33 protein-coding genes and 5 pseudogenes (1 of these 38 running past the window's edge) are annotated in these 57,671 nt (G+C 65.9%); 22 read left to right on the forward strand and 16 right to left on the reverse strand.

Annotation, left to right across the window (positions count from 1 at the left end):
- From XarbCFBP7408_RS14980 to XarbCFBP7408_RS14990, 3 genes are all read left to right on the forward strand, one after another.
- A partial coding sequence (locus XarbCFBP7408_RS14980) for a hypothetical protein (RefSeq protein ID WP_219820279.1) occupies positions 1-294 on the forward strand: 294 nt, incomplete at its 5' end.
- 27 nt (positions 295-321) lie between these two features.
- Entirely contained in the window at positions 322-732 is a 411-nt protein-coding gene (locus XarbCFBP7408_RS14985) for a phosphate ABC transporter substrate-binding protein (protein WP_146093773.1), read from the forward strand.
- Between the two features lie 167 nt (positions 733-899).
- Complete coding sequence (locus XarbCFBP7408_RS14990) at positions 900-2,996, forward strand: methyl-accepting chemotaxis protein (RefSeq protein WP_181106637.1); 2,097 nt, start codon at positions 900-902, stop codon at positions 2,994-2,996.
- Positions 2,997-3,104: 108 nt separating this feature from the next.
- Here XarbCFBP7408_RS14990 and XarbCFBP7408_RS14995 read toward each other — a convergent pair whose 3' ends face one another.
- A complete protein-coding gene (locus tag XarbCFBP7408_RS14995; RefSeq protein WP_104563639.1) occupies positions 3,105-4,490 on the reverse strand; it encodes a glutamine synthetase family protein in 1,386 nt (461 codons plus the stop codon).
- 6 nt (positions 4,491-4,496) lie between these two features.
- Entirely contained in the window at positions 4,497-5,252 is a 756-nt protein-coding gene (locus XarbCFBP7408_RS15000) for a gamma-glutamyl-gamma-aminobutyrate hydrolase family protein (protein WP_104563640.1), read from the reverse strand.
- 287 nt (positions 5,253-5,539) lie between these two features.
- Between XarbCFBP7408_RS15000 and XarbCFBP7408_RS15005 the strand changes: the two genes are divergently transcribed.
- The 3 genes from XarbCFBP7408_RS15005 (at position 5,540) to XarbCFBP7408_RS15015 (ending at position 9,630) form a co-directional block, all read left to right on the forward strand.
- The gene (locus XarbCFBP7408_RS15005) at positions 5,540-6,919 is read left to right on the forward strand and encodes a glutamine synthetase family protein (protein ID WP_104563678.1); all 1,380 of its coding nucleotides are present in this window, start codon (positions 5,540-5,542) and stop codon (positions 6,917-6,919) included.
- Positions 6,919-8,235, forward strand: a complete 1,317-nt coding sequence (locus XarbCFBP7408_RS15010) for an NAD(P)/FAD-dependent oxidoreductase (protein ID WP_104563641.1) — start codon at positions 6,919-6,921, stop codon at positions 8,233-8,235. The genes XarbCFBP7408_RS15005 and XarbCFBP7408_RS15010 overlap by 1 nt, the downstream gene beginning before the upstream one ends.
- A gap of 96 nt (positions 8,236-8,331) precedes the next feature.
- Positions 8,332-9,630, forward strand: a complete 1,299-nt coding sequence (locus XarbCFBP7408_RS15015; protein ID WP_039512053.1) for a diguanylate cyclase — start codon at positions 8,332-8,334, stop codon at positions 9,628-9,630.
- Positions 9,631-9,675: 45 nt separating this feature from the next.
- Here XarbCFBP7408_RS15015 and XarbCFBP7408_RS15020 read toward each other — a convergent pair whose 3' ends face one another.
- The 6 genes and pseudogenes from XarbCFBP7408_RS15020 to XarbCFBP7408_RS15045 all read right to left on the reverse strand — a co-directional run bounded on the left by XarbCFBP7408_RS15020 (position 9,676) and on the right by XarbCFBP7408_RS15045 (position 17,094).
- A complete protein-coding gene (locus XarbCFBP7408_RS15020; RefSeq protein ID WP_104563642.1) occupies positions 9,676-10,980 on the reverse strand; it encodes an MFS transporter in 1,305 nt (434 codons plus the stop codon).
- A 406-nt stretch (positions 10,981-11,386) separates the two neighbouring features.
- Positions 11,387-11,542 (reverse strand): annotated as a pseudogene (locus tag XarbCFBP7408_RS23515) (IS110 family transposase); the annotation flags it as partial.
- Positions 11,543-11,949: 407 nt separating this feature from the next.
- Positions 11,950-12,228, reverse strand: a complete 279-nt coding sequence (locus tag XarbCFBP7408_RS15030) for a hypothetical protein (protein ID WP_065031620.1) — start codon at positions 12,226-12,228, stop codon at positions 11,950-11,952.
- Positions 12,218-14,566: an FdhF/YdeP family oxidoreductase gene (locus XarbCFBP7408_RS15035; protein ID WP_104563644.1), complete on the reverse strand. Its 2,349-nt coding sequence runs from the start codon at positions 14,564-14,566 to the stop codon at positions 12,218-12,220. Before XarbCFBP7408_RS15035 ends, XarbCFBP7408_RS15030 begins: the two co-directional genes overlap by 11 nt.
- Positions 14,563-15,408, reverse strand: a complete 846-nt coding sequence (fdhD, locus tag XarbCFBP7408_RS15040) for a formate dehydrogenase accessory sulfurtransferase FdhD (protein ID WP_104563645.1) — start codon at positions 15,406-15,408, stop codon at positions 14,563-14,565. Before fdhD ends, XarbCFBP7408_RS15035 begins: the two co-directional genes overlap by 4 nt.
- A gap of 6 nt (positions 15,409-15,414) precedes the next feature.
- On the reverse strand, positions 15,415-17,094 hold the full coding sequence (locus XarbCFBP7408_RS15045; RefSeq protein ID WP_104563646.1) for an OFA family MFS transporter: 1,680 nt from the start codon (positions 17,092-17,094) through the stop codon (positions 15,415-15,417).
- 409 nt (positions 17,095-17,503) lie between these two features.
- On the opposite strand from XarbCFBP7408_RS15045, the gene XarbCFBP7408_RS15055 reads away from it, so the two are divergent.
- The 6 genes and pseudogenes from XarbCFBP7408_RS15055 (at position 17,504) to XarbCFBP7408_RS15080 (ending at position 27,650) form a co-directional block, all read left to right on the forward strand.
- Positions 17,504-18,856, forward strand: a complete 1,353-nt coding sequence (locus tag XarbCFBP7408_RS15055; protein WP_104563647.1) for an aspartate aminotransferase family protein — start codon at positions 17,504-17,506, stop codon at positions 18,854-18,856.
- Between the two features lie 112 nt (positions 18,857-18,968).
- Positions 18,969-19,826, forward strand: coding sequence for a plasmid replication/partition related protein (locus tag XarbCFBP7408_RS15060; RefSeq protein WP_104563648.1), 858 nt, complete (start codon positions 18,969-18,971; stop codon positions 19,824-19,826).
- A gap of 447 nt (positions 19,827-20,273) precedes the next feature.
- Positions 20,274-21,578, forward strand: a complete 1,305-nt coding sequence (locus XarbCFBP7408_RS15065) for a DUF445 domain-containing protein (RefSeq protein WP_104563649.1) — start codon at positions 20,274-20,276, stop codon at positions 21,576-21,578.
- Between the two features lie 152 nt (positions 21,579-21,730).
- A complete protein-coding gene (locus XarbCFBP7408_RS15070) occupies positions 21,731-25,825 on the forward strand; it encodes a CHASE domain-containing hybrid sensor histidine kinase/response regulator (protein WP_104563650.1) in 4,095 nt (1,364 codons plus the stop codon).
- A 32-nt stretch (positions 25,826-25,857) separates the two neighbouring features.
- Positions 25,858-26,079 (forward strand): annotated as a pseudogene (locus tag XarbCFBP7408_RS15075) (response regulator); the annotation flags it as partial.
- Between the two features lie 143 nt (positions 26,080-26,222).
- Complete coding sequence (locus tag XarbCFBP7408_RS15080; protein ID WP_104563651.1) at positions 26,223-27,650, forward strand: DHA2 family efflux MFS transporter permease subunit; 1,428 nt, start codon at positions 26,223-26,225, stop codon at positions 27,648-27,650.
- 467 nt (positions 27,651-28,117) lie between these two features.
- Here XarbCFBP7408_RS15080 and XarbCFBP7408_RS15090 read toward each other — a convergent pair.
- The 6 genes and pseudogenes from XarbCFBP7408_RS15090 to XarbCFBP7408_RS15115 all read right to left on the reverse strand — a co-directional run bounded on the left by XarbCFBP7408_RS15090 (position 28,118) and on the right by XarbCFBP7408_RS15115 (position 39,968).
- A pseudogene (locus XarbCFBP7408_RS15090) lies at positions 28,118-28,740 on the reverse strand (hypothetical protein).
- Positions 28,741-28,780: 40 nt separating this feature from the next.
- Entirely contained in the window at positions 28,781-33,163 is a 4,383-nt protein-coding gene (locus XarbCFBP7408_RS15095) for a phospholipase effector Tle1 domain-containing protein (RefSeq protein WP_104563653.1), read from the reverse strand.
- A gap of 13 nt (positions 33,164-33,176) precedes the next feature.
- Positions 33,177-33,737, reverse strand: a complete 561-nt coding sequence (locus tag XarbCFBP7408_RS15100; RefSeq protein ID WP_104563654.1) for a hypothetical protein — start codon at positions 33,735-33,737, stop codon at positions 33,177-33,179.
- Between the two features lie 109 nt (positions 33,738-33,846).
- Positions 33,847-34,068: pseudogene (locus XarbCFBP7408_RS23520) on the reverse strand (hypothetical protein); the annotation flags it as partial.
- Between the two features lie 2 nt (positions 34,069-34,070).
- Positions 34,071-34,469: pseudogene (locus tag XarbCFBP7408_RS15110) on the reverse strand (hypothetical protein); the annotation flags it as partial.
- A 474-nt stretch (positions 34,470-34,943) separates the two neighbouring features.
- Positions 34,944-39,968 carry an NAD-glutamate dehydrogenase gene (locus XarbCFBP7408_RS15115; RefSeq protein WP_104563655.1) on the reverse strand — a complete coding sequence of 1,675 codons (5,025 nt, stop codon included), beginning with the start codon at positions 39,966-39,968 and terminating at the stop codon, positions 34,944-34,946.
- 289 nt (positions 39,969-40,257) lie between these two features.
- Here XarbCFBP7408_RS15115 and XarbCFBP7408_RS15120 point away from each other — a divergent pair, with 289 nt between their 5' ends.
- The 3 genes from XarbCFBP7408_RS15120 to XarbCFBP7408_RS15130 are packed head-to-tail and all read left to right on the forward strand — an operon-like array spanning position 40,258 to position 45,422.
- Positions 40,258-40,917 carry a TetR/AcrR family transcriptional regulator gene (locus XarbCFBP7408_RS15120; RefSeq protein ID WP_024940186.1) on the forward strand — a complete coding sequence of 220 codons (660 nt, stop codon included), beginning with the start codon at positions 40,258-40,260 and terminating at the stop codon, positions 40,915-40,917.
- A gap of 14 nt (positions 40,918-40,931) precedes the next feature.
- Positions 40,932-42,239: an efflux RND transporter periplasmic adaptor subunit gene (locus XarbCFBP7408_RS15125; protein ID WP_104563656.1), complete on the forward strand. Its 1,308-nt coding sequence runs from the start codon at positions 40,932-40,934 to the stop codon at positions 42,237-42,239.
- Between the two features lie 12 nt (positions 42,240-42,251).
- Positions 42,252-45,422, forward strand: a complete 3,171-nt coding sequence (locus XarbCFBP7408_RS15130) for a multidrug efflux RND transporter permease subunit (protein ID WP_104563657.1) — start codon at positions 42,252-42,254, stop codon at positions 45,420-45,422.
- A 439-nt stretch (positions 45,423-45,861) separates the two neighbouring features.
- On the opposite strand, the gene XarbCFBP7408_RS15135 is transcribed toward XarbCFBP7408_RS15130, so the two are convergent.
- Entirely contained in the window at positions 45,862-46,851 is a 990-nt protein-coding gene (locus XarbCFBP7408_RS15135; protein ID WP_104563658.1) for a LacI family DNA-binding transcriptional regulator, read from the reverse strand.
- A 162-nt stretch (positions 46,852-47,013) separates the two neighbouring features.
- Here XarbCFBP7408_RS15135 and ptsP point away from each other — a divergent pair, with 162 nt between their 5' ends.
- The 7 genes from ptsP to XarbCFBP7408_RS15170 all read left to right on the forward strand — a co-directional run bounded on the left by ptsP (position 47,014) and on the right by XarbCFBP7408_RS15170 (position 57,153).
- Positions 47,014-49,533 carry a phosphoenolpyruvate--protein phosphotransferase gene (gene ptsP / locus XarbCFBP7408_RS15140; protein WP_104563659.1) on the forward strand — a complete coding sequence of 840 codons (2,520 nt, stop codon included), beginning with the start codon at positions 47,014-47,016 and terminating at the stop codon, positions 49,531-49,533.
- Positions 49,530-50,486 (forward strand): 1-phosphofructokinase, encoded by a 957-nt coding sequence (gene pfkB, locus XarbCFBP7408_RS15145; protein ID WP_104563660.1) that lies wholly within the window; start codon positions 49,530-49,532, stop codon positions 50,484-50,486. The genes ptsP and pfkB overlap by 4 nt, the downstream gene beginning before the upstream one ends.
- A gap of 113 nt (positions 50,487-50,599) precedes the next feature.
- Positions 50,600-52,342: a PTS fructose transporter subunit IIC gene (locus XarbCFBP7408_RS15150; RefSeq protein WP_104563661.1), complete on the forward strand. Its 1,743-nt coding sequence runs from the start codon at positions 50,600-50,602 to the stop codon at positions 52,340-52,342.
- A gap of 185 nt (positions 52,343-52,527) precedes the next feature.
- The gene (locus XarbCFBP7408_RS15155; protein ID WP_181106639.1) at positions 52,528-53,805 is read left to right on the forward strand and encodes a carbohydrate porin; all 1,278 of its coding nucleotides are present in this window, start codon (positions 52,528-52,530) and stop codon (positions 53,803-53,805) included.
- Positions 53,806-54,114: 309 nt separating this feature from the next.
- Positions 54,115-55,995, forward strand: a complete 1,881-nt coding sequence (locus XarbCFBP7408_RS15160; protein WP_104563662.1) for an NAD(P)/FAD-dependent oxidoreductase — start codon at positions 54,115-54,117, stop codon at positions 55,993-55,995.
- A gap of 1 nt (position 55,996) precedes the next feature.
- On the forward strand, positions 55,997-56,950 hold the full coding sequence (locus tag XarbCFBP7408_RS15165) for an ATP-grasp domain-containing protein (protein ID WP_104563663.1): 954 nt from the start codon (positions 55,997-55,999) through the stop codon (positions 56,948-56,950).
- A gap of 11 nt (positions 56,951-56,961) precedes the next feature.
- Entirely contained in the window at positions 56,962-57,153 is a 192-nt protein-coding gene (locus tag XarbCFBP7408_RS15170; protein WP_429001394.1) for a hypothetical protein, read from the forward strand.
- Positions 57,154-57,258: 105 nt separating this feature from the next.
- Here XarbCFBP7408_RS15170 and secF read toward each other — a convergent pair whose 3' ends face one another.
- Positions 57,259-57,671, reverse strand: partial view of a protein translocase subunit SecF gene (gene secF / locus XarbCFBP7408_RS15175; RefSeq protein ID WP_104563664.1) — the end only. 556 nt of this gene lie beyond the right edge of the window; the window shows 413 of its 969 coding nt (coding positions 557-969); the start codon falls outside the window, past its right edge; it ends in the stop codon at positions 57,259-57,261.

Genomic DNA, 57,671 nt, shown 5'->3' on the forward strand with positions numbered 1-57,671 from the left:
GTCGCATCGATCTCCACTTGGCGTTGCTTTCGCTCGCATCCTCCATCATCTGCTTACGCCTTCTTCCTGGGTTTTGTTAGCCGCTCTAAGTACGTGAATCCGATCAACGGCAAGCAGACCACCAAATCCGTGGGCGTGCGCTGGGACTTGCATCCTTCCCTTGCGCTGAAGGCGCAGTGGGATGTCGTCGATACCCACGGCACCATCGGCAAGAGCTTCAATATCGGCAGCTTCCGACCAGGCTTCGACGGTAAGGCGAACGTGTTTGCCGTAGCACTCGATTTCGTCTTTTAACCCATCGTCGCCTTGCACGGAGTTCACATGAAAAATTTCTCTCCACTCCTGATGGTCCTGCTGTTCTGCCCGCCACTGCACGCGGTTGCCGGCGCGGTGGTAGTGGCCAAGGATTCGCCTGTTGTCGTGGCCAATGTCGAGGAGGCCAAGAAAGTCTTCCTCGGTCGCCAGACCACCAGCGGCGGCAAGACCATCACCTTGATCTACCAGAAGGATGCAGCCACTCGTGCTGAATTCGAGGGCAAGGTATTGGGCAAGACAGGCGCCGATTTGACCGGCTATTGGTCCAAGCTGATCTTCTCCGGCAAAGCGAGCGCACCGACCGAAGTCGCCGGTGATGCGGACGTCAAGGCCAAGGTAAAGGCAAATTCCGGCGCGGTCGGCTATGTCAGTGACAAAGCCATCGACGACTCCGTCAAGGTGTTGTTGAAGTACTGAGTTGCTTAGGTCTGGCACAAGGTGCCAGATCTCACCTTTCCGGGAGAGACCTCATGTCATCCGCCTCCAAACGCCTTTCACTTCCCAGATGGGGAATGCTTTCGCGTGCTACCGCACGCTTATCGCGGCGGTTGCGCTACATATCGATCCGCAGCAAGATTTTGCTGTTGCCCAGCATCGCCCTGCTGGGCTTGCTGGCCTACAGCGTCTACACCATCTCCGCATCGCGCGCCAATATCCACACATTGGAGCGTTTTGCTGCCAATACCCTACCGGTGATGTCGCTGGCCGCGCAGGCCAACCAGGGGCTGATCGAGACACAGGCCACCTTCAGCCAGGCGCTTGGCGACAAAGACGAGTTCCTGATCGAGGATGCGGTCAAACTCGCCCAAACAGCGCGCCAGAAGATTCAGTCGATCAAGACCAAGGATCCCAGCTATGCGCCACGGGTCACCGAATTGGTTGCCCTGTGGGATCGCTATGTCGAAAAAAGCAAGCTCGCCGTCACCGGCATCATCAGCGGTCAAGGCGACATGCAGTCGTTCCAGGCACTGGCGACCGAAAAACAGGCTGCCTACCAACAGGTACGCGACGCGCTCAACAAGCTGGGTAGCGACAGCGAAACCAGCTTCAAGAGCGCGCTGACCGAAGCGGCTGCGCAGGCGACGCGTGCGTCGTGGATCGGTGCGTCGGCGACCGTGGTGCTGCTGCTGCTGACGGTGCTGGCTGCACTGCTGATCGATGCGGCCATCCGTCAGCCCATCGAGCGGCTCAACCAGGCGATCGGCCAGGTGGCGCGTGGCGATTTCGATGTACACGTGGAGGACGAGGGAAAAGATGCGCTGAGTACAATGTGCCGCTCGTTCAACTCGTTGCTGGTGGATTTGAAGGCAGCGATCAGCGAAACCAACCAGGTGCTGGCGGCGGTAGAGCGCGGCAACTTCAGTCAACGCGTCGCCGCCGATCTTCCTGGGGATCTGGCCACGCTCAAGCATGGCGTTAATGCCGGCGCCGACAGCGTACAGCGCACCATGCGTGCCCTGGACGCAGTCATGGATGCACTGGCCAGAGGCGACTTCTCCGCACGGATGAGCGAAGACGTGGAAGGCGATTCGCGCGTGAAGGTGGATCGCGCGATGCACCTGCTGCAGGAGTCGCTGGAAGAATTGAGAACCAGCATGACCGCCACTGCCGAGGGCAATTTCAAGCGTCGGATCGATGCGGATCTTCCCGGTGACCTGGGCGTGCTCAAGCAGGCGGTCAATCAATCTTTGAATGCGTTGGATCTGGCACTTTCGGAGATCAGCGCCACCACAGATGCACTTGCCAATGGCGATCTGAGCCGGCGCGTCCAGGGTCTCTATGCAGGCACCCTCGGTGCGCTGACATCCAGCCTCAACGGATCGCTAGACAGTTTGAGCGAGGTCATCGGCGAGGTGGCCAGCACCGCAGAAGATGTGAGCAACGGTGCCGATGAAATTTCGTCGGGCAACAGCGACCTGTCCGGACGCACCGAACGCCAGGCTGCAGCGCTGGAGCAAAGCGCAGCCAGCATTAAGTCGCTGCTGGAGTCGGCGCGCCAGGCCGCAGAAAACAGCCGTCAGACCAGCGAACTGACGGTCGGTGCGCTGGAGAACTCGCGCCACGGCGCGGAAGTGGTCAGCAAGGCTGGCGATTCCATGGAAGGCATCAACCAGTCCAGTCGGCGGATCGCCGATATCATTGGCCTGATCGATTCCGTGGCATTCCAGACCAACCTGCTCGCCCTCAACGCGGCAGTGGAAGCCGCCCGTGCCGGCGAGCACGGGCGCGGTTTTGCAGTGGTTGCCAGCGAAGTTCGCAACCTTGCGCACCGAACCGCATCGTCGGCCAAGGAAATCCGCGATCTGATCAGTGACTCCAACCAACGCGTGCACGAGGGCACCGATCTGGTCGCCGCTACACGCGAGCAATTGGAAGCGATCAATGCATCCAACGAGCGGGTCGCACAGCTCTCCCGCGAAGCCGCCAGCGCCGCACAGGATCAATCTTCGGGACTGCAGGAACTCAGCCGGGCGGTGGACGATCTGGAAAGCGTGAACCAGCAAAACAGCAGCCTGGTCGAGGAGGTGTCCGCATCCAGCGAGTCGCTACGCGAACGCGCGGTGCAGCTGCGCACGATGGTGGCGGGGTTCCGGTTGCAGGATGCGGATAGTGCAGTACGGCAGAGTTCGGCGGTGGTCGCAAAGCTGGCCCTGCAGCGTGCGGCCAGAACACCGGCCTGACCGCTCTTTCGATGTCGGTGGCTTGCCATGGGGCAAGCCACCGACGCATGGGTCGCGATGGAAACGCGCCTGCAGAGTGGTGGCCCGGCAGGAAAAGCACGGAGCGCCTTACACATTCAACAACAGGAACTCCCGCTCCCACGAACTGATCACCCGAAAGAACGTCTCGTATTCCTTGCGCTTGACCGAGATGTAGGCGCGCACGAAGCGCCGCCCCAGCATCTCCTGCAAGGCCTCGCAGCCCTCCAGACCGTCCAGCGCCTCGCCCAGCGAGCGTGGCAACTCGTAGCCGTGCTCCTTGCCGTTGCTGCTGATCGGCGCGGTCGGCTCGAGCTTTTCGCGGATGCCGAGCAACCCGCAGGCCAGGGTCGCTGCCATCGCCAGATACGGATTGGCGTCGGAGCCGGCAAAGCGGCTTTCCACCCGCATGTTCTGCGGCACATCGATCGGCACCCGCAGCCCGCAGGTGCGATTGTCGAAGCCCCACAGCACGTTGCTCGGCGACACCTCGCCGAACATCAGCCGCCGGTAGGAATTGACATTGGGTGCCAGCAGCCCCATCGCCATCGGAATGTATTTCTGCAGGCCACCGAGATACTGCGCAAAGGTGTCGCTGAAGCCGCCGTCGCGTTTGCCGCTGAACACGTTCTTGCCGGTGCCGGCATGCAGCAGGCTCTGGTGGATGTGCATCGCACTGCCCGGCTCGGTCTCCATCGGCTTGGCCAGAAACGTCGCATACACGCCATGCCGCAGCGCCGCTTCGCGCATGGTGCGCTTGAACAGGAACACCTGATCGGCGCGCGAGAGCGCATCGGCGTGGGTGAAGTTGACCTCCAGCTGCGCGGCGCCGGATTCGTGGATCAGCGTATCCACGTCCAGTTCCATCGCATCGCAATAGTCGTACATCAGGTCCAGGATGGGGTCGAACTCGTTGACCGCATCGATCGAATACGACTGCCGCGCAGTCTCCGGCCGACCCGAGCGCCCGGCCGGCGGCAACAACGGAAAGTCCGGGTCGGTGTTCTTCTGCACCAGGAAGAATTCCAGCTCCGGCGCCACCACCGGTTGCAGCTTGGCGTCGGCATAGGCGTCCAGCACGCGCCGCAGCACATTGCGCGGGGCAAGCTCATGCGGCTGGCCGTCCTTGGTGTAGCAATCGTGGATGACCTGCGCGGTGGGATCGGCCGCCCACGGCACCATGCGCACGGTGGACGCGTCCGGGCGCAGATGCATGTCCGAATCCGATGGCGAGGTCAGCTCGTAGTAATCGTCCGGGAAATCGCCGGTGACGGTGGTGGCGAAGATGCCTTCCGGCAGCCGGGTGCCGTAGTCGTGCGAAAACTTGTCCGCCGGAATGATCTTGCCGCGTGCGTTGCCGGTGATGTCCGGCACCAGGCACTCGACCTCGGTGATGTGGCGGTCCTTGAGCCAGCGGCGCAGCGCGCTCTCGGGCTGCTTGGGCGTGGATGTGCGCGAACGTGTGCGGATCGACATGCAACCTCACTGACCGCGTCGAGCGGCGTATTGGCGACAGGCCTCGCCGAAGGCCTGGAAGATGGCACGGTAGAACGGATGCTGGGCGACACGCCACTCCGGATGCCACTGCACCGCGAGCAGAAAGCCCGGCCCGGCGCCGCGAAAGGCTTCGATCAGGCCGTCCGGCGCGGTGGCCTCGATCAGCAGGCCGTCGGCCAGGCGCGCAATGCCCTGCCCGTGCAGCGAGTTCACCGCGACCTGCGCACTGTCGCTCATGCCGGCCAGCAGGCCGCCGGGGTGCAGCTGCACCGGATGCGCCGGGCCGTACTGCATGTCCAGCGGCGCGGCACGGTCTTCGCGGTGATCGGCCAGGCCGGGCACATCATGCACGCGTTGATACAGGCGCCCGCCCAGCGCCACGTTGACCTCCTGCAGCCCGCGGCAGATCGCCAGCACCGGCAGGCCGCGCGCGAGCGCCTGCGGAATCAGCCCCAGGCTGGTGGCATCGCGCGCCGGGTCGTGCGGATTGCCCTCCCAGCTCGGCTCGTCGCTGTAGTGATGCGGCTCGACATTGCTCACCGCACCGGTCAGCAACAGGCCATCCAGGCGATCCAGCCACGCGCCCGCATCCAGCGTAGGCTGCAGGCTCGGCAACAGCACCGGCATCGCCCCGGCCGCGTCCACCACCGCGCGGATGTATTTTTCCCCAGTGGCCAGAAACGGATGCGGCCCTTGCTGGAGGCGATCGGTCGGCAACCCGACCAGTGGAACGATGGGCATGCAGATCTCCCGGTTGACGCTGCTGCATCACGCCTGCGCTCGCCATCAGGCAGGCGCTGGCACTGTACAGGGCACAGGTGGCGCGCAGCTGGCGGCTTGCGCATCACCTGCATCCCTCCGACTGCGACGACTTGTCAGCGGGTGCTCGTCACGGGTTGATGGGGTGCGTCGCCGATGCCTGCGAACTTAGCGTGCGGCCACCTGCATTGCCAGGGTCCACACACGCACGATCGCGAACGATCACCTGCGCTTTGCTAGTCTGAGCGGCGACCTTGCAGGTGGTGCCCATGGTTTCCGAGAACTCCGTCGCGTGCTTGCCCGCCACCGATGCCGCCACGCTGGCGCGAATCGGTGGCTGCGAAGCGGTCGATCTGCTGTTGCCCGACACCAATGGCGTGCTGCGTGGCAAACGTGTGACAGCCGAAGTCCTGGACAAGGTCTATCGCGATGGCGTGTGCCTGCCGATGTCGCTGATCGCCACCGACATCACCGGCAATACCGTCGAGGAAACCGGGCTGGGCTACGCCATCGGCGATGCCGATCGCATCTGCCGGCCCATCGCCGGCTCGCTGCGCACGGTGCCGTGGGCGCCGCGGCCGATGGCGCAGCTGCTGCTGGCGATGCATCAGCCGGACGGCAGCGTGTTCGAGGTCGCGCCGCGCGCGGTCCTGCAGCGCGTGCTGCACGGTTTTGCTGCGCTCGGCCTGACCCCGGTCATGGCGGTGGAACTGGAGTTCTACCTGTTCGACGCGGTGCCCGATGCGCAGGGACGCCCGCAGACGCCGCGCGACCCGCAGACCGGTGCGCGCAGCGACAGCACCCAGGTGTATTCCTTGCAGGACCTGGACGACCAGCGCGCGTTCACCGACGCGGTGACTGCCGCCTGCCGGCAGCAGGGCATCCCGGCCGACACCGCCGTGGCCGAATACGCACCCGGCCAGTTCGAAATCAACCTGCAGCATCGCGCCGATGCGGTGGCCGCCTGCGACGAGGCGATCCTGCTCAAGCGCACCATCAAGGCGATTGCGCAACAGCAGGGCAAGCTCGCCAGCTTCATGGCCAAGCCGTTTCCCGGCCAGGCCGGCAGCGGCCTGCACCCGCATGTGAGCCTGCTCGATGCCGACGGGCACAACGTGTTTGCCGGCAGCGTCGGTGTGCCCGCCGACCGCCTGCGCCATGCCATCGCCGGCCTGCAGCGGCACGCCGATGCCTCGCTGCTGATGTTCGCGCCGCACGCCAACAGTTACCGCAGGTTCGTCAGCAATGCCTTCGTGCCGCTGGATGCGAGCTGGGGCTTCAACAACCGCACCGTGGCGCTGCGCATCCCGCACAGCGATACACGCAACACCCGTATCGAGCATCGCATCGCCGGCGCCGATGCCAACCCGTACCTGGCCGCCGCCGCCGTGCTGGCCGCCATGCTGGACGGCCTGCAACATCCCGCCGAACCCAGCGCGCCAGTCACCGGCAATGCCTACGCGCAAGCGGTCTTTCGTCCGCGCACCTGGCAGGCGGCGGTGGATGCATTCGGCGCCAGCGACTTTGTCGGCGCGCAGTTCGGCAGCCAGTTCCAGCACGTATTCGGCCAGCAGAAACAGCGCGAGCTGCTCGACTACCAGGCGCAGGTGCCGGATCTGGATTACGCCCGGTACCTGCGGATCGTCTGATGGACGGCCCGGCCACAACGCTGCCGCCAACCGATCCGCCGGGTAACGGCTATCCCGACAGCTGGTATGCCCGCAGCACGCCGGCCCTGCCGGAGCAACCACGCCTGCAAGGCGTCCAACGTGCCGATGTCTGCATCCTCGGCGCCGGCTATACCGGCCTCACCGCTGCGCTCGCCCTGGCCGAGGCCGGCTACACCGTCATCGTGCTGGACGCCAGGCGCATCGGCTGGGGCGCCTCCGGGCACAACGGCGGCCAGGCCATCGTCGGCTACGGCTGCGAGCAGGAAACCCTGGAAGCGCTGGTCGGCGACGCCGACGCGCGGCTGCTGTTCGACTTCTCGCGCGACGGCATGCGCCTGCTGCGCGCGCGCATCGACCGCCACGCCATCGCCTGCGACTGGCGCAACGGCCACGCCCATGTACCGCTGAAGCCGCGCCAGGTGCAGGCCTTGCAGCACGGCATCGTGCGCATGGCCGAGCGCTACGACTACCCGCTGGAATGGTGGGACCGCGCGCGTACGCGGCAGGTGCTGGACAGCCCGCTCTACCTGGGCGCGATGTTCGACCCGGCCAGCGGCCATCTGCATCCGCTGGCCTATGCGCTGGGCCTGGCGCGCGCAGCGCTGGCGGCCGGCGTACGCATCCACGAGGCCTCGCCCGTCTCCCGGCTGGAGCACGGCGCGCGCGTGACGATGCATACCGACCAGGGCAGCGTCAGCGCCGAGTTCGGCGTGATCGCCGGCAACGCCCTGCTGCAGGGCATTTCCACAGCGCTGGAACGCCGCATCATGCCGGTCGGCACCTATGTCGGTGCGACGCCGCCGCTGGGCCAGGCCCGTGCACGCGCGCTGATCGCCAACGACATGGCGGTCGCCGACACCAACTGGGCACTGGACTACTACCGGCTCAGCGCCGACCACCGGCTGCTGTTCGGCGGACGCGCCAGCTACTCCTCGCGCCCGCCGCCCGGCCTGGATCGGTTGATGACCCGGCGCATGCACACGGTCTTCCCGCAACTGCGCGACGTGCCGCTGCAAGCCCTGTGGGGCGGCTACGTGGACATCTCGCGCAATCGCGCCCCGCACTGGGGCCGGCTGGGGCCGAACGTGTATTTCGCGCAGGGATTTTCCGGGCATGGCGTCGCCGCCACCGGCCTGGCCGGCCAGGTCATCGCCGAGGCCATCGCCGGCCAGAGCCGACGGCTGGACGTGTTCGCACGCATTCCGCATCGGCCCTTCCCCGGGGGGCGCCTGCTACGCACGCCGCTGCTGGTGGCGGCGATGAGTTGGTACCGGCTGCGCGATGCGTTGTGGTGAACAGGGCGCCGTCTTGGGCACTTTGAGACGCGGCGCTCAAGTTTTGGCGAGCAGGGCCGTTAGCTGGTATGACGGTTCGATCCGCACGGCCAGCCGATGTCCCCAGGTACCCTACATCGCAATAGTGAAAGCGCAGTCCTGCCGCAACGCGTGTTGCTGGTGGAGAACTCGCGCACCTTCACCAGCATGCTGCGCGAAGCCATCGAGCAACGCGTGGAGCTGCCGGTCACGGTCGTATCGACGCTGGCGGAAGCCGCCCGTGTACTGGACGAAGAAGACGGCTGGTTTCTGGTCCTGACCGGCCTGGTATTGGTGGACGGCGACCGCGACAAGGTCGTGGAATTTTTCCTCTCGCGCAAGCTGCCCACCGTGGTGGTCAGCGGCGTCTACGACGAGGATCTGCGCCAGCGCGTGCTGCAGCAGCAGATCATCGATTACGTGCTCAAGAACGCGCCCGGCAGCATCGAATATCTGGCCTGGCTGGTGCAACGCCTGGAGCGCAACCGCCGCATCGCCGCGCTGGTGGTGGACGATTCCCTGTCCGCACGGACCTATGCGGCCGCGTTGCTGTCGATGTACGGCTACCGCGTGGTGCTGGCGGCCGACGGTGCGGCCGGCCTGCAGGCGATCGAGCGCGACCCCGGCATCCGCCTGACCATCGTCGACCAGGAAATGCCCGGCATGGAAGGGGTGGAATTCACCCGCCGGCTGCGTGCGATCCGTTCGCGCGACAAGGTCGCGGTGATCGGCATCTCCGGCAACAGCGACTCGTCGCTGATCCCGCGTTTCCTCAAGAACGGTGCCAACGATTTCCTGCGCAAGCCGTTCTCGCGCGAAGAGTTCTTCTGCCGCGTGTCGCAGAACGTGGACCAGCTGGAACTGATCGGCACGCTGCAGGACCTGGCCACCCGCGACTTCCTCACCGGCCTGCCCAACCGGCGCTATTTCCTGGAACAAAGCCAGCGGGTGATCCCCACCCTGCTGTCGCAGGAGCAGACGGTCACCGCGGCGATGCTGGACATCGACCACTTCAAGCACATCAACGACACCTGGGGCCACGAAGCCGGCGACCAGGCGCTGCGGGCGGTGGCCGCATCGGTCTCCAGCCACGCGCGGCCGCAGGATCTGGTGGCGCGTTTCGGCGGCGAAGAATTCTGCCTGCTGGTACCGGGGCTGGATGCCGCCAACGCCACCAGCTACTTCGAAACCCTGCGCGAACGCATCAGCGCACTGCGCGTGCGGATCGGCGATGAAACCCTCAGCATGACGGTGAGCATCGGCGTATGCATCGCCACCGAAGACGGCCAGTCGCTGCACCATCTGCTGGGCGAAGCGGACAAGTACCTATATCTGGCCAAGGCCGGCGGCCGCAACCAGGTGCGTCTGGCCAGCTGAGCGGCGTCAACGCAGCGCAGCGTGCAGATGCGCGCGATGCGCTGCTTACGTCGAAACCGCCGATGCCGCACGCCGTCGCAGCGCACGTGCGGCCATCAACGCCAGCAGGCTCAACACCGCCGCGGCGCCCAGATACTGCCCGACCGCCTGCACGCCATAGCGTGCGGCCAGTTGCGTGGCCACGTACGGCGCCGGTGCCGCCCCCAGAATGCTGGCCAGGTTGAACGACAGCGATGCGCCTGTGTAGCGCACTTCGGTGGGATACAGCTCGGCCAGCAGCGTGCCGCAAGGGCCGTAGGTCAGGCCCATGAAGAAGAACCCAAGACCCAAAAATGCCAGCACCTGCAACGGATGATTGGCCTGGAACAGCGGCGCGAATGCCAAGCCGAACGCGATGCTCGCGACACTGGCCAGCATCATCGCCAGCGGTGCGCCATGGCGGTCGCCGAACCTGGCCGACAGCGGGATGCCGATCGCGAAGAACACGATGCCGGCCATCTGCAACAGCAGGAACTGCTCCTTGTCGTAGCCCAGGGTCTTGGTCCCGTAACCCAGCGCGAACACCGTCATCAGGTAGAACAGCACGAAGGTGGCGAATGCGCCCAGCGTGCCGATGATCAGCGCCGGCCAGTGCTGCGAGATCACCGTGCCCAAGGGCAGGCGCACGCGCGTCTTGCGGTCCAGGGCCTTCTGGAAATCCGGCGTCTCGGTGATGCTCAGGCGCACCCACAGGCCGGTCAGCACCAGCAACGCGCTGGCCAGAAACGGCACCCGCCAGCCCCATTGCATGAACTGCGCATCGTCGAGCAACGCGCCCATGCCGAGAAAGGTGCCGGTGGACAGCAGAAAGCCCAGCGGCGCACCCAGCTGCGGAAACATGCCGTACCACACGCGCTTGCCGGGCGGTGCATTTTCGGTGGCAAGCAGCACGGCCCCGCCCCACTCGCCGCCCAGGCCCAGGCCCTGGCCAAAGCGGCACAGCGCCAGCAACGCAGGTGCGAACACGCCGATCTGCGCGTAGCTGGGCAGCAAGCCGATCGCCACGGTGGACAGGCCCATCGTCAGCAGCGCCGCCACCAACGTGGCCTTGCGCCCGATCCGGTCGCCGAAATGGCCGAACACCGCCGAGCCCACCGGCCGTGCGATAAAGGCCACCGCAAACGTCGCCAGCGACTGCAGCATCGCCGCACTGCCGTCGCCGGCGGGAAAGAACAGCGTCGGAAACACCAGCACCGCAGCGGTGGCGTAGATATAGAAATCGAAGAACTCGATGGTGGTGCCGATCAGACTGGCGAACAGCACGCGCGCAGGCGAATTGATGGGAGCAGCAGGCGGCGCAGCAGCAGTCATCGTTGATCGGCATCCAGACAAGACAAGTCAGCCGATTCTGGCAGATTGCAGCAGCGGTTTGCGTAGACCAACCTGCTTGCAAAAAGTTACAGCCGTGACTGCTTGCCTTTCGGGCCGAATCGGCTTCTCGTCGGATAATGATCGGGAGAGCAAAGCGGACTGTCGTCAGCTGATGATTGACCGCGCTGAGAATGAGTCAGTTTCAGAGCCTCGGGTCTGCGGTTTGGTAGCAGGACCTTTGCCCACCCACCATCGCGTGGCACGTCGCAAGCATGTCCTCAGGCACCGCCAACACTCGGAATCTCGTTTGCTTTGGAGCCGTCGGACAGTGTTGATAGATTATTTGTAGAGCGGATGATCTGCAGTTTTGCTGCAAGGCCCTTGCCCGCCCACCATCGCGGGACACAGAGGCCTCCAGCACGATCTGGCCAGCCTGCTGCGTTGCCAGCCAGGACACGAGCTTGCGGTGGCCCGCGCCGGTGTTGTGAAACCGCGCAAAAGGGCCGTGGTGGACGGCGACATCCAACATGGCCTTGCACACATCAATCCCGATGCCGTTCATGGGTGAACTCCGTTAGGCTTGAAGGGTCGAGAGCTCCCCTGCCTGCCCAGCCTTACGTCTACGCGTGGTAACTCTGGCAACTGTTCGGGCGATACAGGGAGGAACCGGCGTGGGCACCTAGCTACAAGACGATCGGTAACGATCCAGGCTCTCACGGTGGCCCACGCCGGCTCTCGACACCTACGCTGCCACATTCCGAACAGATAAGGCGCTTACGCGGCATCCATGCCGCGTAAGGTCCCGCGACGGTGAGCAGGCAAGGACCTGTCGAGGTGGTCGGTGTGTTTGGTTGCAAGCAAAACATGGACTACGTTGTTCGGATCAGGTTGCGTCTGATCGAGCTTCCCGTGCAGGTGAAGAGGCTTCGGTCTCCCGCTTTCCTCAGCCGGGAAGAACCAGCAAGTTGCTCAGTCGCCCTGCTGCGTTTGCGTCATTGCACGCTGCGCATGCGCTGCCAGCCCGAGATCCGTCAGCACCGCGAATTGGCGCTCGCCGCGGTCTTCCAGCTGGATCCAGCCCGGGCCGGGTTGACCGTCCAGACTCGCGTTGCCCAACCACGCCAGGGTACGCAGCAGCACGCTCATGCGCACGCCCAGTTGCTTGCACAGGCGCGCCAGCGACACGCCCTCGGGCGTGTCGGCCAATGCGGCAAGCAGCAGCGCGGTGAGCTGTGGATCAGCGGACAAGCACCGCTCCGATGTCGCGCGGCGCCGCATCTGCGGTTTCGGCGCGGTGCGGCAGCACGATCACCGGAATCGACTTGGAGGTGGGCGTGCGCGCTTCGTCGGCGAAGCTGGACAGCGGCACCAGCGCGTTGGTTTCCGGGTAGTACGCCGCCAGGCAGCCACGTGGAATATTGTAGTCCACCAGCAGGAAGCGCCGCGCCTCGCGATGCACGCCGTCCTCGCACAGGCTCTCCAGGTCCACCCAATCGCCGGCCTTCATGTTCAACGCGGCGATGTCCGCGCCATTGATGAACAGCACGCGGCGTTCGCCGAACACGCCGCGGTAGCGATCGTCCAGGCCGTAGATGGTGGTGTTGTATTGATCGTGCGAGCGCGTGGTGGCCAGCGTGAATACCATCTGCTCGGTGTGGCTGCGGCGTGCGCGATGGATCGGGTTGTCGGTCGGCACCGCGTGCGGCTTGAACACCGCGCGCTTCTCGGGCGTCACCCACTGGCGATCGCGCGCGGTGTTGGACAGGCGGAAGCCGCCCGGCACCCGCACGCGCTGGTTGAAGTCGGCAAAATCGGGGAACACCTGGGCAATCAGGTCGCGAATGCGGTCGTAGTCGCCCACCAGCCAGCGCCAGCGGATCGCGCTGCGCGCACCCAGCGTCGCCTCGGCCAGGCGCGCCACGATCGCCGGCTCGGACAGCAGCTCCGGCGAGGCCGGCGGATTGATGCCGGCCGACAGGTGCACCATGCTCATCGAATCTTCCACCGTCACGCCTTGCGAGCCGGCGTCCTGGATGTCGATTTCGGTACGGCCCAGGCATGGCAGGATCAGCGCATCGCGCCCATGCACCAGATGGCTGCGATTGAGCTTGGTGGTGACATGCACGGTCAATTCGCAATTGCGCAGCGCGCGATGCGTGGCGTCGGTATCCGGCGTGGCGGCGGCGAAATTGCCGCCCATCGCGAAGAACACCTTGCCGCGCCCGTCCAGCATCGCCTCGATCGCACCGACGGTGTCGAAACCGTCTTCGCGCGGCGGCGCGAACCCGAACAGCGTCTGCAACTTGTCCAGGAAGGCGGCCGGCGGTTTTTCGTAGATCATCATCGTGCGGTCGCCCTGCACGTTGCTGTGTCCGCGCACCGGGCACACGCCCGCACCGGGACGGCCGAGATGGCCGCGCAGCAACAGCAGATTGGTGATCATGTGGATGGTGGCCACCGAATGCTTGTGCTGGGTGATGCCCATGCCCCAGCAGGCGATCACGCGCTCGGCGTTGAGATAGAGTTCGCCGGCCTTGCGCAGTGCCGCCTCGTCCAGCCCGGACTCTTCGACGATGGTGTCCCAGGATTCGCCATGCACCTCGGCGGCGAAGGCGTCGAAGTTGGCGGTGTGCTCGGCGATGAAATCCAGATCCAGCAGCCGTGGCGTGCCCTCGCGCTGGGCTTGCGCGTCACGCTCGAGCACATGTTTGATGATGCCCTTGATCGCGGCCAGATCGCCGCCGATCTTGAGCTGGAAATAATCCGAGGCGATGCGGGTGGAACCGTTGTGCAGCATCTCCAGCTTGTCCTGCGGGTCGGCGAACTTTTCCAGCCCGCGCTCGCGCAAGGGATTGAATGCCGCAATCGCCGCGCCGCGCTTGGAGGCCTGACGCAACTCGCCGAGCATGCGCGGGTGATTGGTGCCCGGGTTCTGGCCGAAGATGAAGATGGCATCGGCCAGTTCGAAATCGTGCAGCGACACCGTGCCCTTGCCCACGCCGATCTGCGAACGCAGCGCGGTGCCGGACGGCTCGTGGCACATGTTGGAGCAGTCGGGGAAGTTGTTGGTGCCGAACTCGCGCACGAACAACTGATACAGGAAGGCCGCCTCGTTGCTGGTGCGCCCGGAGGTGTAGAAGATCGCCTCGTCCGGCGATGCCAGCCCGTTGAGGTGCCCGGCGATCTGCGCGAAGGCCTCGTCCCAGCTCACCGGCACATAGTGATCGGTGGCAGCGTCGTAGCGCATCGGCTGGGTCAGCCGGCCCTGCCCTTCCAGCCAGTAGTCGCTGTACTGCGACAGCAGGCTGACGCTGTGCGAGGCGAACAGCTCCGGCCCGGCGCGGCGCGCGGTGGACTCGGCCGCGACGGCCTTGGCGCCGTTCTCGCAGAACTCGAAGGTGGAGGTGTGATCGCGGTCGGGCCAGGCGCAGCCGGGGCAGTCGAAACCGTCCGGCTGGTTGGCGTGCAGCAGCGTCTTGGCGCCCTGCACCGCGATGTCCTGTTCCATCAGGTGCTTGGCCACCGAGCGCAATGCGCCCCAGCCACCGGCGGGATTGTCGTATTGCTGGATGGTCTTCTTGCTCATGCGGGCTCTCCCACGGCGACGCCCAGATCCAGGCGCTGCGGATGGCTGTAAACGACACAATCGTGATCGCGGGCAAACCCGATCAGGGTCAGTCCCGCACTGTCGGCCAGGCTGATCGCCAGCGCGGTCGGCGCCGAAATCGCTGCGAGCAGCGGGATCCGGGCCTGCGCGGCTTTCATGGCCATTTCGTAACTGGCACGGCTGGTGACCACCGCAAACCCTTGCGACGCATCGACGCGTTCCCGCGCCAGCGCACCGATCAACTTGTCGAGCGCGTTATGCCGGCCGACGTCTTCGCGCACATGGCGCACCACACCGTGCGCATCGGCCCAACCGGCGGCATGTACCGCGCCGGTCTGCGCGGCGATCGGCTGCTGCGCGTGCAGTGCCTCCAACGCACGCGCCAGTGCCTGTGCATCGATCTGCAACGAGGACCGCAGCACCGGCGGCACACGCAGCACCGCCTCGATCGATTCGTTGCCGCACACCCCGCACCCGCTGCGGCCATCCAGATTGCGCCGCCGCCGGTCCAGCGCGGCGGCACGCTCGGGCGGGATCTCGATCTGCAGCGAGGCGCCTTCCAGAAACGTCTGCACCGCCACCACCCGCAGATCCTGCGGCTGGTCGACGATGCCCTCGCTCAGCGAGAAGCCGAGTGCGAAATCCTCCAGGTCTTCCGGCGTGGCCATCATCACCGCGAACGGCACGCCGTTGTAGTGGAAGGCGACCGGCATTTCGGCCGCCACCAGATCCTGCACCGTGGCGTTGCGGCCGCCACGGTGGCGGACCACCGTGCGCACCACACTGCCGGCGCGCACGGAACGGGAAGACGGAATGGTCATCTCATCTCAATGAAACAGCACGAAGGCTTTCTGCAGCGTGACCCAGATGCCCCAGGACATCGGCACGCCGACCGCCAGCCAGGCCAGCGCGACCAGGGCGAGGTTGCCGCCATGCCCGATGCGCGCCATCTGTTCCGGCGGCAGCACCGCCTTGCCGCTGCGGTCCACCTTCTCGTGCGCCAGCTGCTTCTCGCGCGCCAGTTCTTCGGGCGTCATGAAATGACGCGCGGCCACCGGGCGCACCAACAGGTTGCAGATCAGGCCGAGCACGAGCATGCCGGCGAGGATGTACATGGTGGTGTTGTAGACCTGTGACGGCGGGCTGCCGTGGGCCAGCTGGTACTCGCGCATGTAGCCGACCACCACCGGACCGAGGATGCCGGCGGTGGCCCAGGCGGTCAGCAGGCGGCCGTGGATGGCACCGACCATCTGGGTGCCGAACAGGTCGGCCAGATACGCCGGGATGGTGGCGAAGCCGCCGCCGTACATCGACAGGATGATGCAGAAGATGCCCGCGAACAGCGCGATGCCGCCCACACCGCCGGCCGACGGCGCAGCCGCGTACAGGCAGATGCCCAGCACGAAGAACAGCGTGTAGGTGTTCTTGCGACCGAGCTTGTCGGACATGCTGGCCCAGAAGAAGCGCCCGCCGATGTTGAACAGGCTGAGCAGGCCGGTGAAGCCGGCCGCGATGGCCGCGATGCTGGCCAGCTGCGCCGTGTCCAGGCTGCCGAAGCCGACATCCACCCCGATCAAGCGGCCGCCGAACACTTCCTGCAGCATCGGCGAGGACATGCCGATCACGCCGATACCGGCCGACACGTTCAGGCACAGCACGCCCCACAGCAGCCAGAACTGCGGGATCCCCCAGACCTTGCTCACGTGCACGTGGTTGGCGGTGATCATGGCGTTGTTGCTGGCCACCGGCGCGGTCCAGCCGGCGGGGGTCCAGCCACTCGGCGGCACGCGGTAGCCGAACGCGCCAGCCATCATGAACACGAAGTACAGCGCCGCCATCACCAGGAAGGTTTCCAGCACGCCCACCGAGGTCGGCGTGGCGAAGTGGCGCATCAGCGCATCGGCCAGCGGGCTGCCGATCATCGCGCCGCCACCGAAGCCCATGATCGCCATGCCGGTCGCCATGCCGCGACGGTCAGGGAACCACTTGATCAGCGTCGACACCGGCGAGATGTAGCCCAGGCCCAGACCGATGCCGCCGATCACGCCCGAACCCAGCCACAGCATCCAGATCTGATGGAAGTGGATGCCGGCCGCCGAGATCACCAGGCCGCCGCACCAGCACAGCGCCGAGACCACACCGGCCTTGCGCGGGCCGGCACGTTCCAGCCAGCCGCCCCAGATCGCCGCCGAGCAGCCCAGCAGCACGAAGAACAGCGTGTACATCCACTGCAGCTCGCTGATCTTCCAGTCGCAGGTGGTGGCGACCATGCGCGCGAACAGGCCCATGTCGGCCGGGCACGCGATCGCCTCGGTGATGCCCAGCGCCTTGGACAGCGGCAACCAGAACACGCTGAAGCCATAGGCCATGCCGATGCACAGGTGGATCGCCAATGCCGCCGGCGGTACCAACCAACGATTGAAGCCTGGACGCGCAACGATGCGCTCCTTGGACAGCAGGCCGGCGTCTGCGCCGTTGGCGCTCGCCACGGTGGACCCTTGTGTCATTCCCGTTCCCCTAAAAAAGTACGATGAAGTGTGTCCGGAGCGGCCGACGAGGCGGCTGCGCACAGGCGGTGTCAGTGGTCCCGAAAACGATTGATGGCTGCGATCGATTGACGTGTTGCGATAAGGGCAGCGGCGACTACCAGGCCCAACTGGCACTCGTCTGGCGCATCATCGGCGATCGTTGGATCTTTGCAATGCTTCGGCACGCCCCGCAGCCAGTCAAAAACCCGTCATGGCCGTGCCACAAGGCGTTCCCAGAGCTTAGCGGCCGACGCTGCGACTAATTGACTAGTCCGTGCGGATCGGCGCATGCGGGTCCGCAAAGCGTGCTCGCCGTCGCGCTTGGCCGGGGTGACGGCCGATGCGCGGTGGCCGTACAGTCGGACGCTTTCCAGCGACGGAGTCCGCCATGCACGCCCACCCTCCGCGCGACGGCGCGCCTGCGCCGCAGGCACCGGCGCCACTGGACGCGTTCTGGATGCCGTTCACTGCCAACCGCCAGTTCAAGACGCGCCCGCGCCTGCTCGCCTCCGCAGCCGGCATGTACTACCGCGATGTCGACGGCCGCCAGATCCTGGACGGCACCGCCGGGCTGTGGTGCTGCAACGCCGGCCATGCCCGCGAGCGCATCGTGGCGGCGATTCGTGAGCAGGCTGGCAAGCTGGATTTCGCGCCGACCTTCCAGATGGGCTCGCCGCTGCCGTTCGTGCTGGCGCAGCGGCTGGCCGCGATCGCCCCGCCGGGCCTGGGCCATGTGTTCTTCACCAACTCCGGCTCGGAGGCGGTCGATAGCGCGATGAAGATCGTGCTGGCCTACCACCGCCTGCGCGGCGAGGGCCAGCGCACCCGCTTCATCGGCCGCGAAAAGGCCTATCACGGGGTCGGCTTCGGCGGCATGTCGATCGGCGGGCTGCCCAACAACCGCAAAGGGTTCGGTCCCCTGCTGGCCGGCACCGACCATCTGCGCCACACGCTGGATCTGCAACGCAATGCCTACGCACGCGGACTGCCGGCGCACGGCGCCGAGCTGGCCGACGATCTGGAACGCCTGATCGCCCTGCACGACGCCTCGACCATTGCGGCGGTCTTCGTCGAGCCGGTGTCCGGCTCGGCCGGGGTGATCCTGCCGCCGGAAGGCTATCTGCAGCGGCTGCGCGCCATCTGCGACCGCCACGGCATCGTGCTGGTGTTCGACGAGGTCATCACCGGCTTCGGCCGGGTCGGCGAGGCGTTTGCGGCGCAGCGCTTCGGCGTCACACCGGACCTGATCACCGCCGCCAAGGGACTGACCAGCGGCAGCGTGCCGATGGGCGCGGTCCTGGTGGCCGATGCGATCCACGCCGCCTTCATGCAGGGGCCGCAGAACGCGATCGAGCTCTTCCACGGCTACACCTATTCCGGCCATCCGCTGGCCTGCGCCGCGGCGATCGCCACGCTGGACACCTACGCCGAAGAAGGCCTGTTCGACCGCGCGACCACGCTGGGCCCGCAATGGGAAGACGCACTGCACAGCCTGCGCGGGCTGCCGCACGTCATCGACATCCGCAACATCGGCCTGATCGGCGCGATCGAGCTGGCGCCACGCGACGGCGCGCCGGGCACACGCGGCTACGAGGTGTTCGAACGTTGCTTCCACGACGGCGGCCTGCTGGTGCGCGTCACCGGCGATGTCATCGCGCTGTCGCCACCGCTGATCGTCACCCCCGAACAGATCGGGCAGATGGTCGAAACGCTGGGCAGGATCCTGCGCAGCACCGCCTGACGACGAGCGACGCAGGCGCCCGCGCGTAACGCCCGCACGCGGCGCGGTCAAGCGCGCAAAGCCGGGGCAGGCTCACTACAATGCCGGCCCCGCACTTCCCCGCAGTTGCCGCATGAACATCGTTGTCAAAGAAGAACTCAAGGCCTACATCGACCCGCTGACGCCCGACGAACACGAGGCGCTGGAGCGCAGCCTGCTGGCCGAGGGCTGCCGCGATGCGCTGGTGCTGTGGGGCGACGTGCTGGTGGATGGCCACAACCGCTACGGCATCTGCCAGAAGCACGACCTGCCGTTCCAGACCGTGCAGAACCCGCGCTTCCAGTCGATGCAGGACGTGCAGCTGTGGATGATCGAGCAGCACCTGGGCCGGCGCAGCGTGTCGGACTTCCAGCGCGGCGTGCTGGCACTGCGCAAGCGCGAGATCCTGGCCGCGCGCCAGCGCAGCCAGCGCAACGCCGACGCCGCTGCCGAAGCGCCGGCGATGGCCGACATTGAGCAGCCGGCCACCGGCGTCGACCACGACGCCACGCCGGCGGCCACGGACAGCGACAGCCCGCCGTGGGAAGAGACCTCCACCCCGGTCAGCCGCGCCGAGCTGGCGCGCGAGGCCCGCCTGAGCAACAACCAGGTGGTGATGATCGAGCGCATCCACAAGCAGGCCGCCCCGGAAGTGGTGCAGGCGGTCAAGGCCGGCGAGATTTCGATCAGCGCCGCCGCTGCCGTGGCCACCTTGTCCGAGGACGAACAACGCGCCGCCGCGCAGGCCGGCAAGGCCGAGCTCAAGCAGGCTGCCAAGCGCGTACGCGACGCCAAGCGCAAACCCAAGCCCGACGAGGCCGAAGGCGGCGAAGCCGAACGCCGCGACATGAAAGCCCTGCAACGCCGCGTCAGCGAGCTGGAAAACGAAAACGCCGCGCTGCAGGCCAAGGTGACCGCCCTGCAATCGCAGCTGGAGCGCCTGCGCGGCTGAGTACCAAACGGTGCATCACCCGTAGGAGCGCACCCGGGCGCGACGTGGCTGTCCCGGTAACGCCGTCGCGCTCAGGCGCGCTCCTACAAAAAAGCGCCCGACACCAATCGCTGCAACCACCCGTAGGAGCGCACCCGGGCGCGACGTGGCTGTCCCGGTAACGCCATCGCGCTCAGGCGCGCTCCTACAAAAAGCGCCCGACACCAATCGCCGCAACCACCCGTAGGAGCGCACCCGGGCGCGACGTGGCTGTCCCGGTAACGCCGTCGCGCTCAGGCGCGCTCCTACAAAAAGCGCCCGACACCAATCGCTGCAACCACCCGTAGGAGCGCACCCGGGCGCGACGTGGCGTTACCGGTAACGCCATCGCGCCCGGGTGCGCTCCTACGAGGCCATCACGCCCGGCCGTGGACATGCCCTGCTCCGGCGACTGGGTACACTGCGCGGATGGAACCAAGCGTCAGCACTCCCCGCCCCGTCGATCCCCGTCGTGCCCAGCTGCAGCGCATGAAGCTGTTGGCGGTGGCCTTGCTGCTGGCCATGTTCGCCGGCTTCGTCGTCAGCCACCTGATGGGCGAACAAGGCGTCTGGGCCTGGGTCTCGGCCTTCTGCGAAGCAGCCACGGTCGGCGCACTGGCCGACTGGTTTGCGGTGGTGGCCTTGTTCCGCCACCCGATGGGCCTGCCGATTCCGCATACCGCCATCCTGCCGCGCGGCAAGGACCGGCTGGCCGATGGCCTGGCGGTGTTCGTGCGCGACCAGTTCCTCGCCCCCGAGGCATTGATGGACAAACTGCGCGTGTTCGACCCGGCCAGCCGCCTCGGCGATTGGCTGGCCAAACCCGAACAGGCGCGCATGCTGGCGCAGATGGCGCGCAGCTGGATGCTGCAGGCGCTGGACCTGCTGGACGAGGCCGCAGTGCGTCGCGCCATTCAAGGCTTCGTGGTCGACCGCCTGCGCAAATGGAATGCCGCCGCCACTGTCGGCGAGGTGATGGCATTGCTCACCACCGATGGCCGGCACCAGAAACTGCTGGACGAGGTGCTGCTGCGCCTGGGCGAGTGGCTGTATCAGGAGCAGGTCAAGACGCGCGCCTCGGCATTGATCGTGCGCTACGCGCGGCGCGAGTGGCCCAAGCTGGTCGGCACGGTGAACTGGGTCAAGCCGATCGAAGAGATCGGCGACAGCCTGGCCGACCGCATGGCGCGGGCGGCGATCGAGGAGTTGCAGGACATTCTCAAGACCCCCGAGCACCCGATCAGGCTCGACTATGAAGCCTGGCTGCAACGCTACATCGCGCGTCTGCGCGACGAGCCGGCAATGGCCCAGCGCGTGGAAGAACTCAAGCAGCGCGTGATCGAGCACCCGGCCTTGCAGGACTACGTACACGGCCTGTGGGGCGAGATTCGCGATGCACTGCGCAACGATCTGGCGCGTGAGCAATCGTCGATGGCCGCGCACATGGAGCGCTCCATGCAATCGCTCGGCCAGGCCTTGGCGCAGGATCCCTCGCTGCGCGAAGCGCTCAACCAGCACATGTTGCAGGCCGCAGACAAACTCACCACGCGCTTGCGCGCATCCGTGACCGACCATATCGCGTCGACGATGAAAAGTTGGGACGAACGTCACCTCGTCGAACAATTGGAATTGGGTGTCGGACGCGATCTGCAATACATTCGGTTCAATGGAACGTTGGTGGGCGGACTGATCGGGCTTGCCCTTCACGCATTATCGATCTGGCTGGCGTTCTGATGCATTGGCAATGACGTCGATCGCCCACCGGAAGCACGTGCAGACGCTGGGGAGACTGCACGCAGTCCGATGATGGTCAGGCGCCACCACGAAGCCGACCTCGCTGTCGGCCAGCACACCGGGCACGCAACAGGCAAGGCAAAGGGACAGAAATGCCGAATGGCCGCTGGGATCTGCGCAGAAAATACGGGCGCCGTGCATCGATCGGGGCCCTGCTGATTCTTGCCGCAGGTCTGATCGCCGCCATTTTCGCCGGTCTGTCGCTGCAGCGACATAACGAGCTCGAGCGCGAGCAGCGCTTCAACGATGTGGTGCGCGCGCTGACGCGCAACATCAGCGAGCGCATGTACACCTTCGAACACGGGCTGCGCGGCGCACGCGGCGCCTTGATCGGCGCCGGCAGGGATGTCATCAGTCGCGACCGCTTCACCCTGTACAGCCGCTCGCGCGATTACGCGCGCGAGTTCCCCGGCGTGCTGGGCTACGGCTACATCCATCGCGTCGCGCCCGCCGACGAGCAGGCCTTCCTGCAGGCCGCGCGCGCCGACGGTGCACCGGACATCAAGCGCCGGCCGCTGGAGCCCTGGGACGGCGAGCGTTACATCGTGCTGTATTTCGAACCGGAGTCATCGGGCAACCGTCCGATCGGCCTGGACATCGCGTCCGAGCCGCGTCGACGCGCAGCCGCACTGCAGGCCGCACGCAGCGGCGTGCCGATCATGACCTCGCCGATCTCGCTATCCGGTTATCGCATTCCCAGCGAGAGCGGATTCCTGGTGCTGCTGGCAGTGTATCGCGAAGGCATGCCGCTGCAGACGCCGCAACAGCGCATGGCCGCGACCAGTGGCTGGGTGTATGCGCCCTTCAGCGTCGAGCAGATGGTCGAAAGCACCCTGGGCGAGCGCGACGACGTGGCGCTGGATCTGTCCGACCGGAGCGAGCCCACCCACAACTTCTTCCGCAGCGGTACGCCGTCCAGCGACAGCGCGCGTCGCCCGCCGGTGGTCCAGCAACTGCAGATCTACGGCCGCACCTGGATCATCACCGCCCACCCTACCGCCAGCTTCCTGGCCTCGCTCAACCAGACCTCGCCATGGCTGATCGGTGGCCTGGTGCTGGGCGTGTCGGTGCTGCTGGCGGCATTGCTGGTGCTGTATTTCAGCAACGGCCTGCGGCGCGAGGAAGTGCTGCGCAAACAGATGGAGCTGGCGGCACTGGTCAGCCATTCCAGCGAGGCCATCGTTGCCGAGACCCCGGACGGACACATCACCCACTGGAATCCCGCTGCCGAAGCGATGTTCGGCTACAGCGCGGACGAGGCGGTCGGCCAGCACCTGACGATGCTGCTGTCGCCGCAGCCGTATGCGATCCCCGACATCGAGCACGCCGACGAGCGCCATTCGGTCGATACCTCGGCGGCGCAGAGCATGCGCCATCGCGATGGGCATCTGGTCCACGTGCTGGCCAGCAAGGCCCCGATCATCGAACGCGATGCCACCCTGAGCGGGCACTCGCACTTCTTCCGCGACATTTCCGAGCGGGTGCGTTCGCATCAGCGCATCGTCGACCTGAACGCATCGCTCGAACACCAGGTCGCCGAACGCACCAGCGAACTGATGAAGTTCTCCGCGCTGCATCGGGCGATCCTGGCGCACGCCGGCTTTGCCATCATCGCCACCGACTCGAGCGGCTTTGTCACGCTGTTCAATCGCGCTGCGGAAAAACTGCTGGGCTACAACGCCGACGAGGTGATCGGCCGCCGCAAGGCCGGCCAGTTCATCGAGCCGGAGGAACTGCAGGAGCGCGCGCAGCTGCTCTCCGAGCAGACCGGCGCGCCAGTGGCGCACACCTTGGAGGCGATCGCCGCGCTGACCAGCCTGGGCCGCAGCGACACCAGCGAATGGACCTACGTCAGCCATGAAGGCCGCCGCCTGCCGGTGCTGCTGACCCTGAGCACCCTGCGCGACGATAACGATCAGGTGATCGGTTATCTCGGCATGGCGGTGGATCTGACCGAGCAGAAGCTGCACGAGAAACAGCTGCGCCTGGCGATGGACGCGGCCAAGAGCGCCAACCAGTCCAAGTCCGATTTCCTGGCCAACATGAGCCACGAGATCCGCACGCCGATGAACGCGATCCTGGGCATGCTGTACCTGCTCCAGCGCAGCGAACTGCCCGCTGCGGCGCAGGACATGGTGACCAAGATCGACCGCTCCGCGCGCGCGTTGCTGGAGATCATCAACGACATCCTGGATTTCTCCAAGATCGAGGCCGGGCGCATCGATCTGGAACGCGCACCGTTCGACCTCAATCAACTGTTCGACAACATCGCCGACCTGATGCGTTCATCGCTCAGCACCAAACCGGTGGAAATGATCGTCGAACCGCTGCCGCGCGACTGCCGCTGGTTGCTCGGCGATGCGCTACGCATCAACCAGGTGCTGGTCAACCTGGTCGGCAATGCGATCAAGTTCACCGAGCAAGGCGAGGTGGTGCTGTCGGTACGGCGCTTCCCCAGCGGCGATCCGAACAAGTTAAAGCTGCTGTTCTCGGTGCGCGATACCGGCATCGGCATTTCCAAGGAAAAGCAGAGCCTGATCTTCTCGCCGTTCCTGCAAGCCGACACCTCCACCAGCCGGCGTTATGGCGGCAGCGGCCTGGGCCTGACCATCAGCCGGCGGCTGATCGAATTGATGGGCGGCGAGCTGGAGGTGGAAAGCGTGCCCGGCCGCGGCAGCGAGTTCTATTTCGTGGTGACGCTGGAAAAATCCGCCCCGCCGCTGGTCCAGCGCGACCCACCGGCGCTGCCGCCGGAAGCGATGCCGCGGGTGTTGATCGCCGACGACCACGATGCGGCGCTCAACAACCTGGTGCGCATCGCCACCGAACTCGGCTGGCGCGTGGATGCGGTCGCCAGCGGCCAGGCCGCCCTGCAGGCGATCGAACGGGCCAGCGAGCCCTACGACATCTTCCTGCTCGACTGGCGCATGCCCGATATCGACGGTGTGGCGATCGCGCGGCAGATCCGCGCGCGCGCCGTACCCGGCCCGCATCCGGTGATCGTCATGGTCACCGCGTACGAGCGCCGCCTGCTGGAACAGCATCCCGAGCAACAGGACCTGGATGCGGTCATGACCAAGCCGGTCACCAGTGCGGCGCTGCACCGGCTGGTGGAGCAACTGGTCGACGAACGCCCCGGCACGCGGCCGGTAACGCCCACCTTCGTGGCGCGTCGGCTGGAAGGCGCGCATCTGCTGCTGGTGGACGACAGCGAGATCAACTGCGAAGTGGCGCAGCGCATTCTCGAAGGCGAAGGCGCCATGGTCACGGTCGCCCACGATGGCGAACAGGCCATCAACACGCTCAGGCGCGCGCCGGAGCTGTTCCAGCTGGTGTTGATGGACGTGCAGATGCCGGTGGTCGACGGCTATGAAGCCACGCGACGGCTGCGGCAGATCCCGGTGCTGGCCAGCCTGCCGGTGATCGCGCTGACTGCCGGCGCCTTCCGCCCGCAACAGGAGAAAGCACTGGAAGCCGGCATGAACGGTTTCATCGCCAAGCCGTTCAATGTGGAGGAACTGGTCACCGCCATCCGCCACTTCCTGCAGCCCGGTGTGCGGCGCATCCCGTCGCTGCCGCACGAGACCGATGTACAGGGCGGCCCGGAGTGGGAACACGCCGACCCGGAGGTGCTGGATGCGGCGCGCGCACGCAGCCTGTGGCGCGAGCGCGAGCCGTACGAACGCTATCTGCTCAAACTGCTGCGCGACAACCCCGACCCGGCCGAGACCGCAGCCGGGCATCTGCGCCGCAACGAGCTGCCGGCGATCGGCGCGCTGGCGCACAAGCTGCGCGGCGCAGCCGGCTCGCTCGCGCTGCCGGCCCTGGCCGGCGCCGCCAGCGACCTGGAAACCCGCATCGAGCAGGGTCATGACATCACCTCGGCACTGCTCGCACTCAAGGACACCATGCAGCGTACCGCCGCCGCGGTCCACGCCTTCCTGCAACACGGCGGCAGCGACGCCGAAGCAGGCGATGACGATGCCGCGCTGGACGCGGACAGCGTGCAGATCCTGGAAGCGGCCCTGGGCAGCGACGATGCCGACAAGATCGACCATGCGCTGCTGATCTGCGCGCCGCGCCTGCCGCGCAACCTGCAGGAAGCACTGCAGCGTGCGGTGGAAGATTTCGACTTCCGTCGCGCCGAGGCCACGTTGCGCGACTGGCAAGCCACTCGGCTGCACTGACCGCTCGCCACGCCGGTTGGCAAGGAGCCTGCATGCCGCATCGTCCCCTGCTGTGTGTCGACGACGAATCCAGCAACCTGGCCACCCTGCGCCAGCTGCTGCGCGACGATTTCCCGCTGGTGTTCGCCAAGTCCGGCGGCGAAGCGCTGGAGGCGGTGCTCCGCCACACGCCGGCGTTGATCCTGCTGGATGTCGAGCTGCCCGACATGGACGGCTATGCGGTGGCGCGCACGCTCAAGCAGCAGCCCGCCAGCACGTGCAGCGTTGCCCGGCGCGTGCTTGAACCCCGCTCCGCAGCGGCGGACAATAGCCATGTTGCGCCGCACAACACCGTGCGACGCGGGCCGGTCCGATCGCCATCTGCGCGTACCGGTGCGGCCCCGCAACCGAGAGTCCGATGTCCTCCAGCGTGTCCGAGGCCGGCGTCACGCCGCCACGTTATCCCGATTACCGCATCATCTCGCTGATCCTGGCCTGCGCCATCTTCATGGAGCAGATGGATGCCACCGTGCTGGCGACCGCGTTGCCGACCCTGGCGCGCGATTTCGGCGTCGCCGCACCGGCGATGAGCATCGCCATGACCAGCTATCTGCTGGCGCTGGCGGTGCTGATTCCGGCCAGCGGCGCGATCGCGGACCGCTTCGGCCTGCGCCGGGTGTTCGGCGCATCGATCTGGGTGTTCGTCGCCGGCTCGATCCTGTGTTCGCTGGCCGACAGCCTGCCCACCATGGTCGCCGCCCGCGTGCTGCAAGGCGCCGGCGGCGCGATGATGGCCCCGCTCGGACGGCTGATCCTGCTGCGCACGGTGGAGCGTCGTCACCTGGTGTCGGCCATGGCCTGGACGCTGGTGCCGGCCTTTATCGGCCCGATGCTGGGCCCGCCGCTGGGCGGATTTTTCGTCTCGTATCTGGACTGGCGTTGGATCTTCTACATCAACGTGCCGATCGGCATCGCCGGCTTTTTGCTGGTGCGCCGTTTCATCCCGGAAATTCCCACCGACACCACGCCGGCACGTTTCGACCTGCGCGGTTTCGTGCTGTGCGGCACCGCCTTGGGCTGCCTGCTGTTCGGCCTGGAAATGGTCAGCCAGCAGGACGGCATCGGCACCGCGAGCTGGCTGCTGGCCATCGGCGGCAGCGCTGCGCTGGGGTATCTGTGGCATGCACGCCACCACCCCGCTGCGCTGCTGGACCTGAGCCTGCTGCGGATCGATTCGTTCCGCTTGTCGGTGATCGGCGGTGCGCTGATGCGCATCACCCAGGGCGCGCATCCGTTCTTGCTGCCGCTGCTGTTCCAGATCGGCTTCGGCATGAGCGCCGCGCACAGCGGGCGCCTGATCCTGGCCACCGCGCTCGGCGCGCTGCTGATGCGCAGCATCACCCCGCAGTTGCTGCGCCGCTTCGGCTATCGCAACAGCCTGATCGGCAACGGCGTGCTCGCCAGCCTGGGCTACATGGTGTGTGCGTTGTTCCGGCCCGACTGGCCGCCGGCGCTGATGTTCGGCCTGCTGCTGTGCTGCGGCGCCTTCATGTCGTTCCAGTTCGCCGCCTACAACACCATCGCCTACGAAAACGTGCCCGCATCGCGCATGAGCCGCGCCAGCAGCCTGTACACCACCTTGCAGCAACTGATGCTCTCGGTGGGCGTCTGCGCCGGCGCAATGATCCTCAAGCTGGCGATGCTCGCCGGCGATCACACCCAACCGGCGCAACGCGATTTTTCGCTGGCATTCTGCGTGGTCAGCCTGATTTCGCTCAGCGCCACCTGGTGGCATGTGCGTTTCGACAAGGATGCCGGGCAGGAAATGAGCGGGCACCGGGCGTAACGGGTCGGTTCTGATCGCCGACATCATCAGCGTCATCGACGGCATCGTCTTCCAGATTAATATCCTGGCGTTGAACGCTGCTGTGGAGAGGGGAACTGGCAGGATTTTTGAGCCAGTGGCCGGCACCTGCGCCTGGCCTGACATGGCTCGACGCGCCGGACAGGTCGCCGCAGGAATGGAGACGGCGGCTGACCAAGCGCCTCGGGCAACACGGCATGCCATCGGCAGCCAATCCCTCGCTCTGACTGCAGACCGCGGACGTCCTCCTACAACAAGGCGATCACATCCAGTCGCAGTGGCGCGACGCTGTGCCAATCTCCTGCGTGGCAAGCCTGATCTGCGTTAGCACACTTGAAACCATTGCGTGCAAGAGGCCTAATCCGGAAGATGGCCAGGTATAGAGGCTGGATATAACCTCACACGACGTATAGATCGCTCTATTTCCTTGATCGCGCATTCTCGCAGCGTCATCGACGCGCAGCGACCACTCGATACTGACCGCGATCGCCGTAACGCGGCCCCTTCTTTTCCAGCTCCGCACATAATCTGTCTTCGCCGCACGGCACCAGATTGGCACGCGCAACACGATCCAGAAAGGCGATTTCCGCCCTGAGTTGGGCGGCTTCCGCAACAGCCGCTTTTGTGCCGTAGAGCGCGTAGCCGGCGACGATGACGCTGATGGTGCCCGCCACCACCAAAGCAATTGATGCGATCCACATGCGTCGCGTTGTCGTTGTTTCCAGGGAGTGTTGTGCGTGCGCGTAACGCTGGGTCGCCTGCTGGACCGTCTGCTCCGCAGTTGCATCTTCTTGTTGAATCGCTCGGCCGCCGGCTCCAACGTTTGCGTCAGCGCCTGATTGCTCAATTGCGTTAGCCGGGGAAGTGCGCTTTCCACCACGCGACTGACGCGCTGATCGGCACTGTTGACGGCGCTCTGCAGAAGCTTCAGCTGCTCCCGGACCAGATCGTCCAATGCGTGCTCGCGCCGCTGCAGCGTGCCGATCATCGCCGCCAGGGCCTGGATCGATTCTTTCAGCATCCGTTCCGACCCGTTGGCATCGGGAAGTGCGGAGGTGCTCTGCATGTCCATAGTGTCCTCTCGAGGATTTAACTTGTTGCACGTGTTTTGGTTATCCACCGCCGCCGCCCCCACCACCGCCGTCTCCACCCCCACCACCGTCGCCCTGCGGACCGCCTTGCATCGCAGGATTGTTGGCAAACTGCGGCAGTGTCATCACCATCACCGGGCCACGGCTGGTCTGCACCTCTGTTGAGACGTCCATGTTCAGTGCCTGGCGCATGCTCGCCTGTTCCTGAGCCTCCTGCATCGCCTGGGCGTCCAGAAATTCATGCCCTTGTTTGGCAAGGGCCTGGCTATACGGGCTGTTGGCGACGCGTTTCAAGGCCTGTTCGATCGCCAGCTCGTCCTTGCAGTCGATGGCGTACAGCAACTCGTCCACATCCGGATCGCCGGTGATGGTTTTACGCTGGGGCTGCGGCCGATCTTCATGCTCGCCTGCGGCAAGAGACTGTGGCGCGGTGTCTGGTGGCGGGGTGCGTGGTGGTCTCAGTCCAGAGGGGCCATCAGGATCGTACCCATCACGCAGTTCCAACTCGGTAAAGGGCCGCTCACCGCGATCCACGCGCGCCTGCCGCGCTTCTGCGATGCGGTCTTCTGTTTCGAGATCCTGTTCGAGTTGGATGCGCAGCTCACGCATGGAGCGCGCTATTTCCTCCCAGGAGTTCGGATCGGCGGGCACAGCGGCGGGACGGTCGTGCTCATCTGCCAGGGACGCGGAAAGCGGCTCGCGCCTATCGGCCGCGTCCTCGGGTGTGTCGGCGGAGCGGCCAGCGGTCGGCATTTCCCGCGATGCCTTTGCCTCTTGCGCGAGGTGTACGGGCAAGGGCAATGCTGCAGGGGGATCTGGTGCTTCCGGTGCTTGAGCCTTTGGAGTGAGTGCCTGTTGATCGTCGCGGTGTTCTGCGGCCAGCGGGGTTGCGAGCGATGGCGCGGAAGGCGCGATCGCCGCCTGGGCCAGGCGCGCGTCCGCCGGATGCGCGGGCTGCTGCGCATCCCAGGCTTGCGCCGTTATTGACTGTTGGCCGCTGTGCAGGTCCGCAACCTGCTTCTGATCTGCCGGTGCTGTCTGCGCGATCGCCGCGGTCTGCGCTGTCGGCTGCTGGACTTCCTGCAGACGCTCTTCTTGCGTGTGTTGGCTTTGCGGCCGCTGCTGCGCTACGTCGGATGCATGTGCTTGCACAGCCTCTGCCAACTGCTCCTGGCGCCGTTGGGCGACGTCATCCTGGGTAGACCGCTGCTCGGGCTGGCGTGGCGATGTGTCTTGTGCATGGAGCGACGGCGGCGCGCGCGAGACGGCTTCTTGTGCCGGCTCCTGGCCGCGCTGTTGAGTCGCTTGGGCGTGCAGCAGCGGTTGCTCGGCATGTTGCACAGTCTGCGCCTGCAGGCGTTCCTGCTGGCTTTGCTGGGCGTCCTGCGCCTGGCGTGTTTGCTGCTCGCGCCGCTGCGTCTCCTGGGCCTGCTGCTGCGCTTGTTCGCGCTGCTCGGTCTCGTGCGCCTGCCGCTGGACGTGTTCGCGTTGCTGCGCCTCCTGCACCTGGCGTTCTTGCTGCTCCAGCTGCTGCGACCCGTGCTGGCGAAGCTCTTGCAATGCGTGCACCTGCAGCGCCTGTGCGTCCTGCGACCGATCTTCGTGCGCAGCTTGCTCCTGCAGCGTGTGCGCGCGTGCCTGCGCCAGCTGCTGTTCTTGCGCTTGCTGGTCCTCCCGCTGCCGTTCCTGACGCTCCTGCGCGGCGCTGGCCGCCTGGCCCCGTGCCTGTACGTCGAGCGCATGCTGGCTGGAGGGTGCGGAAGACGACGTATCCGCATCTGCTGATCCGTCCGATGCGCGGGGCCCAGCGGCCAGCTGTTGCACTGGCACGGCCGGCTTCTGGTGGGCCTGCACCTCCTGCAGCGCCTGACGAATGTCCTCGGTGCTGGTGACCGCTGCAATGCGCTCTACACCATCGGGGCCGCGTTGCAGATGCGCAATCGGGCTATCGGCGCCAAAGGTGCCACCCGGGCCGCGCTGCAACTGCATCGCACCGTCGCCGGCAAGTCCCTCTGCCTGGCGGGTGCGTTGAGTCGCCAACTCGATCGCTTCACGCCATTGCGGCTGCAACTCGGTGCCGACGATGCGATAGCGGTACTGCGTCTGCTCGCCCTGTATGTCGTGCGGCGTTTGCCGGATGGCCGCAATCGCCTGCGCCTGCTCGGCCAGTGCCGGTTGCAGCATCGCGCGCGTGGTGTCCAGTTCCAGCACGCGATTACCATCGGGTGGGGCACCGTTGCTGGTCCACTGACCGTCCATGTTGCGGTAGTAGCGCTGGCCGTCTGAAGCGATCAACGCATCCGGGTCGGGTAGCGCCTGCTGCACCGCCGGCGACATCGGCAGGCCATCGGCCGCCCAACCGCTGCGATGATGCGCCAGTTCGTAGCGCGCGGCGATCGCGCCGGGACTGTTGGCGATGTTGCGGGCGATGACGTCCTGCGCTTGCGCGTCCAGTTCGGCTTTGCGGGGCGGCAAGGCGGTTTCCTGCACGTAGCTGCCGCGATCATTGGCGCCAGAGATCTCGGCCTTGACCAGACGATGCCACTGACCGTCCGCTGCATCGCGTCGCCAGTCGGCGCTGCTCAGGCTGGGGCGGTCAGTGGCATTGGCCGGCTGGCGATACGGATCCTGTGGAGCGGGCGCATCTTTGAGGGCGAGCGCTGCAGCGGCGTTGGTGGCCTGGTAATTGAGTTCGCGTGCCTTCTCGTAGCTGGCGACGATGGGCATGGCAGTGGGATTGTCCACGCCATCGTTGGTGGTGTCGGCCTTGCCCTCACGCGCCCAAGCGGTGCCGTTGAACGACCACTGGGTGCCCTCGCGATCGGTCTGGGTGTAGATGGCGCGGCTGTCAAGCAACGCGGCGGCTTTCTCGCCAGCGGCACTCAAGAAATACGCATCGGCCGCGATCAGCACCATCGGCCCGGCGCCCGAGCTGCCCAGCGCGTAGGCAGCGGCAGTACCGCCGGCCCAGCCGCCGACGTTGCGGCCGGCAAAGTGCGCAAGCTCCGACTGCGCAGCGAGCGGGTTGTCTTGCGAGAGCAGCGTAGTAATTTTCTCGCCTGACTGTGTGGCGTCATACAGCGTGGCGGCTATGCCCACGGCACCCAGCGCACCGACCGTCGTTGCGCCGGGACGTTCGAGCAACGGCGGTGCATAGGGCATTATTTCCACGTTGGGCGTGCGTAACAGGCGAGCGGTCAACGTATCGCCTTCGGTTACTGCGGCATCGGCCACCTGCGCGGTGCGCTGCACCGACCGCGCGGCCTCTGCCATCGGTGCGAATGCGCTGCGCAGCGGCTCGGGCATCTGCGCGGGCTGGTGCACCACCTCGCCCGGCTGGGCATGGCGCGCATAGTCGGCGGTGAGTTGGTGCACCTGCCCGGCGAGCATGGCGCGGTCCATCTTCGGCGCGCTGCGGAACAGCGCGTTGCCCTCTTCGGAGCGATGAATCACGTTCATGCGCGCATCGGCCGGCTCGTGCATGCGCGGCAGCAACGGCTCGCTGAGCAGGCCGTTGTGGTAATCGGTCATCAGGTTGAGACTGCGCGTACCCAGCCCACCGCGCAGATAACTGCCGCCGATGTCCGAATGCGCGCCGGCCACGGTGACATGCAGGAAGCGGCCGTCGTTGGACAGCCCATGCGGCACGATCTGATCGACCGGAAACAAGCCGCGTCGCTCATGCGCGGCGCTGACCTGAAAGCCCGACACCACCGATGACGGCAGGCGTCGGTCGAACAACTCCATGTAGCCAGTGGGCACCGGGTCGTACAGACCCACGCTCATCGGGGTCAGGCCGGGGGATTGGTGGTAGCGGTTGTAGCGAGGTAGCCCGTTTGCATCAATGCCGCTGATGCCGCCCTTCGGATTGGGAATGCCACGCTCGTCGATCATGCGCGCCAACAATGGGACTTGACTGGCGCCACGGCTGAAACCTTCCAGATGGACAGCGATCTTGGCTTCTGGGTCTATCTTGAATATTTGCTGAGACTGCGTTCTCAACCGCTCATACATTTCCTCTGCGCGCGCCAGGCTGGTGCGGCCGGTGGCCCCATCGAGCGTCCGCGTCAGGAATTCGTCCTGGGTGCCGGCGCCTTCGATGTATTCGACGTGGAGGCGCTGTATACCTGAGTCCTTTAGGCTCTTGATTTGCTCTCTAAACTTGGCAACATTGGTGGCGTACAGCGGATCTTTGTCGGCATTGTTGCCGGTGCCATCCATCAGGCCGACGATCAGATAGGAGTGCGGGTCGGCACGGTCGAATAACTGCGGCACCTTGAAGCCATACAGGTGATGCGCCGCCTGTTCGTAGGTTTGCAGATGCTCCAGGGTGGCCCCGTAATGCGACACGTCATCCAGCGGCAGGCCGTCTTCGCCCAACTGCAGAACGGTCTTCCTGTCCATATCGAGCGCTCCCTCAGTAGGTCTTAGTCCAGGCCAGGATCAATTCATCACGGCTGATTTTTATGAGCGGATCGCGCTCGGGGTCCGCCAGGTGCTTGGTCAGGACATCGGCCCGCATATAGACATTGATCGTGCGGTCGTTGACTTCCAGCAAGATGTAAACGTGATGCCGCCCGTTTGCCGAATAGCCATAGATCAAGAAGAATTCATCTACGTCTTCCCTGGCAACACTGTGCAGAATCACATGGCCGGGAAAGATCGCTTCAAGGTCGATTTCGGCATGGCGATCTATGCCGTCCAGTGCCGTCCAATGGATATCGACCGTACTGGGAAAGCCGCGCGTCTCGAACTCTTCGGTGCTGCCGAAGCTACCGGTCCAGTTGTCTTTCCATTCTGGCCGGGGGGGGGGGCCAGAAGGCTTATGCAGATAATTGGAGTGCTGCTGCCGAGCAAAGACAATGCTGCACCGGATGACGTGATAGCAGCGCGCATCGAACGAATAGCTATCAAACCGCAATGGCCATGGCTCGCCCGGCTTTTTTCTTGCCAGATGCAGATTAGGGATGTTGAACATGTCGGCAGACTCCGTGTCGAAGGGCGCAAGCGCGAAGAGAGTGAGTACCAACTACAGCGCTTTCGGCCGAATATAGCAAAGCAGGCTCGTCCGTCATCCAGCCAACGCGCCGTTGCGTCGCCAACTCGATCGCTTCACGCCATTGCGGCTGCAACTCGGTGCCGACGATGCGATAGCGGTAGAGCGTCTGCTCGCCCTGTATGTCCTGCGGCGTTTGCCGGATGGCCGCAATCGCCTGCGCCTGCTCGGCCAGTGCCGGTTGCAGCATCGCGCGCGTGGTCTCCAGTTCCAGCACGCGGTTGCCTTCTGGCGGGCGGCCGTTGTTGGTCCACACGCAAGTATCAGATCGCAGTTGATCAAAGTCACCTTGATCGTCGCCTGCAGCTGTGTCACGGCTTCATTCACACGGCGGCAAGCCAGCGGATCGCCTTGCATGACAGCCTGCCCGTCGGCCGACACTTCGATCCGTCGCAGTTCCCCAGGCATGCCTTCCACGTAGGACGGATGCGGATCACTGCAGTAGCACGCGCACCCCAGCTTTTTCGAGAAGGCCTGATCGTTGGGCAGGTAAAGCCCATTGTCCGGAGAATCGATCGCAAACATGCCCTGTCCTTCAAGATAAACCAGCAATCGGCTTCGATCGCGTATCACGCAGTCGATGATGAGCTGCAGACAAAACCAGGCGCGGTCTTGTGCTGGTGACACGGTTCCTTCTCCCGAGCTATCCGTCATCCACTTTGCGAGTCAGTAGCCGTGACGCAGCGCCGAGAGATTCGCCCAGCTACGACAAGGCCCCGATAGTGGAGAGCACCGCCATCGTTGACCGGCGCTCGTGCGCCTTGGATTTCGGGCCTCCACACCCGGCTGCAGGATTTACTACAGCCAGGCGATAGCTCATCGGACTATTCGGCAGTGTCAGGAAGCTTGGGATTTTTCACCTGATCGCGTGCGTTGTCTGTCGTGCGTCACGCATGCAGCCATGCTCACAGAAGAGGCAGCGCGTGAGTCGTCGCTGACCGGATTTTGGACCACGCGATTGTCAATAATCGGAGGACGCGTTGGGCTCGCGACTGTACGGAGTACTTCGCATGTGAACAAGGCGACCCTTGGGCCGCCTTGTGCATGAGCAGACAACTACGTCACTGCATCAGCTCAGCCAAGGTGATGGGGGAATCACTCGCTCCGCCATCACCTCGCTGCACACAGCTACATCCCGTGCGCAGCCAACTGGCCCAGCCGCTGCACCGCCACCGACACCGTCGGGTAGTCCAGGGTCTTCTGCTCGGCCACATCGGCCAGCATCGCCAGGGTGAAGCGCAGGCTGGAATCGTCGCGTGCCAGCCAGTTGGCCACCTTGTCCTCGGCACTGCTGCCGGGCAGGGTCAGCACCTGCGCCACCAGTGCGCGCTGATGCGCGGCCAGCTCGTCGCGCAGCACGCCGCGTGCCACTGCGTGCCAGCGGCCATTGACCTCCAGCGCATCGATCTGCTCGAACAACCACGGCAGGCGCAGCGCTTCGCCCAGGCGAAAATGCACCTTGGACACGTCCACCGGCTTGAGCTTGCGGGTGCGCGCGGTTTCGATGATGTCGAACGCCGGTTCCAGATAGCGCAACTCGGACAACTGCTGCGCCAGCGCCGGCGGCAGGCCCTTGTCCTGCCACTCCTGCACGCTGGCTTCGTACTGCGGGCGCTGCGCGTCCGACAGCACGCCGGAGGCGATACGGATGTCGTTGAACGGGCCGTGGTAACGCTCCACCGCCGCGGTAATGCCCGGCATCTGGCCCGGACGCAACAGCAGCCAACGCACGAACGAACGCTGCAGGCGCCAGATCACTTCCAGTGCATCGATCTGCACCGACTCGGGCACCTTGCCGTCCAACGCGTCGATCTGCGTCCACAACGCGCGTGCATCCAGCGTCTCGCGGCTGATGGTGTAGGCCTTGGCGACCTCGGCAATGCTGCGGCCGGTGTCTTCCTGCATGCGCATCAGGAAGGTGGCGCCCATGCGGTTGATGGTGGTGTTGGTCACCGCGGTGGCGATGATCTCGCGCTTGAGGCGGTGACGCTCCATCGCATCGGCGTACTTTTTCTGCAGCGGCTGCGGGAAGTAGCGCTGCAATTCCTTGGACAGATACGGGTCTTCGGGAATATCCGATTCCAGCAGCTGCTGGAACGCCACCAGCTTGGAGTACGACAACAGCACCGACAGCTCCGGGCGCGACAGACCCTGCCCGCGCGCCTTGCGTGCGGACAGTTCGGCATCGGAGGGCAGGAACTCGATCTGGCGATCGAGCAGGCCCTGCAATTCCAGCGTGCGGATGAAGTGCTGCTTGGAGCCGAGACGTTTGACGCTCATCCGCTCCATCAGGCTGATGGCCTGGTTCTGGCGGTAGTTGTCCCACAACACCAGGTCGGCCACTTCGTCGGTCATCGACGCGAGCAATGTGTTGCGCGCGTCGTAGGTGAGCTTCTTGGCCTGCACCATGTCGTTGAGCAGGATCTTGATGTTCACCTCGTGATCGGAGGTGTCAACGCCGGCCGAGTTGTCGATGAAGTCGGTGTTGAGCAGCACGCCGGTCTGCGCCGCTTCGATGCGGCCGAGCTGGGTCAGGCCCAGGTTGCCGCCCTCGCCTACCACCTTGCAGCGCAGCTCGCCGCCATTGACGCGCAGGCCGTTGTTGGCGCGATCGCCCACATCGGCATGCGATTCGCTGGACGCCTTGACGTAGGTGCCGATGCCGCCATTCCAGAACAGGTCCACCGGCGCCTTGAGGATGGCGTTCATCAGCTCGTTGGGCGAGAGCTGCTTGACGTTGGCTTCCAGGCCTAGCGCCTCACGCACCGGCGCGCTGATGTCGATGGATTTGAGCGTGCGCGGATAGATGCCGCCGCCGGCGCTGATCAGCCTGGCGTCGTAATCGGCCCAGCTGGAACGCGGCAGCTTGAACAGGCGCTCGCGCTCGGCGAACGAGGCCGCTGCATCCGGCGACGGGTCGAGGAAGATATGCCGGTGATCGAACGCCGCCAGCAGGCGGATATGCCGCGACAACAGCATGCCGTTGCCGAACACGTCGCCGGACATGTCGCCGATACCGACCACGCTGAAATCCTGGCTCTGGCAATCGCGCCCCATCGCGCGGAAGTGGCGCTTGACCGACTCCCACGCACCGCGCGCGGTGATGCCCATGCCCTTGTGGTCGTAACCGACCGAACCGCCGGAAGCGAACGCATCGCCCAGCCAGAAGCCGTGGTCCAGCGCCAGCCCATTGGCGATATCGGAGAACGTGGCGGTGCCCTTGTCGGCCGCAACCACCAGGTACGGATCATCCTGGTCGTGACGCACCACCTGCGGCGGCGGCACGATCTTGCCGCCGACGATGTTGTCGGTGATGTCGAGCAGGCCCTGGATGAACAGCTTGTAGCAGGCGATGCCTTCGGCCTGGATCGCATCGCGATTTTCTGTCGTGGAGCCCCCGCCGACCGGCGAGCGCTTGACGTAGAAACCGCCCTTGGCACCGACCGGCACGATGACGGTGTTCTTGACCATCTGCGCCTTGACCAGGCCCAGCACCTCGGTGCGGAAATCCTCGCGCCGGTCCGACCAGCGCAGGCCGCCGCGCGCCACCGCGCCGAAGCGCAGGTGCACGCCTTCCACCCGCGGGCTGTAGACGAAGATCTCGCGGTACGGGCGCGGCTTGGGCAGGTCCGGCACGATCGAAGAATCCAGCTTGAAGCTGATGCAGTGGCCGTGCTTGCCGCTCTTGTCGGTCTGGTAATAGTTGGTGCGCAGCGTGGCATCGATCACCCCGATGAAGCTGCGCAGGATGCGGTCCTCGTCCAGGCTGGAGACCCGATCCATCAGCTTCAGCAGCGTGGCGCGCGTGGCTTCCTGCTGCGCATCGCGGTCGCTGCCGCGCGCCTGCAACACCGGCTCCAGCGCCTTGAGCGTGGCCTCGTCGGCACCGGCCAGCACCGACAGTTCCTCGCGCAGGCGCTCCTGCCCGGCAAAGATCTGTGCCTTGGTTTCGCTGCCGGTGGACGGGTCGAAGCGTGCCTCGAACAATTCCACCAGCAAACGCGCCAGCAACGGGTAACGGGTGAAGGTGGCTTCGACATAGGCCTGCGAGAACGGCACTGCGGTCTGCAGCAGATACTTGCAGTAACCGCGCAGCAGCGCAACCTGGCGCCAATGCAGGCCGGCGGCCAGGATCAGACGGTTGAAGCCGTCGTTCTCGGCATCGCCATTCCAGATGCGCTCGAACGCTTCGCCAAAACCGGCATCGGCGTGCGCGGCATTGATCTTGCCGGCGGTGGTTTCGACTTCGAAATCCTGGATGTAGACCGGCGTTTCGCCCACCTGCAGCCGGTACGGCCGCTCGGAGATCACCCGCAGGCCCATGTTTTCCATCATCGGCATCGCATCGGACAACGGAATGTCGTCGAGCTGGCGATACAGCTTCAGGCGCAGGCCTTCGCCCGCATCCAGACGCACGCCGTCGTCGCGACGGATCTCCTGCAGGCTCAGATGCAGATCGTCGGGACCATCCAGCGAGGCCAGATGTTCGACGTCCGCCACCGCCGATTCGATCGACGAATCCTCGATATAGCCGGCTGGCAATGCGCGGCCGAAGTTGGCTGCCATGCGCAGGCCATTGGCTTCGCCATGCCGGGCGACCAATGCCTCGCGCAGCGCATCGCGCCAGTTGCGCAGCAGATGCGCCAGACGCGATTCGAGTTCGGTGGTGTTGAATTCCAGCGCCTCGCCACTCTTGGGCCGCACGATCAGGTGCAGCTGCGCCAGCGGCGACTCGCCCAGCACCACGCTGGAGTCGATGTATTCGCCGTGCAGCGCATCCTTGAGCAAGGCTTCGATGCGCAGCCGCACATCGGTGTTGAAGCGCTCGCGCGGGATGTACACCAGCGCGGAAATGAAACGGCTGTATTTGTCGCGGCGCAGGAACATGCGGCTGCGCACGCGCTCCTGCAGGCCGAGGATGCCGATCGCGGTGCGATACAGCTCTTCCTCGTTGGACTGGAACAGCTCCTCGCGCGGCAGCGTCTCGAGGATGTGCCGCAACGCCTTGCCGCTGTGGCTGCTCGGGGTCAGCCCGGACTTGCTCATCACGTATTCGTGGCGCTGGCGCACCAGCGGGATTTCCCACGGGCGGCGGTTGTAGGCGCTGGAGGTGAACAGGCCCAGGAAGCGCTGCTCGCCGACGATGCGGCCCTTGGCATCGAATTCCAGGATGCCGATGTAATCCATGTAGCCGACCCGATGCACGCGCGAGCGCGCATTGGTCTTGGTCAGGATCAGCGCGTCCTTGAGCTTGGCCGAGGTGTTCAGGCCATGCGCCGCCAGCGTGGTCACCGGGCGCGCCGGCGAAGTGTCGCGGCCGCGCATCAGGCCCAGGCCGGTTTCTTCCACCGGCGCCAGCACGTCCTGGCCGTCCTGCTTCTCCACGCGGTATTCGCGGTAGCCGAAGAAGGTGAAATGGTCGGACGCGGCCCAACGCAGGAATTCCTGCGCCTCGTGGCGGCTGATGTCGTCCATCGGCAGGCGCCGGGTGGCCAGGTCGTCGGCCAGCATCACCATCTTTTCGCGCATCGACGCCCAGTCGTGCACGATCGCGCGCACTTCGCCCAGCACCTTGCGCACTGCCGCTTCCACCTTGGGCATTTCTTCCGGCGGCTGGCGGTCGATTTCCAGCACCATCAGCGACTCGCTCTTGCCCTCGCCCACCGCGGTCAGCTTGCCGGCCTTGTCGCGGGCGATGCGCAGCACCGGGTGGCCGAGCACGTGCACGCCGATGCCCAGGTCCGACAGCGTCATGCTCACCGAGTCCACCAGGAACGGCATGTCGTCGTTGACGATCTGCAGCAGCGTGTGCGGCGACTCGTAGCCGTGGCTCTTCAGGGTCGGGTTGAACACCCGCACATTGACCGTGCCGGCCTTGCGCGTGCGCGCAAACTCCAGCATGTCCGCCGCCAGGGCCGCCCATTGCTCGGCTGGGTGGTTGGGGAACTCGTCCTCTTCCATGCGCCGGTAGAAGTCCGCTGCGAACAACTGCACCTCGGACTGCTTGGCGGCCGGATAGCGTTTGCGCAAGGCAGCAAACACCGGCTCCAGGGTGACCGCCTGCGGTTCGCTGGCAAGCACGGGGACTGCACGTTCGGCGACCGGTTTGACCGACGTCGTGGACGATTTCGAAGCGGCTTTCTTGGCTGTCATGAGAGCGCTGGGATGCTCGGTGGAAAACCTGAATTGTACCGGCGCCGGATGAAGACGCCTTGCTGCATAGCGCAAATTCCTGGCCCGGCGCCGGCCTCCGGCGCAGCGCAAAGCCCCTACCCGACTGTAATTCCTGCAGCGGCGCCGGATTGGCGCCTGCGCGGCCAGCCGCCGGACCGCCACAACCGGCAAAGTCCGGCCGCGCGCTTGGGCCACAAGGCGTTGTGCAGACAAAACTGCGACCGTCAAGCCTGTTTAAAAACTAAACTGGACGGTATAGTCTACCGCCATGACCCCCCGTTCCCACCGTGCTGCCCGGCGCTCGGACTGCGATCGCCGCATCCATGCGGCTGTGCATACGCTGCTTGCCGAGCGCGGCATGCGGCTGAGCATGGATGCGGTGGCCGAGCGCGCCGGCTGCTCCAAGCAGACGCTCTACAGTTATTACGGTTGTAAAGAAAACCTGCTGCGCGATGTGCTTCAGGACCATGTGCACCTGGCCACGGTGCCGCTGGGCACCGCCTCGGGCGAGTTGCGCGAGGATCTGCTGGCCTTCGCGCTGGCCCACCTTGACCGCCTGAACCGCCCGGATGTGCTACAGACCTGCCGGTTGGTGGAAGCCGAATCGCACCGGTTCCCCGATCAGTCGCAGCAGATCTTCCAGGACGGGGTCGTCGGCATGCAGCAGCGCCTGGCGCAGCGCTTCGAACAGGCGATGCAGGCCGGCCAGCTGCGCCATGACGATCCGCACTGTATGGCCGAACTGCTGTTGAGCATGATCGTCGGTCTGGATTTCGACCGGCAACGCTTTCAGGTACCCCACCGCGCCGGCCTTCCCGCCAGGCAGCAGTGGGCGCAATTCGCTGTCGACACCTTCCTGCGCGCATTTGCCGCGGTCGCTGCCACGCCTTCGCTGTCCCCGCTTTCCTTTCTCACTTCAAGACCCTAACGGAGTTCCTCCTGATGATCGCCCCGCTCCGCACATTCGGCCTGGCCTGTGCCATCACCCTGGCGCTGGCTGCCTGCAGCAAGCCCGAACAACAGCAGGCGCCGCCGCCGCCGGAAGTGTCGGTGCTGGAAATGAAGCCGCAGACCCTGCCGCTGGAACGCGACCTGGTCGGCCGGCTGTCGGCGTTCCGCTCGGCCGACGTGCGTGCGCGCGTGGACGGCGTGCTGCTCAAGCGCCTGTACACCGAAGGCACCGACGTCAAGGAAGGCCAGCCGCTGTTCGAGATCGACCCGGCGCCGCTGAAGGCCACGCTGCTGCAGGCGCAGGGCCAGCTGGCCGCCGCCGAAGCGACCTATGCCAATGCCAAGATCGCCGCGACGCGTGCGCGCAGCCTGGCGCCGCAGCAATATGTCTCGCGCGCCGATATCGACACCGCCGAAGCCAACGAGCGGTCGTCCGGTGCGAGCGTGCAGCAGGCGCGCGGCGCGGTCGAGTCCGCCCGCATCCAGCTCGGTTTCGCCAGCGTCACCTCGCCGATCACCGGACGCGCCGGCATCCAGCGCGTGACCGAAGGTGCGCTGGTGGGCGCCGGTGAGGCGACCCTGCTGACCACGGTCGACCAGGTCGACCCGCTGTACGTGAACTTTGCGATGAGCAGCGAAGAACTGGCCGCCCTGCGCCAGGCCCAGAGTAGCGGCAACGTGCAGCTCAGCGGCGATGGCAAGTCCACCATCAACGTGGAACTGGGCAACGGCACGCAGTACCAGCACCCCGGCACCCTGGACGTGTCGGCGGTGACGGTGGACCCGAGCACCGGCGCGGTGTCGCTGCGCGCGACCCTGCCCAACCCCGAACAAGCCCTGCTGCCGGGCGCGTTCGTGACCTTCAAGGCCAGCCTGGGCCAGCGCAACAACGCCTACCTGCTGCCGCAGCAGGCCGTGCAGCGCGATGCCACCAGCGCCTACGCGCTGGTGCTGGGCAAGGACGGCAAGGTGGCGCGCAAGAACCTCACCGTCGATGGCCAGCAGAAGGGCCAGTGGATCGTCACCGCGGGCATGACCCCGGGCGACCAGGTGATCGTCGACGGCGTGCAGAAGGCCAAGGAAGGCCAGCCGGCCAAGGGCGTGCCGTGGGATCCGAACAAGCCGGCGCAAGGCGGCCAGCCGGGCGCACCGGGCGCGGCTCCCGCCGCCGCCCAGGGCGGCGGCGCGCAGGCCGCACCGGCAGCCGACACCGCCGATGCAGCGGCACCGGCCGCGCAGGAACAGTCCAAGCCGGACGCTGCGGCGCAGCCGGCCGACTCCCAGTCCAAGCAGCAGTAACGGAACCCGGACATGCCTAAGTTTTTCATCGAACACCCTGTCTTTGCCTGGGTGGTGGCGATCCTGATCTCGCTTGCGGGCGTGATCTCGATCCTGAATCTGGGTATCGAGTCGTACCCGACGATCGCCCCGCCGCAGGTCACCGTGACCGCCAACTTCCCCGGCGCCAGCGCCGATACCACCGAAAAAGCGGTGACCCAGGTCATCGAGCAGCAGCTCACCGGTATCGACCATCTGCTGTACTTCAACTCGTCCTCGGCCGCCAACGGCCGCGTGACCATCACGCTGACCTTCGAAACCGGCACCGACGCGGATATCGCGCAGGTGCAGGTGCAGAACAAGGTGTCGCTGGCCACGCCGCGCCTGCCCTCGGAAGTGACCCAGCAGGGCGTGGTGGTGGCCAAGGCCAACGCCGGCTTCCTGATGGTGGCCGCGTTGCGCTCGGACAACCCGTCGATCGACCGCGACGCGCTCAACGACATCGTCGGTTCGCGCGTGCTCGAACAGATCTCGCGCGTGCCCGGCGTGGGCAGCACCAACCAGTTCGGCGCCGAGTACGCGATGAACATCTGGTTGAACCCGGAGAAGCTGCAGGGCTACAACCTGTCGGCGACCCAGGTGCTGACCGCCGTGCGTAACCAGAACGTGCAGTTCGCCGCCGGTTCGGTGGGCGCCGACCCGACCCCGGAAGGCATCAGCTTCACCGCCACGGTGTCGGCGGAAGGCCGCTTCAGCTCGCCCGAGCAGTTCGAAAACATCATCCTGCGTACCGACAACAACGGCGCCACGGTGCGCTTGAAGGATGTCGCACGGGTCACCGTGGGGCCGAGCACCTACGGCTTCGACACCCAATACAACGGCAAGCCCACCGGCGCCTTCGGCATCCAGCTATTGCCGGGCGCCAATGCGTTGAACGTGTCCGAGGCGGTCGGTGCCAAGCTCGACGAACTGCAGCCGACCTTCCCGCAGGGCGTGACCTGGTTTGCGCCGTACGAATCGACCACTTTCGTGCGCATCTCCATCGAGGAAGTGATCCACACGCTGGTGGAAGCCATCGTGCTGGTGTTCCTGGTGATGCTGCTGTTCCTGCAGAACTTCCGCGCCACCGTGATTCCCACGCTGGTGATTCCGGTCGCACTGCTGGGCACGTTCTTCGGCATGTACATGATCGGCTTCACCATCAACCAGCTGACGCTGTTTGCGATGGTGCTGGCGATCGGCATCGTGGTCGACGATGCGATCGTGGTGATCGAGAACGTCGAACGCATCATGAGCGAAGAGCATCTGGAGCCGAAGGCGGCCACCCAGAAGGCGATGACCCAGATCACCGGTGCGGTGGTGGCCATCACCGTGGTGCTGGCGGCGGTGTTCATCCCCTCCTCGCTGCAACCGGGCGCTTCGGGCGCGATCTACAAGCAGTTCGCGTTGACCATCGCCATGTCGATGGGGTTCTCCGCGTTCCTGGCGCTGAGCTTCACCCCGGCGCTGTGCGGCGCGTTCCTCAAGTCGACCCATTCGACCAAGAAGAACTGGGTCTACCGCACCTTCGACAAGTACTACGACAAGCTGGCGCATCGCTATGTCGGCGTGGTGAGCCACACCCTCAAGCGCTCGCCGCCGTGGATGATCGTGTTCGTGGTGCTGGTGGTGCTGTGCGGCTTCCTGTTCACCCGCATGCCGGGCAGCTTCCTGCCGGAAGAAGACCAGGGCTTTGCGTTGGCGATCGTGCAGTTGCCGCCGGGCGCGACCAAGATCCGTACCAACGAAGCGTTCGCGCAGATGCGTGCGGTGCTGGAGAAGCAGCCGGCCGTGGAAGGCATGCTGCAGATCGCCGGCTTCAGCTTCCTGGGCTCGGGCGAAAACGTCGGCATGGGCTTCATCCGGCTCAAGCCGTGGGAAGAGCGCGATGTGACCGCAGATGAGCTGATCAAGCAACTCAACGGCGCCTTCTACGGCATCAAGGGCGCGCAGATCTTCGTGGTCAACCTGCCCACCGTGCAGGGCCTTGGCCAGTTCGGCGGCTTCGACATGTGGCTGCAGGACCGCTCCGGCGCAGGCCAGCAAGCCCTGACCCAGGCGCGCAACATCGTGCTGGGCAAGGCGGCGGAAAGGCAGGACACCATGGTGGGCGTGCGCCCGAACGGGCTGGAAGACGCGCCGCAGCTGCAGCTGCACGTGGACCGCGTGCAGGCGCAGTCGATGGGCCTGGACGTCAGCGACGTCTACAGCTCGATCCAGCTGATGCTCGCGCCTGTCTACATCAACGACTACTTTTCCGAAGGCCGCATCAAACGCGTCAACATCCGTGCCGACGACCAGTTCCGTACCGGCCCCGAGTCGCTGCGCAGCTTCTTCAGCCCCAGCGCCACGGCCACCGGTGCCGATGGTCAGCCGGGGATGATTCCGCTGAGCAATGTGGTCAAGGCCGACTGGACCTACGCCTCGCCGGCACTGAACCGCTACAACGGCTATTCGGCGGTGAATATCGTCGGCAACCCGGCTCCGGGCGGCAGCTCCGGCCAGGCGATGACCGCGATGGAGGAGATCGTCAACAACGACCTGCCGCCGGGCTTCGGGTTTGACTGGAGCGGCATGTCGTACCAGGAAATCATTGCCGGTAATGCGGCCACGCTGCTGCTGGCGTTGTCGGTCGTGGTGGTGTTCCTGTGCCTGGCCGCCCTCTACGAGAGCTGGTCGATTCCGGTGGCGGTGCTGATGGTGGTGCCGATTGGCGTGCTGGGCGCGATCACCTTCTCGATGCTGCGCGGCCTGCCGAACGATCTGTACTTCAAGATCGGCATGATCACGGTGATCGGCCTGGCGGCCAAGAACGCGATCCTGATCGTGGAGTTCGCGGTGGAGCAGCGTGCGGCGGGCAAGACGCTGCGCGAGGCGACGCTGGAAGCGGCGCATCTGCGCTTCCGCCCGATCCTGATGACCTCGTTCGCCTTCATCCTGGGCGTGCTGCCGCTGGCCATCTCCACCGGTGCCGGCGCCAACTCGCGTCACTCCATCGGTACCGGCGTGATCGGCGGCATGGTGTTCGCCACCGTGCTCGGCGTGATCTTCATCCCGCTGTTCTTCGTGGTGGTGCGCCGCATGCTGGGCGACAAGCTGGACGAACAGTCCAAGGAATACCTGGTCGCACAGAACGACTCGGGGACGCATCGTCCGGATCGCTGATCCCGGACATGGCGCAGAACGAAGAGCCCCGGCAGTGCCGGGGCTTTTTTTTGGGCGGCGCTCCCGTGATGCCCCGTGGCGGGGATGGGCGCGACGGGCCTTGCCGGTAACGCCCGTCGCGCCCAAGGGCGCTCCTACGGGGTAGCGGGGATTGGTGACACGGGGTGATTGGGCAAGACCGCATAGCGTGATTTGCGACAAACGCCCCCGCCGTCGTAGGAGCGCACCCGGGCGCGACGGGCCTTGCCGGTAACGCCCATCGCGCCCAAGGGCGCTCCTACGGGGTAGCGGGGATTGGTGACATGGGGGTGATTGGGCAAGACCGCATAGCGCGATCTACAACAAACGCCCCCGCCGTCGTAGGAGCGCACCCGGGCGCGACGGGCCTTGCCGGTAACGCCCGTCGCGCCCGGGTGCGCTCCTACGATATGGCGGGCGGCTAGGTGCGCGGGCGTGCGCCGGTGGAGCCGCGGACCACGCAGCGGCCGGTCATCACCATGCGGCGGATCGGCAGCTGCGGATTGCTCAAGCGTTCCAGCAGCAGCGACATCGCCGCGCGGCCCATGTCCTCGACCGGCTGCTCGACCACGGTAATGCCCGGCTCGACCAGATCGGTCCAGCGCTCGTTGTCGAAACCGGCCAGGGCCAGGTCGTCGGGCAGGCGCAGACCAGCGGTGCGGGCGGCCTTGAGCGCGCCCATCAACAGCAGGCTGTTGCTGGTGACGATGGCGTCGGGCCGGTCCGCGCTGGCCAGCCATTGGCCGACTTCGGCGATCGCCGCTTCGGCGGTGGGCGCCACTTCACGATAGGCAGGCGCCAGCCCTGGCGCCGCCATCGCGGCCAGATAGCCTTTGCGGCGCTCGGTCGCGGTGGTGCTGGTGCCGAACAGCCCGCCGATGCGCCGATACCCCTGCTCCTGCAGATGCGCCACCAGTTCGCCCATGGCTGCGGCGTTGTCCAGCACCACGCTGTCGTAGCGGCTGCCGGGGCCGGCGCGGTCCACCAGCACGGTCGGGTAGTCCAGCACCAGCTCATGCATGCGCCCGACCGTGCTGCGGGTCGGCGCGAAGATCAGCCCGGTGATGCGCTCTTCCTGCATCAATTGCAGGTACAGCGCCTCGCGCTCGGGGTCTTCGTCGGTATTGCACAGGGTCACGCGCATGCCGGCGCGATAGGCCACTTCCTCCACCGCGCGGATCAGCGCGGTGAAGTACGGGTTGCGGATGTCGGCGACGATCACTCCCAGGATGCCGGACTGCTGGGACCGCAGGCGGCGCGCCATCAGGTTGGGCCGGTAGCCGGTCTGGCGTACTGCCGCCTCGACCTTGGCCCGCACCTCCTCGCTGACCGGGCCGGTGCCCAGCGCACGCGAGACCGTCGATTTGGACACCCCGGCCACACGGGCCACGTCATTGATGCTGATGCTCACTGGGACCGTTCCCGCTCCATTTGCGCGCCTACTGCCAGGCGTCCTGTTCCGTCCGAATGCTAACCCGAAAGCACTACGGCGTTTTTGTGCAGTGCACATTGACGCCAGGAGTGGGAACGTTCCCACTATACTTCCCAACCCGTTCCTACCCCGGAGTCCGTCTTGTCCTCTCCGTCGCCAGCCGCCCCCGTCACTCCCGAACTCGTGCGCCTGCGTGCCCATGCCCGCGACAAGGACGATGCCATCGCACAGGCCGCCCAGTTGCTGGTCGCCGCCGGCTGCGTGGCGCCGGGCTACGACGCCAGCATGCGGCGCCGCGAAGGCCTGGCGAACACCTTCCTCGGCCATGGCCTGGCGATCCCGCATGGCGTGGGCGAAGACCGCCATCTGGTGCGCCGCGACGGCATCGCGGTGCTGCAGTTGCCCGAGGGGGTGGAGTGGAACCCGGGCCAGACCACCCGGCTGGTGGTCGGTATCGCCGCCCAGTCCGACACCCACATCACCCTGCTGCGCCGGCTGACCCGCCTGATCCAGGACCCGGCCCAGCTGGAAGCGCTGTTCAGCACCGACGACCCCGGCGTGATCGTGGCGGCCCTGACCGGCGACCGCGCGCCCGACACCAGCGCCGCGCCGGCCACCGATCTGGCCGAAACATTCGAGTGGACGATTGCTTACCCCAGCGGCCTGCATGCCCGTCCGGCCACCCGCTGGGCCGAGACCGCGCGCGGTTTCTCGGCGCGCGCCCAGGTGCGCGCCGGCGACCAGGCCGCCGATGCCAAGAGCCTGGTCGGCCTGCTGCAGTTGGGCCTGCGTGCCGGCGACAGCATCACCGTCTCGGCCGAAGGCAGCGACGCTAGCGCGCTGCTCAAGCGCCTGCGCGCAGTGATGGACAGCCTGACGGCGCAGGAAAAGGCCGATGCCGAACGCGCCGCGCAACGCCGCGCCGCCCCGGTGGTCGGCTGGACGCCGCCGCAGGCGCAACCGGCCATCGTCGGCATCGGCGCCAGCCCGGGCGTGGCGATCGGCATCGTGCACCGCCTGCGCGCGGCGCAGACCGAGGTGGCCGATCAACCGGTCGGCCTGGGCGATGGCGGCGCACTGCTGCACGACGCGCTGACCCGCACCCGCCAGCAACTGGCGGCGATCCAGGACGACACCCAGCGCCGGCTCGGCGCCTCGGATGCGGCGATCTTCAAGGCCCAGGCCGAACTGCTCAACGACACCGACCTGATCACCCGCACCTGCCAGCTGATGGTCGAAGGCCACGGCGTGGCGTGGTCCTGGCACCAGGCGGTGGAACAGATCGCCTCGGGCCTGGCCGCACTCGGCAACCCGGTTCTGGCCGGCCGCGCGGCCGACCTGCGCGACGTCGGCCGCCGCGTGCTGGCCCAGCTCGACCCGGCCGCTGCAGGCGCCGGCCTGACCGACCTGCCCGAGCAGCCCTGCATCCTGCTGGCCGGCGATCTGTCGCCGTCGGACACCGCCAACCTGGACACCACGCGCGTGCTCGGCCTGGCCACCGCGCAAGGCGGGCCGACCTCGCATACCGCGATCCTGTCGCGCACGCTCGGCCTGCCGGCGCTGGTCGCGGCCGGCGGCCAACTCATGGATATCGAAGACGGCGTCACCGCCATCATCGACGGCAGCAGCGGGCGGCTGTACATCAACCCGTCCGAACTCGATCTGGACGCCGCGCGCGCGCATATCGCCGAACAGCAGGCGATCCGCGAGCGCGAAGCCGCGCAGCGCGCATTGCCGGCCGACACCAGCGACGGCCACCACATCGACATCGGCGCCAACGTCAACCTGCCCGACCAGGTCGCGCTGGCGCTGACCCAGGGCGCCGAAGGCGTGGGCCTGATGCGCACCGAATTCCTGTTCCTGGAAAGCGGCCGCACCCCCAGCGAGGACGAACAACACGCCACGTATCTGGCGATGGCGCAGGCGCTGGACGGCCGCCCGCTGATCGTGCGCGCGCTGGACATCGGCGGCGACAAACAGGTGGCGCATCTGGAACTGCCGCACGAGGAAAACCCGTTCCTGGGCGTGCGCGGCGCGCGCCTGCTGCTGCGTCGCCCCGACCTGCTGGAGCCGCAACTGCGTGCGCTGTACCGCGCCGCCAGGGACGGTGCGCGGCTGTCGATCATGTTCCCGATGATCACCTCGGTGCCGGAGCTGATCGCGCTGCGCGCCATCTGCGCACGCATCCGCACCGACCTCGACGCGCCGGAAGTGCCGATCGGCATCATGATCGAAGTGCCCGCCGCCGCCGCGCAGGCCGACGTGCTGGCGCGCCACGCGGACTTCTTCTCCATCGGCACCAACGATCTCACCCAGTACGTGCTGGCGATCGATCGCCAGAACCCGGAACTGGCCGCCGAAGCCGACAGCCTGCATCCGGCGGTGCTGCGCATGATCCGCAGCACGATCGATGGTGCGCGCAAACACGACCGCTGGGTCGGCGTGTGCGGCGGGCTGGCCGGCGATCCGTTCGGCGCCAGCCTGCTGGCCGGCCTGGGCGTGCAGGAATTGTCGATGACCCCCAACGACATCCCGGCGGTCAAGGCACGCCTGCGTGGCGCCGCGTTGAGCCAGCTACAGCAGCTCGCCGGGCAGGCGCTGAACTGCGAAACCGCCGAACAGGTGCGCGCGTTGGAAGCCAAGCGCGAGGACGCGGCATGAGCCTGCAGGCCATCACCGTCACGCTGAACCCGGCCATCGACCAGACCATCCAGCTCGACCACCTGCAACCGGGCGCCGTGCACCGCGCCAGCAGCGTGCGCAACGATGCCGGCGGCAAGGGCATCAACGTGGCCGCCTGCCTGGCCGACTGGGGCAGCCAGGTCGCCGCGCTGGGCGTGCTCGGGGTCGGCAATGCCGGCGTGTTCGAAGCGCTGTTCCGCGAGCGCGGCATTGCCGATCACTGCCAGCGCGTGGCCGGCGAGACCCGCACCAACCTCAAGCTGGTCGACGCGCGCAGCAACGACACCACCGACATCAACCTGCCCGGCCTGCGCCTGGGCCCGCCGCATCTGCAAGGTGTGGCCGATCACCTTGCGCCGCTGCTGCGCCCCGGCCTGCCGGTGGTGCTGTCGGGCAGCCTGCCGGCCGGGCTGCCGGACGACAGCTGGGCGCAGCTGCAGGCCCAGGCCAGCGCCGCCGGTGCGCGCGTGCTGCTGGACACCAGTGGCGCGCCGCTGGTGGCCGCACTCGGCGCCGCACGCCAGGCGCTGCCCTACGCGGTCAAGCCGAACCGGCACGAACTGGAAGCCTGGACCGGCCGCCCGCTGAGCGACCGCGCCGCCCTCAGCGCCGCCGCGCACGAGCTGATCGCACGCGGCATCCAGCTGGTGGTCATTTCGATGGGCACCGAGGGCGCGCTGTTCGTGCAGCGCGACCAGCGCCTGATCGCGCGTCCGCCGCGGCTGGCGCAAGGCAGCAGCGTGGGCGCCGGTGACGCGATGGTGGCCGGCCTGGCCGCCGCGCTGCTCGGCGAGTCCACCGATCTGGAAAGTTGCGCACGGCTGGCGACCGCGTTCTCGGTCAGCCGGCTGGAAAGCGGCGATGCGCGCCGGCTGATCCCGCAGCAGGTACGCAAGCTCGCCGACGAGATCGTCATCGACCCGCTCTCGTAGCACCACCGCCGGCGCGAACGCTGGCGGTGCCAGCGCAGCGCGCCGGTGTTTTGTGCAAGACACCACGTATCCCGCCGGCGTTTGCCGGCGACCGAACAACGCAGGAGATTTGCATGTCCTCTTCCATCGTGGTCATCGCCGCTGGCGACCGCAGCACCGAAGCCGTCCTGGCGGCCGAAGCGCTGCGCCGCGCGGCCACCGCCGCCGGGCGCAGCGTGACGATCGAGATCCGCAGCGACCAGGGCGTGCTCGGCGCATTGCCGGGCGAACTGGCCAGCGCCGCCAGCCAGGTGCTGGTGATCGGCGACGCCGATGCCGACACCGCCCGCTTCGGCGACGCGCAGCTGCTGCGCCTGAGCCTGGGCGCGGTGCTGGACGACCCGGCCGCCGCAGTGAACCAGCTCGTCGCACCGGCCGCCGCCAATGCATCGGCTGCCGCAGCCAGCGCAGGCGCCAGCAGCAAGCGCATCGTTGCGATCACCTCCTGCCCCACCGGTATCGCGCACACCTTCATGGCCGCCGAAGGCCTGCAGCAGGCCGCCAGGAAACTCGGCTACCAGATCCGCGTGGAAACCCAGGGCTCGGTGGGCGCGCAGGATGCCCTGACCGACGCGGAAATCCGCGATGCCGATCTGGTGCTGATCGCCGCCGATCGCGAGGTCGACCTGGCCCGCTTCGGCGGCAAGCGCCTGTTCAAGAGCGGCACCAAGCCGGCGATCAACGATGGCCCGGCGCTGATCAACAAGGCCCTGGCCGAGGCGAGCGTGCACGGCGGCGCAACGCCAGTTGCCGGCCCCGCTGCCAGCGCCACCGCGAGCAAGGGCAACACCCGCACCGGCGCCTACAAGCACCTGATGACCGGGGTGTCGTTCATGCTGCCGTTCGTGACTGCCGGCGGGCTGCTGATCGCGCTGGCCTTTGCGCTGGGCGGCATCTATGCCGGCGACGACACGCATCAGGGCACCTTGGCCTGGTCGCTGTTCCAGATCGGCGCCAAGGCCGGCTTTACCCTGATGGTGCCGGCGCTGGCCGGCTATATCGCCTACTCCATCGCCGACCGCCCCGGCATCGCGCCCGGCATGATCGGCGGGCTGGTCGCAGCCAACCTCAACGCCGGTTTTCTCGGCGGGATCATCGCCGGCTTCATCGCCGGCTACGGCGTGGCCGCGCTCAACCGCTACATCAAGCTGCCGCGCAACCTGGAAGGGCTCAAGCCGGTGCTGATCCTGCCGGTGCTGGGCACGCTACTGGTCGGGTTGGCGATGATGTACGTGTTCGGGCAACCGGTGGCCGATCTGCTGGCCTGGCTCACCGCCTGGCTGCGCGGCATGCAGGGCAGCAGCGCGCTGCTGCTGGGCCTGTTGCTCGGCGGCATGATGGCCTTCGACATGGGCGGGCCGGTCAACAAGGCCGCCTATGCGTTTTCCACCGGCCTGATCGCCAGCCAGGTCTACACCCCGATGGCCGCCGCCATGGTGGCCGGCATGACCCCGCCGCTGGGCATCGCGCTGGCCACCTGGGTGTTCCGCAACCGTTTCACCGTGGAAGAACGCGGCTCGGCCACGGCCGCCGGCGTGCTCGGGCTGGCCTTCGTCACCGAAGGCGCCATCCCGTATGCCGCGCGCGACCCGCTGCGCACCATCCCGGCGCTGGTGATCGGCTCGGCCGTGGCCGGCGCGATCTCGATGACCGCCGGTGCCGAGCTGAAGGCACCGCACGGCGGCATCTTCGTGCTGCTGATCCCCAACGCGGTGACCCACCTGCTCAATTACGTGCTGGCCCTGGTGGTCGGCGTGGTGGTCACCGCGGTGGCACTGCGCCTGCTCAAGAAGCCGGTGGCCGATGTGGTCGCCTGACCTTCGGCCACCTCGCCATTGCCGCGTGCCGTCCGCGCATGCGCCACGCCTGACCGCCGCCCCACTCCACCCCTGACCGGTTTCACCGCTGGGCTGCGCACCTTCGTGCGCGGCCGGCGGCTTGCCCATCCCCTAGCTGTCGCGTTCGCCACCCGGCCACGCCTTCCTTCGTTCGGAGTCCTGCCATGACCGTCCTCGCCCCCCGCCATGCCCGTCCCCGCCTGCTGTGCCTGTCGCTGGCGCTGGCGCTGACCCCGCTCGCCCACGCGCAGGACGCCGCCGATGCCTTCAAGCTCAAGCTGGGTTACACCGGCGAAGCCGCATCGATGATCGATGGCGGCCGCAAGAACGGCGACGCCTATGCCGGCCAGCTGATGGTCGGTACCGATGTCGACATGGACCGCCTGTTCGGCTGGGGCGGCGCCACGGTCAAGCTGCAGGTCTCCAACCGTCATGGCACCAACCTGGCCAACAGCAGCATCGGCAACAGCACCTCGGTGCAGGAAATCTACGGCGGCCAGGGCACGCGGCTGGCCAACTTCACCCTGCTGCAGAAGCTGTTCGACGACCGCCTGGAACTGGAAGCCGGCCGCAGCGTGGCCAACATCCACTTCCTCGGCTCGGACCTGTGCCAGTACTTCCAGGGCAACTCGGCCTGCGGCAACCCCACCTTCGTGTTCCGCACCAGCAACTTCACCTACTGGCCTGTTTCCAGCTGGGCCGCGCATGCCACCGCCTGGGTCACGCCCAAGGTCTACGTGCATGTGGGCGCCTACGAGGTGAACCCGGTGCAGGCCCAGGACGGCCAGCACGGCCTGAAGTGGAGCACCGACGACACCACCGGCGTGGTGGTGCCGTATGCCATCGGCTACAAGAACAAGGGCGGCGACGGCAGCATGGCCGCGATGTACGAACTGGGCGGCTGGCAGGACAACTCCGACTACACCGACCCGCTGCGCGACCGCAACGGCAACCCCGCCGTGCTCAGCGGGCTGGACTACGACAACAAGCAGGGCCGCTCGGGCGTGTTCGCCCGCTTCGAACAGCAGGTCACCAACCCGGATCCGTCCGGCAGCCGCGGCCTGACCGTGTTCGGCGCCATCCTCAAGAGCACCGGCGGCCAGGCGATCGAGGACCATTTCGTGCAACTGGGCCTGGTGCAGAAGGGCACCTTCGCCAGCCGCCCGCAGGACAACATCGCCTTCGTGATCACCCAGCAGAAGTACAGCGACGAGGCGATCGAAAACCTGCGCCTGGCGCGCGCCTCCGCTGGCGGCACCGGCACCCCGGCCGACAACCAGATCATGATGGAGCTGAGCTACGGCATCCAGGTCACCAAGCGCCTGCGCATCGCCCCGAACCTGCATTACGTGATCAACCCCGACCAGTTCAACGAACCCACCCGCAGCAACGATCTGAAGAACGCGCTGATCGCGGGCATGCGGATCGACTGGAATCTGTGATCCGGCACCAGTAAGTACGTTTCCATAGCGACGCCTGCAATGCAGGCCGTCGCTCGCATTGCCCTGGGTCTGGCTCTGGCTTTTTGGCTATTGCCATGCACTTGCCTTTTCCCGCTTTGCGCGGCCCGATACCGAATAACACCACTTAGGGGAATCGACGATCATTCCTAGACAATGTTCCCACTTTCGTTTTTTCGCCTGAAGAATTTTGAAATTGCGCGACATAACTTCGGGGCGGCGCAAGATCTGTGAAAAACCGTAGATAGGCTCAACGACGTGTGTTTCAGCAGCTGTGGAAGGATAACGGACATGACCTCAACTGCGGCACACCACTATCCGCCTAAATCCAATCAAATCGTCGTCATCGGTGCAGGCATCATCGGGCTGACAAATGCGCTTCAGTTGGCCAAGCGCGGCCTAAGTGTCACGCTGATCGACAATCTGCAAGAGCGCAGACACAGCTTCAAGGTAGGCGAATCCTTTCTGGTCTTTACCAGCGCATTCTTGCGCACCATCGGCGAATTGGACACGTTTCTCACCGAGCGATCGTTCATCAAGCTCGGCGTCTGGTTCAGCGCTGGCGCCGAGCACCGTCACGATTTCGGCGAGACCACAGAATGGGCCGTGAATGCAGATCCGCACCCACCTCACTATCTGTATGACCTGGCCCCCGACAAGAAATGGTTTCGCTGCATGTTTCTGGACATGCAAATCGTAAGACCAGAAGCCGAAGCGGTCATGCTCGATGCGGTACGTGAACACCCGAACATCACCTTGATCGACAACGTGCGTATCCGCAAGGTGGTGCTCGCCGAGGACGACGGACCGCACCTGATGCATTGGCAAGGCCAGGGTTGCGATGGAAGGATCGATACGCGGTGGCTGGTGGATTGCTCGGGGCGCAGCCGGCTATTGACCAGGCAGCAGGGACATACCGCAGAGAAGCACGAAGAGCGCGATGGATTCCAGACCACCGCCATCTGGGGCCAGTTCGAACATGCGGGAGATGCCGTGTTCGATGCTCGTTGGCATTGCTTGCTGCAGGACGGGCGATCGACGCCTCGCGATCTGTATACCGTGCACCTATGGGGGCGCGGCTACTGGATCTGGGTGATCCGCCTGTCTCAGGATCGTATTAGCGTTGGCGTGACTTTCGACCAGCGCACCCCACCGGAAGGCGCAACACCTGCCGAGAAATTCTGGAATCTGATCCGGCGCTATCCGTTGCTGGAGGGCATCATCAACGAACAGACACTGCTCGAGCTGCAGACCTTCCGCAACGTCCAGCATTGGACCGACACTTTCGTAAGCACGCGTCGCTACGCGATGGCCGGAGACTCGGCAAGCATCATTGATGCCTATTACAGCCAGGGCATGGCGCTTGGCATGGTGACCAGCTGGCACATCGCCAATGTGGTGCAACGCGACGTGCTCGATCAGCATCTCGACCGGGGCTATATCGAGAGAATCAATCATGCCACCCGCCAGGACTGGCACATGTTGCGCAACATGGTGCACCACAAATACTCCCCGGCCATCGAGGATTCACGCTTCTTCCTGCTGTCGCACATGCTGGATATGGCGGTGTTCTGGTGCATGGGCAGCACGCGTTCGGCGTTGACGCATTGGCTCGTGCAGACCGAAGGTCAATCCTCGCGTGAAACCGCCCAGCTGCGCCGTCTGCGGCAGCGACTGGAATCGCGTTTGTTCTACTCGCGCTCGCCCTATTGGCTATGGCTGTCGCCAGAACGGGTGCAGCGACTGCAGGCGCATCTGCAACGTCAGCTCGCCAGGCGCGCACGTTGGCGTCAGGACAACGGCATCAGGCTACCGCGTGTCACCAGTTTCCTCAGCCTGACGGCTCCGTTGCCGCGTGTCTGGAAGCTGTTTGGCGGCGCAAAGGCTGGCCATATCGACGTCAGCGCACGCGACCTCGTGCAACCTGCGGAACAGCGGCCAGCTGGCAGCGCGACATGGTTCGACCGGCTGCCCATATCCCCCATGACACGTCTCGGCTGGGTTATCCGGCTGCGTCCATTGGGATTATTGCTGCAGTTTGCGCTCTGCTATGCGTGGGACGCCGCTGAGACGCGGATACGCAGAGGCTGGCGCGGCGTCAATCGCGTCCACGCTGCTGTTGACGACGTGCAATCAACTCCGCAGGACGCACAAGAACGGAGCGTGCCTTGAGATGACTGCCAAGCCGCAGACTGCAATTTACCTCAGTCTGGGTGCGCCGCATCTGGAGTATCCGGCAGCGGTTCAAGCGTTGCGCTTACGTGGGGTGCAGGCACGCATGGTGCACTTGAACGAGATCGACAACGTGGATTTGCGCGGCGTTGATCTCATCAACGTCCGCATGTGTCGCTGGTACCACAAGCACCGCGGATTCCTGAATCAGATAGAACGCCTGCACCAGCGTGTGCAGGATCTTCCCGAAGGACCGATTCCGTTCGCCAACGACATCGCGCTGATCCGCGATGCGCTCGACAAAGGTCTGTATCTGCGCAAACTAGGCGACTCAGGGATCGACCTGATCCCCACCTGCTGGGTTGAGCGCGGCGCGCCGCTGCGCATCCAGGAGCTCATGCAAGAAACCGGCTGGGACGACATCGTCATCAAACCGACCGTTTCCTCCGGTTCGTGGAGAACCATCCGCCTTTCTCGAGGCGGCAGAAGCAGTTCCAAGAGTCACTACGTGCTTGGAGAAGACACCGAACGCTATACGGCAATCCTGTCCAGGTTATTGAAAACCCACAGCATCTTCGTGCAGCGCTTCGAGCCTTCGATACTCGAGTTCGGCGAGCTTTCCTTCGTATTTCTTGGCGGGCACTTCAGCCACGCGGTCCGCAAGACCGTCGGCGATCAGGGCGGCTGGTGGGCGCACGAGCGTCTGGGAGGCCGTAATCAGCCGTGGCGTGCGGGCCGCGAAGAACTGAACTGGGCCCAGCACATCCACGACACCTTGGTACACCGCTACGGCTGGCTGTGGTTCGATCGCATCGATGCACTTCATGATCGGGACGGCCGACTCCAGTTGCTGGAATGCGAACTGGCTATTCCGCGCTTGCTTCTACCCGAGGGACAGGCGTTCGATCGCTATGCTCAGGTCATCGCCGACGGCATCCAGCGCACCGCGGCGTAACCAAGGTATTCATGCTGGTGGGCTTGGCGATCTACCTTGCGTTCCGTTTTGAGCGGAAGTTTGCGGCGGTCGCCAGCCTGACCGCGTTGTTCGCTCTATTGGTCATCGTGGCCTTCTTGTCGCTGACCGGTCGCGATTTCTGCACACGCAGCAGCAACAGGCGTTGGAACAACAACGACAATGGCAGTTGCAGCAGGAGCTGAGCTTGCAGCAAGAGTGCGGGCGACTGGCCGCACAGGAAAAACCCGTGCGGCAAACGAAAAAACCGCGGAGCGCGCGGTTTTTTCGTCAGACACCCACTGGCTGCATCAAGGACGGCGCGCCAGCGCCTCCACGTCCTTGGCCTTGGGCAGCAGATCCTGCTTGGTGACGGCAAACGGCCCGATGCTCAGCATCGGCACTGCCACGATCACCGAGGAGATCACCACGATCACCGCGCCGATCATGTGCGTCTCGGCCAGGCCTTCCATCGACTCGCCGCCGTAGATGTACAACGCCAGCGCCGACAGGAAGAACATCACCGCGGTGATCACCGTGCGCGACAGCGTCTGGTTGATCGAACGGTTCAACACTTCCAGCGGCTCCACGCGCAGTGCGCGGAAGTTCTCGCGTACGCGGTCGAACACCACGATGATGTCGTTGATCGCAAAGCCCATCACCGACAACAGGCCGGCCAGCACGGTCAGGTCGAACTCGCGGCCGGTCAGCGACACGAAGGCCA

The sequence above is a fragment of the Xanthomonas arboricola pv. guizotiae genome, from assembly GCF_002940205.1.
Classification (GTDB): Bacteria; Pseudomonadota; Gammaproteobacteria; order Xanthomonadales; family Xanthomonadaceae; genus Xanthomonas; species Xanthomonas arboricola_C.

Excerpts from the sequence above, each read along its gene's own strand:
- XarbCFBP7408_RS15070 (WP_104563650.1), top strand. The coding sequence starts at position 21,731 with ATGCCGAATGGCCGCTGGGATCTGCGCAGAAAATACGGGCGCCGTGCA.
- fdhD (WP_104563645.1), bottom strand. The coding sequence starts at position 15,408 with ATGACCATTCCGTCTTCCCGTTCCGTGCGCGCCGGCAGTGTGGTGCGC.
- XarbCFBP7408_RS15055 (WP_104563647.1), top strand. The coding sequence starts at position 17,504 with ATGCACGCCCACCCTCCGCGCGACGGCGCGCCTGCGCCGCAGGCACCG.
- XarbCFBP7408_RS15010 (WP_104563641.1), top strand. The coding sequence starts at position 6,919 with ATGGACGGCCCGGCCACAACGCTGCCGCCAACCGATCCGCCGGGTAAC.
- XarbCFBP7408_RS15015 (WP_039512053.1), top strand. The coding sequence starts at position 8,332 with ATGTCCCCAGGTACCCTACATCGCAATAGTGAAAGCGCAGTCCTGCCG.
- XarbCFBP7408_RS15170 (WP_429001394.1), top strand. The coding sequence starts at position 56,962 with ATGCTGGTGGGCTTGGCGATCTACCTTGCGTTCCGTTTTGAGCGGAAG.
- XarbCFBP7408_RS15000 (WP_104563640.1), bottom strand. The coding sequence starts at position 5,252 with ATGCCCATCGTTCCACTGGTCGGGTTGCCGACCGATCGCCTCCAGCAA.
- XarbCFBP7408_RS15130 (WP_104563657.1), top strand. The coding sequence starts at position 42,252 with ATGCCTAAGTTTTTCATCGAACACCCTGTCTTTGCCTGGGTGGTGGCG.
- XarbCFBP7408_RS15060 (WP_104563648.1), top strand. The coding sequence starts at position 18,969 with ATGAACATCGTTGTCAAAGAAGAACTCAAGGCCTACATCGACCCGCTG.
- XarbCFBP7408_RS15120 (WP_024940186.1), top strand. The coding sequence starts at position 40,258 with ATGACCCCCCGTTCCCACCGTGCTGCCCGGCGCTCGGACTGCGATCGC.
- XarbCFBP7408_RS15095 (WP_104563653.1), bottom strand. The coding sequence starts at position 33,163 with ATGGACAGGAAGACCGTTCTGCAGTTGGGCGAAGACGGCCTGCCGCTG.
- XarbCFBP7408_RS15100 (WP_104563654.1), bottom strand. The coding sequence starts at position 33,737 with ATGTTCAACATCCCTAATCTGCATCTGGCAAGAAAAAAGCCGGGCGAG.
- XarbCFBP7408_RS15080 (WP_104563651.1), top strand. The coding sequence starts at position 26,223 with ATGTCCTCCAGCGTGTCCGAGGCCGGCGTCACGCCGCCACGTTATCCC.
- XarbCFBP7408_RS15125 (WP_104563656.1), top strand. The coding sequence starts at position 40,932 with ATGATCGCCCCGCTCCGCACATTCGGCCTGGCCTGTGCCATCACCCTG.
- XarbCFBP7408_RS14985 (WP_146093773.1), top strand. The coding sequence starts at position 322 with ATGAAAAATTTCTCTCCACTCCTGATGGTCCTGCTGTTCTGCCCGCCA.
- XarbCFBP7408_RS15065 (WP_104563649.1), top strand. The coding sequence starts at position 20,274 with ATGGAACCAAGCGTCAGCACTCCCCGCCCCGTCGATCCCCGTCGTGCC.
- XarbCFBP7408_RS15150 (WP_104563661.1), top strand. The coding sequence starts at position 50,600 with ATGTCCTCTTCCATCGTGGTCATCGCCGCTGGCGACCGCAGCACCGAA.
- XarbCFBP7408_RS15155 (WP_181106639.1), top strand. The coding sequence starts at position 52,528 with ATGACCGTCCTCGCCCCCCGCCATGCCCGTCCCCGCCTGCTGTGCCTG.
- XarbCFBP7408_RS14995 (WP_104563639.1), bottom strand. The coding sequence starts at position 4,490 with ATGTCGATCCGCACACGTTCGCGCACATCCACGCCCAAGCAGCCCGAG.
- XarbCFBP7408_RS15005 (WP_104563678.1), top strand. The coding sequence starts at position 5,540 with ATGGTTTCCGAGAACTCCGTCGCGTGCTTGCCCGCCACCGATGCCGCC.
- XarbCFBP7408_RS15115 (WP_104563655.1), bottom strand. The coding sequence starts at position 39,968 with ATGACAGCCAAGAAAGCCGCTTCGAAATCGTCCACGACGTCGGTCAAA.
- XarbCFBP7408_RS15035 (WP_104563644.1), bottom strand. The coding sequence starts at position 14,566 with ATGAGCAAGAAGACCATCCAGCAATACGACAATCCCGCCGGTGGCTGG.
- XarbCFBP7408_RS15045 (WP_104563646.1), bottom strand. The coding sequence starts at position 17,094 with ATGACACAAGGGTCCACCGTGGCGAGCGCCAACGGCGCAGACGCCGGC.
- XarbCFBP7408_RS15020 (WP_104563642.1), bottom strand. The coding sequence starts at position 10,980 with ATGACTGCTGCTGCGCCGCCTGCTGCTCCCATCAATTCGCCTGCGCGC.
- XarbCFBP7408_RS15165 (WP_104563663.1), top strand. The coding sequence starts at position 55,997 with ATGACTGCCAAGCCGCAGACTGCAATTTACCTCAGTCTGGGTGCGCCG.
- pfkB (WP_104563660.1), top strand. The coding sequence starts at position 49,530 with ATGAGCCTGCAGGCCATCACCGTCACGCTGAACCCGGCCATCGACCAG.
- XarbCFBP7408_RS15160 (WP_104563662.1), top strand. The coding sequence starts at position 54,115 with ATGACCTCAACTGCGGCACACCACTATCCGCCTAAATCCAATCAAATC.